General features: G+C 39.0%; 51 protein-coding genes (2 of these 51 only partly in view). 15 read left to right on the top strand and 36 right to left on the bottom strand.

The window, feature by feature from the left end:
- The 6 genes from AC57BQ_RS11095 to AC57BQ_RS11120 all read left to right on the top strand — a co-directional run.
- A protein-coding gene (locus AC57BQ_RS11095; RefSeq protein ID WP_496406340.1) for an NAD(P)-dependent alcohol dehydrogenase crosses the window boundary here: on the top strand, positions 1-154 show its end. 791 nt of this gene lie to the left of the window's left edge; only the last 154 of its 945 coding nucleotides appear in the window; its start codon lies off the left edge, out of view; the stop codon is at positions 152-154.
- 260 nt (positions 155-414) lie between these two features.
- A complete protein-coding gene (locus AC57BQ_RS11100) occupies positions 415-1,359 on the top strand; it encodes an aldo/keto reductase (RefSeq protein WP_496406341.1) in 945 nt (314 codons plus the stop codon).
- 107 nt (positions 1,360-1,466) lie between these two features.
- Positions 1,467-2,378, top strand: coding sequence for an alpha/beta hydrolase (locus AC57BQ_RS11105; protein WP_496406342.1), 912 nt, complete (start codon positions 1,467-1,469; stop codon positions 2,376-2,378).
- A 35-nt stretch (positions 2,379-2,413) separates the two neighbouring features.
- Positions 2,414-3,832 carry a carboxymuconolactone decarboxylase family protein gene (locus AC57BQ_RS11110; RefSeq protein ID WP_496406343.1) on the top strand — a complete coding sequence of 473 codons (1,419 nt, stop codon included), beginning with the start codon at positions 2,414-2,416 and terminating at the stop codon, positions 3,830-3,832.
- A 117-nt stretch (positions 3,833-3,949) separates the two neighbouring features.
- Complete coding sequence (locus AC57BQ_RS11115) at positions 3,950-4,969, top strand: amidohydrolase family protein (protein WP_496406344.1); 1,020 nt, start codon at positions 3,950-3,952, stop codon at positions 4,967-4,969.
- Positions 4,970-5,064: 95 nt separating this feature from the next.
- Positions 5,065-5,787: an SDR family oxidoreductase gene (locus tag AC57BQ_RS11120; RefSeq protein ID WP_496406345.1), complete on the top strand. Its 723-nt coding sequence runs from the start codon at positions 5,065-5,067 to the stop codon at positions 5,785-5,787.
- Positions 5,788-6,256: 469 nt separating this feature from the next.
- On the opposite strand, the gene AC57BQ_RS11125 is transcribed toward AC57BQ_RS11120, so the two are convergent.
- From AC57BQ_RS11125 to AC57BQ_RS11150, 6 genes are all read right to left on the bottom strand, one after another.
- Entirely contained in the window at positions 6,257-7,336 is a 1,080-nt protein-coding gene (locus tag AC57BQ_RS11125) for an alkene reductase (RefSeq protein WP_496406346.1), read from the bottom strand.
- Positions 7,337-7,427: 91 nt separating this feature from the next.
- The gene (locus AC57BQ_RS11130; protein WP_496406347.1) at positions 7,428-8,354 is read right to left on the bottom strand and encodes an NADP-dependent oxidoreductase; all 927 of its coding nucleotides are present in this window, start codon (positions 8,352-8,354) and stop codon (positions 7,428-7,430) included.
- A gap of 125 nt (positions 8,355-8,479) precedes the next feature.
- Positions 8,480-9,463 (bottom strand): helix-turn-helix domain-containing protein, encoded by a 984-nt coding sequence (locus AC57BQ_RS11135; RefSeq protein WP_496406348.1) that lies wholly within the window; start codon positions 9,461-9,463, stop codon positions 8,480-8,482.
- Positions 9,464-9,725: 262 nt separating this feature from the next.
- On the bottom strand, positions 9,726-10,364 hold the full coding sequence (locus AC57BQ_RS11140) for an NAD(P)H-binding protein (RefSeq protein WP_496406349.1): 639 nt from the start codon (positions 10,362-10,364) through the stop codon (positions 9,726-9,728).
- A gap of 27 nt (positions 10,365-10,391) precedes the next feature.
- Positions 10,392-10,697, bottom strand: coding sequence for a putative quinol monooxygenase (locus AC57BQ_RS11145; protein ID WP_496406350.1), 306 nt, complete (start codon positions 10,695-10,697; stop codon positions 10,392-10,394).
- Positions 10,698-10,820: 123 nt separating this feature from the next.
- A complete protein-coding gene (locus tag AC57BQ_RS11150) occupies positions 10,821-11,480 on the bottom strand; it encodes a carboxymuconolactone decarboxylase family protein (protein WP_496406351.1) in 660 nt (219 codons plus the stop codon).
- A gap of 486 nt (positions 11,481-11,966) precedes the next feature.
- Here AC57BQ_RS11150 and AC57BQ_RS11155 point away from each other — a divergent pair, with 486 nt between their 5' ends.
- Together AC57BQ_RS11155 and AC57BQ_RS11160 are read left to right on the top strand one after the other, a co-directional pair.
- A complete protein-coding gene (locus AC57BQ_RS11155; RefSeq protein WP_496406352.1) occupies positions 11,967-13,601 on the top strand; it encodes an ABC-F family ATP-binding cassette domain-containing protein in 1,635 nt (544 codons plus the stop codon).
- 391 nt (positions 13,602-13,992) lie between these two features.
- Positions 13,993-17,202: a CheR family methyltransferase gene (locus AC57BQ_RS11160; protein ID WP_496406353.1), complete on the top strand. Its 3,210-nt coding sequence runs from the start codon at positions 13,993-13,995 to the stop codon at positions 17,200-17,202.
- 48 nt (positions 17,203-17,250) lie between these two features.
- Here the strand turns inward: AC57BQ_RS11160 and AC57BQ_RS11165 are convergent, their stop codons facing one another.
- The 27 genes from AC57BQ_RS11165 to AC57BQ_RS11295 all read right to left on the bottom strand — a co-directional run bounded on the left by AC57BQ_RS11165 (position 17,251) and on the right by AC57BQ_RS11295 (position 47,646).
- A complete protein-coding gene (locus AC57BQ_RS11165) occupies positions 17,251-18,303 on the bottom strand; it encodes a response regulator (protein ID WP_496406354.1) in 1,053 nt (350 codons plus the stop codon).
- 334 nt (positions 18,304-18,637) lie between these two features.
- On the bottom strand, positions 18,638-20,137 hold the full coding sequence (locus tag AC57BQ_RS11170; RefSeq protein ID WP_496406355.1) for a PAS domain-containing protein: 1,500 nt from the start codon (positions 20,135-20,137) through the stop codon (positions 18,638-18,640).
- 421 nt (positions 20,138-20,558) lie between these two features.
- A complete protein-coding gene (locus AC57BQ_RS11175; RefSeq protein ID WP_496406356.1) occupies positions 20,559-20,963 on the bottom strand; it encodes a hypothetical protein in 405 nt (134 codons plus the stop codon).
- 312 nt (positions 20,964-21,275) lie between these two features.
- Entirely contained in the window at positions 21,276-23,081 is a 1,806-nt protein-coding gene (locus AC57BQ_RS11180) for a polysaccharide biosynthesis protein (protein WP_496406357.1), read from the bottom strand.
- 179 nt (positions 23,082-23,260) lie between these two features.
- Entirely contained in the window at positions 23,261-24,286 is a 1,026-nt protein-coding gene (locus tag AC57BQ_RS11185; protein WP_496406358.1) for a GNAT family N-acetyltransferase, read from the bottom strand.
- Positions 24,287-24,309: 23 nt separating this feature from the next.
- Positions 24,310-24,816, bottom strand: a complete 507-nt coding sequence (locus AC57BQ_RS11190; protein WP_496406359.1) for a GNAT family N-acetyltransferase — start codon at positions 24,814-24,816, stop codon at positions 24,310-24,312.
- Positions 24,813-25,784 (bottom strand): hypothetical protein, encoded by a 972-nt coding sequence (locus AC57BQ_RS11195; RefSeq protein ID WP_496406360.1) that lies wholly within the window; start codon positions 25,782-25,784, stop codon positions 24,813-24,815. The genes AC57BQ_RS11190 and AC57BQ_RS11195 overlap by 4 nt, the downstream gene beginning before the upstream one ends.
- Before the next feature lie 36 nt (positions 25,785-25,820).
- Positions 25,821-26,624, bottom strand: coding sequence for a phytanoyl-CoA dioxygenase family protein (locus tag AC57BQ_RS11200; RefSeq protein ID WP_496406361.1), 804 nt, complete (start codon positions 26,622-26,624; stop codon positions 25,821-25,823).
- 37 nt (positions 26,625-26,661) lie between these two features.
- Positions 26,662-27,798 (bottom strand): glycosyltransferase family 4 protein, encoded by a 1,137-nt coding sequence (locus tag AC57BQ_RS11205; protein WP_496406362.1) that lies wholly within the window; start codon positions 27,796-27,798, stop codon positions 26,662-26,664.
- A gap of 260 nt (positions 27,799-28,058) precedes the next feature.
- A complete protein-coding gene (locus tag AC57BQ_RS11210) occupies positions 28,059-29,474 on the bottom strand; it encodes a pectate lyase family protein (protein WP_496406363.1) in 1,416 nt (471 codons plus the stop codon).
- A 191-nt stretch (positions 29,475-29,665) separates the two neighbouring features.
- Positions 29,666-30,763, bottom strand: coding sequence for an NAD-dependent epimerase (locus AC57BQ_RS11215; protein ID WP_496406364.1), 1,098 nt, complete (start codon positions 30,761-30,763; stop codon positions 29,666-29,668).
- Between the two features lie 289 nt (positions 30,764-31,052).
- The gene (locus tag AC57BQ_RS11220; protein ID WP_496406365.1) at positions 31,053-31,505 is read right to left on the bottom strand and encodes a hypothetical protein; all 453 of its coding nucleotides are present in this window, start codon (positions 31,503-31,505) and stop codon (positions 31,053-31,055) included.
- A gap of 37 nt (positions 31,506-31,542) precedes the next feature.
- Entirely contained in the window at positions 31,543-32,649 is a 1,107-nt protein-coding gene (locus AC57BQ_RS11225) for a glycosyltransferase (RefSeq protein ID WP_496406366.1), read from the bottom strand.
- Positions 32,642-33,547 (bottom strand): glucosamine inositolphosphorylceramide transferase family protein, encoded by a 906-nt coding sequence (locus tag AC57BQ_RS11230; RefSeq protein WP_496406367.1) that lies wholly within the window; start codon positions 33,545-33,547, stop codon positions 32,642-32,644. Before AC57BQ_RS11230 ends, AC57BQ_RS11225 begins: the two co-directional genes overlap by 8 nt.
- On the bottom strand, positions 33,544-34,275 hold the full coding sequence (locus tag AC57BQ_RS11235) for a GNAT family N-acetyltransferase (protein ID WP_496406368.1): 732 nt from the start codon (positions 34,273-34,275) through the stop codon (positions 33,544-33,546). Before AC57BQ_RS11235 ends, AC57BQ_RS11230 begins: the two co-directional genes overlap by 4 nt.
- 23 nt (positions 34,276-34,298) lie before the next feature.
- Positions 34,299-36,140 (bottom strand): asparagine synthase (glutamine-hydrolyzing), encoded by a 1,842-nt coding sequence (asnB, locus tag AC57BQ_RS11240; RefSeq protein WP_496406369.1) that lies wholly within the window; start codon positions 36,138-36,140, stop codon positions 34,299-34,301.
- Positions 36,141-36,157: 17 nt separating this feature from the next.
- Positions 36,158-37,219: a glycosyltransferase gene (locus AC57BQ_RS11245; RefSeq protein WP_496406370.1), complete on the bottom strand. Its 1,062-nt coding sequence runs from the start codon at positions 37,217-37,219 to the stop codon at positions 36,158-36,160.
- Positions 37,219-38,493, bottom strand: a complete 1,275-nt coding sequence (locus tag AC57BQ_RS11250; RefSeq protein ID WP_496406371.1) for an O-antigen ligase family protein — start codon at positions 38,491-38,493, stop codon at positions 37,219-37,221. The genes AC57BQ_RS11245 and AC57BQ_RS11250 overlap by 1 nt, the downstream gene beginning before the upstream one ends.
- A gap of 8 nt (positions 38,494-38,501) precedes the next feature.
- A complete protein-coding gene (locus AC57BQ_RS11255) occupies positions 38,502-39,098 on the bottom strand; it encodes a sugar transferase (protein WP_496406372.1) in 597 nt (198 codons plus the stop codon).
- Positions 39,099-39,114: 16 nt separating this feature from the next.
- Positions 39,115-40,377: a DegT/DnrJ/EryC1/StrS family aminotransferase gene (locus tag AC57BQ_RS11260; protein WP_496406373.1), complete on the bottom strand. Its 1,263-nt coding sequence runs from the start codon at positions 40,375-40,377 to the stop codon at positions 39,115-39,117.
- A gap of 20 nt (positions 40,378-40,397) precedes the next feature.
- Positions 40,398-41,168, bottom strand: a complete 771-nt coding sequence (locus AC57BQ_RS11265) for a DUF2334 domain-containing protein (protein ID WP_496406374.1) — start codon at positions 41,166-41,168, stop codon at positions 40,398-40,400.
- 35 nt (positions 41,169-41,203) lie between these two features.
- Positions 41,204-42,325 carry a glycosyltransferase family 4 protein gene (locus AC57BQ_RS11270; RefSeq protein ID WP_496406375.1) on the bottom strand — a complete coding sequence of 374 codons (1,122 nt, stop codon included), beginning with the start codon at positions 42,323-42,325 and terminating at the stop codon, positions 41,204-41,206.
- Between the two features lie 20 nt (positions 42,326-42,345).
- Entirely contained in the window at positions 42,346-43,206 is an 861-nt protein-coding gene (locus tag AC57BQ_RS11275; protein ID WP_496406376.1) for a glycosyltransferase family 2 protein, read from the bottom strand.
- The gene (locus tag AC57BQ_RS11280) at positions 43,203-44,378 is read right to left on the bottom strand and encodes a DegT/DnrJ/EryC1/StrS family aminotransferase (RefSeq protein ID WP_496406377.1); all 1,176 of its coding nucleotides are present in this window, start codon (positions 44,376-44,378) and stop codon (positions 43,203-43,205) included. The genes AC57BQ_RS11275 and AC57BQ_RS11280 overlap by 4 nt, the downstream gene beginning before the upstream one ends.
- Positions 44,375-45,814 carry a lipopolysaccharide biosynthesis protein gene (locus AC57BQ_RS11285; RefSeq protein WP_496406378.1) on the bottom strand — a complete coding sequence of 480 codons (1,440 nt, stop codon included), beginning with the start codon at positions 45,812-45,814 and terminating at the stop codon, positions 44,375-44,377. Before AC57BQ_RS11285 ends, AC57BQ_RS11280 begins: the two co-directional genes overlap by 4 nt.
- A 10-nt stretch (positions 45,815-45,824) precedes the next feature.
- Entirely contained in the window at positions 45,825-47,114 is a 1,290-nt protein-coding gene (locus AC57BQ_RS11290) for a nucleotide sugar dehydrogenase (RefSeq protein WP_496406379.1), read from the bottom strand.
- Positions 47,101-47,646 carry a UpxY family transcription antiterminator gene (locus AC57BQ_RS11295; protein ID WP_496406380.1) on the bottom strand — a complete coding sequence of 182 codons (546 nt, stop codon included), beginning with the start codon at positions 47,644-47,646 and terminating at the stop codon, positions 47,101-47,103. Before AC57BQ_RS11295 ends, AC57BQ_RS11290 begins: the two co-directional genes overlap by 14 nt.
- A 9-nt stretch (positions 47,647-47,655) precedes the next feature.
- Here AC57BQ_RS11295 and AC57BQ_RS11300 point away from each other — a divergent pair, with 9 nt between their 5' ends.
- Positions 47,656-47,853: a hypothetical protein gene (locus AC57BQ_RS11300; protein ID WP_496406381.1), complete on the top strand. Its 198-nt coding sequence runs from the start codon at positions 47,656-47,658 to the stop codon at positions 47,851-47,853.
- 86 nt (positions 47,854-47,939) lie between these two features.
- Here the strand turns inward: AC57BQ_RS11300 and AC57BQ_RS11305 are convergent, their stop codons facing one another.
- From AC57BQ_RS11305 to glmS, 3 genes are all read right to left on the bottom strand, one after another.
- Positions 47,940-50,243: a GumC family protein gene (locus AC57BQ_RS11305; protein ID WP_496406382.1), complete on the bottom strand. Its 2,304-nt coding sequence runs from the start codon at positions 50,241-50,243 to the stop codon at positions 47,940-47,942.
- A gap of 39 nt (positions 50,244-50,282) precedes the next feature.
- Positions 50,283-50,945, bottom strand: coding sequence for a polysaccharide biosynthesis/export family protein (locus AC57BQ_RS11310; protein ID WP_496406383.1), 663 nt, complete (start codon positions 50,943-50,945; stop codon positions 50,283-50,285).
- A 635-nt stretch (positions 50,946-51,580) separates the two neighbouring features.
- Positions 51,581-53,419: a glutamine--fructose-6-phosphate transaminase (isomerizing) gene (glmS, locus tag AC57BQ_RS11315; protein WP_496406384.1), complete on the bottom strand. Its 1,839-nt coding sequence runs from the start codon at positions 53,417-53,419 to the stop codon at positions 51,581-51,583.
- 769 nt (positions 53,420-54,188) lie between these two features.
- On the opposite strand from glmS, the gene AC57BQ_RS11320 reads away from it, so the two are divergent.
- The 6 genes from AC57BQ_RS11320 to AC57BQ_RS11345 all read left to right on the top strand — a co-directional run.
- The gene (locus tag AC57BQ_RS11320; protein ID WP_496406385.1) at positions 54,189-54,392 is read left to right on the top strand and encodes a hypothetical protein; all 204 of its coding nucleotides are present in this window, start codon (positions 54,189-54,191) and stop codon (positions 54,390-54,392) included.
- Between the two features lie 117 nt (positions 54,393-54,509).
- Complete coding sequence (locus tag AC57BQ_RS11325; protein WP_496406386.1) at positions 54,510-54,941, top strand: hypothetical protein; 432 nt, start codon at positions 54,510-54,512, stop codon at positions 54,939-54,941.
- 204 nt (positions 54,942-55,145) lie between these two features.
- Positions 55,146-55,598, top strand: coding sequence for a hypothetical protein (locus AC57BQ_RS11330; RefSeq protein ID WP_496406387.1), 453 nt, complete (start codon positions 55,146-55,148; stop codon positions 55,596-55,598).
- Entirely contained in the window at positions 55,580-56,359 is a 780-nt protein-coding gene (locus tag AC57BQ_RS11335; RefSeq protein WP_496406388.1) for a sensor histidine kinase, read from the top strand. Before AC57BQ_RS11330 ends, AC57BQ_RS11335 begins: the two co-directional genes overlap by 19 nt.
- Positions 56,352-57,008, top strand: a complete 657-nt coding sequence (locus tag AC57BQ_RS11340; RefSeq protein ID WP_496406389.1) for a response regulator transcription factor — start codon at positions 56,352-56,354, stop codon at positions 57,006-57,008. The genes AC57BQ_RS11335 and AC57BQ_RS11340 overlap by 8 nt, the downstream gene beginning before the upstream one ends.
- A 52-nt stretch (positions 57,009-57,060) precedes the next feature.
- Positions 57,061-57,671, top strand: the 5' end (the start) of a protein-coding gene (locus AC57BQ_RS11345) for a M36 family metallopeptidase (RefSeq protein ID WP_496406390.1). Its footprint extends 961 nt past the window's final position; only the first 611 of its 1,572 coding nucleotides appear in the window; its start codon is at positions 57,061-57,063; the stop codon falls past the right edge of the window.

A 57,671-nucleotide genomic window follows, 5' to 3' on the forward strand; every position in this document is an offset into this window, starting at 1 on the left:
TACAGAAAGTTTAAATCGATTGGCAAACTATACGCTAAAAGGTTTTGATATCCACATTAGCAAGACCTATCCCATGTCAGATTATAAGGAAGCTTATAAAACTATAATCAAAGAAGGAGCTTTAGGCAAAGTCGTTTTTAATATCCCATCTTAAAATGCCCGTTCATTTGTTAAAAATTAGCAGCTAATTTTTGACACGCACAGGCCTTATGAAACAATGTCATAAGGCCTTTTTTATTGGGTCAAACGTGTTGCAAAAAATCGCAGAGAAATACTCCTGAACAGAAATAATGGTAAGAGAAACAGGAATCTGTATAACGATCTGATGCAAAAGTATAAAGAACTTCGCTCCGTCCAATGATCTATTGAATCACTCGACACCGTTCTGTAAAAACATAAAAAGTAAGAGAGAAAATGAAAAAATTACCATTAATAGCGTTAGGTACATGGTCCTGGGGAACAGGCTTTGCAGGAGGCGACCAGGTTTTCGGAAACAACCTTAGCGCCGACGATTTAAAGCAGGTGTTTGATACGGCTATGAAAGCAGGGTTTAACCTGTGGGATACTGCAGCAGCTTATGGTATGGGCTCATCTGAATCTATCTTAGGTGAATTTGTTAAACAATACCCCCGCGAAGACATTATATTATCTACCAAGTTCACACCGCAAATGGCGGGTTCTTCTGACAACCCAGTTGAGGAAATGCTGAATAGCAGTTTGGAGCGTTTGGGAACGGACTATATAGATATTTACTGGATTCATAACCCTACCGACGTTAATAAATGGACACCTGAACTGATACCGCTGCTTAAAAACGGAAAAGTAAAAAGTGTGGGGGTATCTAACCATAACCTGGAAGAAATTAAACTGGCAAACAGTATCCTCTCAAAAGCAGGCTTTAGTATTTCGGCTGTTCAAAACCATTACAGTCTTTTATACCGTTCATCCGAAGATGCAGGGATAATAGACTATTGCAAAACACACGACATCACTTTCTTTGCTTATATGGTGTTGGAACAAGGTACATTGTCTGGCAAGTACAACACCCGGAACCCGCTTCCTGAAGGTAGCGGCAGAGCAAATACCTACAATAAAGTACTTCCGAAAGTAGAGGAATTAACCGATGTAATGAAAGAAATTGGCGACAGCAAAAATGCTTCTGTTGCCCAGGTTGCCATTGCGTGGGCCATTGCTAAACACACCTTACCCATTATCGGAGTAACCAAAACTTCCCAAATTGAAGACGCTTTAAATGCAACTAAAATTATTTTAACCGATCAGGAAATAAAAAAAATAGAGGCATTGGCAACAAAAGCGGGCGTTGACACTCAGGGTGCCTGGGAAAAATCAATGATATAATTACGCGAGGTGCAGGAATAGGCTCACCGCTGAATTGCCTGGCAGACATGTAGCATCCTTCACAACCAATTTATTCTTAAAAAAACAAACTGTTAAAATTTACCCAAGTGAAAAAAGCAGCAACTTTTAAAAACAAAGATCTGAAGATGGCAGCGGAAATACATCTGCCGGAGGATTTTACTGAAACAAAAAAATATGCCGCCATTGTATGTATACATCCTGCCGGTGGTGTTAAAGAGCAGACTATCGGTATGTATGCTTCACGACTGGCAGAATATGGATTTGTCGTATTGACGTTTGATGCTTCATACCAGGGAGCAAGCGAAGGTGAGCCTCGTTACCTGGAAGACCCTACGGCCAGAGTGGAAGATGCCCGTGCCGGTGCTGACTATTTATCAACGCTGCCATACATTGATACTGACCGTATGGGTGTATTCGGAATTTGTGCCGGTGGTGGTTATGCCATCAGTGTGGCACAAACAGATCATCGCTTTAAAGCAGTAGCCACAGTGAGCGCTGCGCCTATGGGCGAAGGATTCCGGAATTTTCTTGGAAACGAAACACCCGCCTCGGTTTTGTTGAATATACTAAAAAATGTGGGGGAACAGCGAATCGTAGAAGCAAATGGCGGAGAATTGCTTTATGTACACTGGGTACCTGATACAAAAGAAGAGATTAATAAAAATACACCTGATCTATGGAGAGAAGGTTATGACTATTATAAAACATCGAGAGGGCAGCACCCCAATTCAGTGAATAAATACTTGTTTACCGGTACAGACAGAATGATGGCCTTCTCTGCCTTTGACCAGATAAGCACATTGCTTACGCAACCCATTCTTTTGATTGCAGGAAGTAAAGCAGATACCAGATTTTTCAGTGAGCAGGCCTACAACCTTGCAAAAGGCAAAAAAGACTTATTCATCGTAGAAGCAGCAACTCACATTGCGCTTTATGACATACCTGAATATGTAAATCAGATTGTACCAAAGCTGGTTGATTTTTTTCAGGCACTATAATAATTATATAAACAAATACCCTTAAGAAAAACGAAATGAACAAAGAAAAAGGTTCAAAAAAAGTCTTGTTCGTAGTAACAAGCTGTAATGTAAAAGGAGCTACAGGTATTCCAACAGGATTTAACCTGAGCGAAGTTACACATCCATTGGAAAAATTGGAAGCAAGCGGCGTTGTTGTTGATATTGCGTCTATAAAAGGCGGCGAAGCCCCATTAGATGGCTTAGAGGATTTCAATGATCCGGTTAATGCCCAATATTGGGCAGATGCTGATTTTCGTAAAGCTCTCGCGAATACCCTGAAATTAGATGATGTAAAAGCTTCAGACTATGACGCCATATTCTTTGCAGGCGGTCACGGAACTATGTGGGATTTCGCTGATAGCCCCGCAATCTTAAAGTTAGTACCGGAATTTTATGAGTCCGGAAAAATTATTTCGGCAGTGTGTCACGGCCCCGCGGCTTTGGTAAATGTAAAACTAAGTGATGGCTCCTATTTGATCTCAGGTAAAAATGTGGCTGGCTTTACTAATGGTGAGGAGGAAGAAGTGCAATCAACCAACGTAGTTCCATTCCTGTTACAGGATGCTTTAATTAACCACGGCGCTGTTTACAAGCATGCCCCTAACTGGAACAATAACATCGCTATTGATGGCAGGTTGATCACGGGTCAAAATCCGCAATCTGCCGCAAGTGTAGGTGAAGCCATTGTAAAAGCGCTTAAAATTAACGCTACCGGCGCATCAGCACCTAAACCTGCATTTTCAAATGCTGATGTAAGTAGTGTTTCTCCTGCGTTAGGCCAATATATTGCTGAAAAATTAGTCGGCGAAGTTTGGGAGCGTCCGGGGTTGTCAAAGCACGACCGTTGCATAGTTACTTTATCATGCCTGATAGCAAGAAACCAAAGCAATGCAATGCCTCATTACTTTATTAAAGCGCTGAACAATGGAATTGCACCAGGTGAGCTTTCAGAAATTATTACACATCTTGCTTTCTATTCAGGGGTGCCTAATGCCATGTCGGCTGTGGTTGTTGCAAAAGATGTGTTTGCAAACTATGGAATTTCACAAGCAGAATTACCTTCATTCGACCCATTGATGCTTGATAAAAATGAAGCTTTACCGGGTGATGAAAACAGGGTAGCTTTTATTCAGCAAAACATCGCTCCAATAGCAGAAGGCTTTGCTAAATATACTAATGAATTGTTATACGGTGAAGTTTGGCTGCGTGCGGGTTTAACATCAAGAAGCAGAAGCTTGGCAACAGTATGCGCAATGATCGCAGCCGGGGATATCCAATTTCTGGGAATGTACATGGGCAGGGCTGTTGAGCACGGCATTACCAGGCAGGAGATGGGTGAAGCATTGACTCAACTGGCATTTTATGCAGGTTGGCCTAAACTTATTTCTGCGTCAGAAATTGTAAAAGAGGTATATGACGGTGCAGGTAAATAATTTCTTTCATTAAAGTTAATCCCTACAAAAGAGTTTTGGGAGTAAAATCCCGGACTCCTTATTTTAAAACCGGATTCCATGACGATGAATCTGGTTTAAATCATCACTAAAATTAACATGAAGCCATTAAATAAAATAATTACCATTGAGGAGCATTTTATCCTGAAAGGCATCTCGCAAAAAGTAGCAGCATTCAACGTCAAAGAAAATGGAGGGATAGCGCCCAACGATGCAGTGCAAAAGGAATTAATGAAAATTGGGCCACCCAGCGAAGATATGGAAGATGTCGGGGAGCGGCGGATAAAATTTATGGATGAAAGCGGCATTGACATGCAAGTGCTCTCGTATGGTGCCGGAAGTCCGCAAAATATAACAGACAAAACCTTAGCTATTGAACTTTGCCAGGAAGCCAATGATGAATTAGCTAATTTGATAAAACGACACCCAACAAGGTTTGCCGGCTTTGCCAATTTGCCCGTTGCTGACCCAACTGCAGCCGGAGAAGAGTTGAACCGGACTATGAAAGAATTAGGTTTTAAAGGCGCCATGCTTTCAGGAACTTTCAATGGTCGTTTTTTTGATGAACCTGAATTTTTACCTATTTTTTCCAAAGCCCAGGAATTAAATGTACCTGTGTATATGCACCCTGGTTTCATCCCCCCAAATATTGCAGCGCACTATTATCAGAGTAATAGCTGGCCTGCCGTTGCGGGGGCTATGTTTGCATCCGCAGGATATGGCTGGCATTTAGATTCAGGAATCGCAATTGTCCGGTTAATTGCTTCGGGCATTTTTGACAAACTACTCGATCTGAAACTAATTTCGGGGCATTGGGGCGAACTGGTTCCTTTTTTCCTGAATCGCTTAGACGATCAATTAAGCAAGACTTTAAAATTAGATCGTAAAATCTCCGATTATTATAAAAGTAATATCTATATCACACCCAGCGGGCTCTTTTCTAACGCTCAGCTTAAATATGTGATTGAAGAACTGGGAGCCGACAAAATTATTTACTCAGGTGATTACCCTTATTTAATAGACAAAAACACCAGGCAATTTCTTGAAACGGCGCCTATTTCACAAGAGGCCAAAGAAAAAATCGGTTATCAGAATGCCGAAAAATTGTTGGGCTTATAGTTGTTCCTCATTAGGAGTAATCATTTATTGCAGCTGTTAAAGCTTATTGAAGTAAAGTAAAAGTGTTTATAAACATAGAATAACAACAAAAAACAATGAAATTATCAAATAACAAAATATTAATCACCGGCGGAGCTACCGGCATAGGTCTGGGATTGACTGAAAGATTTATTCAGGAAAATAACCAGGTTATTATTTGTGGCAGAAGGAAAGAAGCACTGCAAGAAGTGTCTGACAAATTCCCGGCAGTAATAACTAAGGTTTGCGACTTATCGGAGGAATCCGGGAGGACAGAACTTTATCACTGGATTACTGAACATCACAGTGATTTGAACGTATTGGTAAACAATGCAGGCATTCAAAACTGGATGGATATTTCAGATAAAAACTTTTATGGTAAAGCAAAAAATGAAATTCAAATAAATGTTTTAGCCCCGTTACATTTGACTTCGCTCTTTACCGAACTCAAATCACTGGATACTGTCATCAATGTAACTTCCGCGCTGGCATTTACGCCGCTTACAAAAGTGCCTGTTTATTGCGCCACAAAAGCTTTTTTTCATTCGTTTACCATTTCATTGAGGCATTTGCTAAAATCAAAAAATATAGAGACCATCGAATTGATTCCACCAGCCCTCAATACAGACCTGGGCGGCAAAGGGTTGCACAGCGAACACCCTTCTGTTGGTGATTTTATTAACGCAATATTTCAACAACTGGAAGAGGGCAAAGATGAATTGACTTTTGGCTATAGCGAAATGCTATCGAAAGCAACACCAGTTGAAATACAGGGAATGTTTAAAAGAATGAACCCATAAGAAAGAATCATCGATATTCTGAAGTGAGTGCGTTGGAAATGAATCCTATCAGATTTTTTCATAATCCCGAAGCCAATATTATAAAATATGGGCAGCATTTCAATAATTGAAACTGGGTATAAAAAGGCACTGCGAGACATCCCAAGTTGTTTCGCAGTGCCTGGTAAGCGTTTCATAAATCAGTAGGACCCTCGGGGCATTTTTCGAACCACATTATTCAAGATTTACAGAAAATAGCAAAGCTAACTTAATCGGTTCGAGGCCAGTTTAGGAAAAACGCGACAAGCATTTATGGCCCAATATACTTAAACTGATAAAAGCCGGAGCTCTCACTCCCGGCTTTATTAATCAGCTTAAATACTAAAAGGCCTCATCCCATGTAAGACCTGGGGCCGAGATTCTAACAGCATCTTGTTGTTTCTCTTTTACACTTTTTCAAAGTTGCATCCCGATTAAAGACGCTTTAGTTTCAATTTTCTAAAAATGGATAATCGATATAGCCTTTTTCTCCTCCACCATACATGGTAGCTTGTTCTATGGTATTGAACGCTGCATCCAGTTCGAACCGCTTTGGCAGATCAGGGTTAGCCAGAAATAAGCTGCCGTAAGCGATTATTTTAGCGATACCCTTTTCCAGTTCTGCCTCCCCGCTATCTTTATTGAACCCGCCATTGGCGATGACCAGGTGTTTACTTATACTACCGAATGTTTCTACAGCATTCTTAGGATAGTGAGGGTAATTATCCAAAGGGAACAAGCCATTCATCAGATGAATATAGGCCAGTGGCAATTCATTCAATGCTTCGATCAAAGGTTTGAATTGAGCAACAGGGTCACTGTTTTCTATATTGTTATAATAGACAGTTGGCGATAGCTTAATACCAACTTTGTCGCTTCCCGACGCATTAACCAGTTCCTGCATAACTTCAAGCACGAAGCGGTTCCTGTTCTCAATGCTACCGCCATACTCATCTGTCCGGAGGTTTGCACTTTCCGATAAAAATTGGTTAGGTAAATATCCGAATGCTGCATGTAATTCAACACCATCGAAACCGGCATTGATAGCATTTTTGGCAGCCTGACCGTAATCCTTTACAATCTGCTTGATCTCTGCGATAGTTAATTCCTGAGGCGTTTCGTAATCTTTCATTCCCTGGGAGGTGAAATGCTGCTGCCCTTTTATTCCAATTGCCGATGGCGCAACCGGAAGTTTTCCTTTTCTATCTACTGAATGCCCAACACGGCCGGTATGCCAAAGCTGTGCGTAGATCAGGCCTCCTTTGTCATGAACGGACTTAGTCACTTTCTTCCAGGCCTCAATTTGCTCCGGGCTGTACAGGCCGGGTGTCAGGGGGCTACCCAACGCCTGTTCCGAGATATTGATGGCCTCCGTAAGGAGTAGTCCGGCACTGGCACGCTGTGTGTAATATAATACGGTCGGATCTGATACGACACCTTCGCCGTTAGCCCGGCTACGCGTCATTGGTGCCATCGCGATGGAGTTCTGTAATATTTCTTTTCCTAATGTTATCTTTTCTAGTAATTTCATGGTCTCTTTTTTTATTATCTTATTGATATCTGTAAATTGTACTGTTTGATTTGGAAGATGTTTTCTTACATCAGCCAACTGATCGACGCTGTTATTGAAGAACTACAAGAACAACTTTACCGTTAACTCCCCCAGCCGACACAAAATCCTGAGCTTGAGCAGCTTCGTCTAATGGGAAAGTTTTTGCAACGATGGGACGGAGTTTTCCTTCATTGACCAAAGCCAAACCAGCGGCCAAACTACCCGCTGAGATATTTGAACTGATAAACCGTGCGTTAACCTGGTACTTTTCCGCTAATGCTGAGGAAGGCGGGGTTACTATACTGAATAATTTACCTCCGGGCTTTAACACTTCGAAAAGTTTATGCTGTGATTCGCCACCAGCGCAATCCACCACCAGGTCTATATTGTTAATTAACAAACTAACGTCTTGCGATTTATAATCTATCACCTCGTCTGCACCAAGGCTTTTTACTAATGCGATACCTTGTCCGGATGCTGTTGCGATAACATAGGCTCCAGCGTTTTTTGCCATCTGCACCATAGTTGCGCCTGTTGCCCCCGCAGCCCCCTGAATTAAAACTTTCTGATCTTTCGCTAATTTTCCCTCGTTAAATAATACCGATTGAGCGGTGCCGATATTAACCACCAGGCAGGTGGCTTCTTCAAAGGAGGTATTGGCGGGTTTTATGGCAACATGGCTCTCGTTTACTAGTGCGTACTCCGCATACCCGCCTTCTCTGGTCACAGCGATCACCTGGTCACCTGCTTTAAATTGGGTTACCTTTTCTCCGGTGGCAACAACGATCCCTGCTACATCTGCACCTGGTACAAAAGGCAAACTAACAGGACGGATCTGTTGCATAATGCCGCTGCGTAATTTGATATCTAAAGGGTTTACGCTGGCTGCCTTAATTTTAATTAAAACTTGATTTTCATTGCTGATTTCAGGCTGAGGGACCTCTGCTACCTCTATCACATTGGAATTGCCAAATGCTTTATATTGTATTGCTTTCATTATTTTTTACTTGATCATATTTAACTATATGACAAAAGTAGAAGTAAAAAAATGGGCAAAATAACCGAAAAGGACACAAGAATAGTCCTATCCGATAAATGATAGTTGATTAGATAAACGAAGTTCTATGAAGAGGTGGAAAATTTTTTCGGGGTAATGCCGTACTGCTTCTCGAATAACCTGCTAAAGTGGCTAAGGTTTGAAAACCCCAACTCGTAGCCAACCTCAGAAACGGAATGTTTAGCCTGTTTCAACAGAAAAGCGGCTTCTTCCATTCTGGCTTTTTGGTAATAATTATATATCGTATCACCAAATGTTTGCTTAAAAAGCGGCCTAAGTTTCGTTTCGCTCATCGAAGCGATCAGCGCTAATTCACTTAAAACCGGCGGGGTACTCAAATCACTCAATATCTCGTTGCGAATGACCAGAAGTTTTTCTGCATCGTTACTGTTTATATTTTTAAAAGTCGTGTTCTCCCTGAGCGACAACTTGCTAAAAAGCAGGTACATTAATTCCTGTACCTTAATTTGCACATAAAAATTGTTCATCGAGTTATTCATGTCGACTGATACGATATTTTTAAGCAGCAATTGCATTTCAGCATCCAAACTTTCGAAAAACAGAAAGGAAGCGTTTTCCGCTGTAATGGTTTGTATGGTCGTATTAGGCTTTTCAATGGATAGAACTGAGCGCAATCTGTTAGCAGTGATCCCAACTACTACATATTGAATATTGCTCCTGGCAGGAAAACGAATTTCCGTGCGCAAATCATTTGAGGATAGGAGTATGGAAGAGTCATTTTTTTGTGAGCATGGTATGTTTGCATCATTATGATATTTAACTTCAAGATCTTCCCTGTCATTATAAAAGAAAATGGTACGAACATCATTTGCTATTTCAGCCGGATTGCGTTTAACAATCAGATCTTCATTCAATACATAACGATGGATCGTTAATTTGAAATCATCCCCAAACCCAACTTTACGTACATAACCTTCTCCCAATGTCTTCGGGATTTCCAATACATTGTCCCTTACGGGCGCATTGATCTCTTTTGAAAACAGTGTTATAAAGTCAAAACCCGGGGCAGTTGTAAATTCCAAAATCATTGCAGGAAGTAACTAGTTAGCATGTCTAAGGTTATGTAAATTTCTCCAAAAAAAATCACTTTCTTTCAATACATTTCCATTGATGATGAGTATTTGATATATAAATGGAAGATAATCAGATTCTGCAGTGTTATTTACAACATTCATTTTTTACTCAAGGTTGCTATAAAACGCAATAGATTGACCTAACTATTTTGGAGCCAACCTGGCTTGCTGCCTATTTCCTTAACGTTATTTGTCGTTTGATGTCAAATTTATTTCTTTAATTCATAAAACCAGGCTTATCAGCTTCGGTTCCGGCTTTTTCCATACCGAGGCTTTCATTAACATGAAGCTTAGGATCTTCTATAAGTTTTACCACCAGGTCAGCAACACTTTTTCGGGATATTTCGGTTCCGGTAACCAGATGGCCTTTTTGGGTGATTGTATAATCAACTTCATCTTTGTTCGTATACCATGTCGGACGAAGAATCGTATATACCAGGCCAGATGTCTCTATGAGGCTTGCGGCTTTTTGATAGCGTTCCAGTATAGGCCCGATCATCTGTTTGTTCCACTGGCCAAAAGCACCGGGAACTTCATCGTAAATCCCAATGGCTGCAATGAACACAATACGCTTCACACCTGCTGTCTGCATGGCTTTTACCGTCTGTTCGGCGATCACATCTTCCTGACCGTTTATATTAACATAGACCATATCCTGTCCCCGCATAGCATTTTTAAGTTTTTCGCCATCCAGTATATCGCCTTCGATCAGCTTAATCTGCTCGCCTTCCAAATGTTGCAAGAGTGAGGTATTACGCAGATACAAAGTAAGATAGATGGAATTATTTTGTGATAACTTTTCGATCACATGCCGGGCAACTTGTCCGCCGGCTCCAAGTATTAATACCTTTGTCATATTCAGTTTCTATAGTTAATATAATGTTTATAGCCCAGGCTGCTTCGCACTCCCGATGAGGTTAACGTCTACCAGTTCTAATTTCTTTACCATATGCTCTACGGTAGCCTTGTACTTTTTAAAATGAGGCGTTGCAATATGTTTTAGATAGGCGGCACTGTCGGCGTAGATCTCCAGGATAGTTATCCGCGAAGGGTCTTTTTTGTCGGCAACTGCATAATAGGTCAATACACCAGGTTCCAGCCGGACAGCTGTTTGCATCTGCTCTTTCAGTGCTGCATTATATTGCTTGAGTTGCGTCGAATCAACTTCAATTTGAGCTATACGGATCATGCGCTTATCTGTTTGTGCTTTCGCATGTAAAATAGAAAGGATTAACATTCCGCAACAGCCGAGTATCCTAAGTAATGCCCGAACTGTCGTTCTGTAAAAATGATTGCTGATTTTCATAGATCTTTATTTAGTGGCCTTGAGCTTAGTTAGTACTGTACGGGCAGCATCTGCTTGCTGTTTCCCGATGCTGCTTTCCAATAAGGCAAAAACTTGTTCCAGCTGCCCTTCCGTTAGCCCGACATTCATCCCCATGCCCAAGTGCGCTTGTAATTGTGCTTCCAGTCCGGGCAAGCTCGCAAGTACGGTGATCGTTGCCAGTTCACGCTCGGGATAAGTCAGTACCCCCCGTCCGAAGATGTCGGCAAACAAGTGCTCTTTCAAAAAAGCATCAATGCCTGACGCAAAAGCATTGGCACCAGTGAGCGGGCCGTTCTGTGGCTTACCTGTTAAAGTCTCCAGCGTTTTCCTTCCCGCCTCGTATTTGCTTTTATTATCGCCGTTTACAGTCATTGGGGCCTGTCCCTCCACGTCCTGTATACCCTTGGATTTCCGTTGCTCCAGCAAGGACATGAAAGTGGTAATGCCGTTGAGGCTACGCGGAAAACCGCAGTAGGCATATAACTGCACCAGTTCTTCCCTGATCTGGTTGACGGTCAATCCGGCATCAAGGCCTTCATTCAGGGCCCTTTTCAATTGCGTCAGGTCACCCGTCGCAGTAAAGGCGGCAATTAGTATGATATGTTTTTCGGTTGGATTTAATTCGCGGCTTTGCTGTGCATTCATAGTAAGACTTGTAATTGTTATCAGAAGTATTAGAAATGTGCGGATCATCATTTGATTGTGACGCAAAATTCGTGCGAAAATATCAGTCCGTGGTTATACAGACTCCTGAAATACTTACCATTATTCCTGATTGTGAGACAAAGGCAGCTTGTGTAGTTTTGTATTAGAATGTGTTAATGGCCGTTATTGTGAGTTTTTAGCGCTACAATCTTCTTACAATCCTCAATAAAAGTGTTCGACATGGGTACTTTGGGCACTGAAGGAAACATTCTGTTATGGGTGCCTCTTTTTTTTATGCCAATAAAAATCTGTTAATCAAATAATTACAATAAGGACTTTTGTAGTTCTCTTTAGCAGAGAAATTCCTGAACTGTTAAAGGGTAACGGTTTAAAAAGTGTACCAGAAATGCAATTAACCTATTTTTTTGTAGTTCGATTTCTCGTTAAGGTTTACCATCTTTGCACATAATTCAATATTCCCATACTGTGATAAATGTAAATAACATTTCCGTTTCATTTGGCGGAACCACGCTCTTTAGTGATGTAACCTTCTCTATAAACGAGAACGACAAAATAGCCCTGATGGGCAAGAATGGTGCCGGTAAATCGACCATCCTCAAGATAATTGCCGATGTAGCCAAGCCAACTACCGGTAACGTAACCGGTCCTAAGGACGCGGTAATAGCCTATTTGCCACAGCATTTACTCACCCAGGATAAGGTTACCGTTTTTGAAGAAACGATGAAAGCATTTGAAGAAGCGAACCAAATGCAAAAGGAGCTTGATGAGCTAAATGAACAGCTCAACATTCGTACCGATTACGAAACTGATGATTACATGAAGCTGATCGAGCGGGTATCAGAACTGAGCGAGAAAGTTTATACGGTAGAAGTCACCAACTATGATGCTGAAGTAGAAAAAGTCCTAAAAGGGCTGGGTTTTGATCGTAAAGACTTTGGCCGGCAAACTTCTGAATTTTCGGGTGGTTGGCGTATGCGTATTGAGCTGGCCAAAATTTTGTTAAAAAAGCCAGATCTTATTTTACTTGATGAGCCCACCAATCACATGGATATCGAGAGTATACAGTGGTTAGAAGACTTTCTGATCAACTCAGCAAAGGCTGTGATGGTAATCTCGCACGATCGTGCTTTTGTAGATAACATCACCAATCGTACCATAGAAGTTACCATGGGCAGGATATACGATTATAAAGCCAAATACACTCATTATCTCCAGTTGCGTGCCGACCGCCGCGTGCATCAATTGAAAGCTTACGAGGAGCAACAACGATTTATTGCAGATAATCAGGAGTTTATAGACCGTTTCAGGGGAACTTACTCCAAAACATTGCAGGTACAATCGCGCGTAAAAATGTTGGAGAAGCTTGAAGTTATCGAGATAGATGAAGTGGATACTTCGGCATTACGGTTAAAATTCCCACCTTCACCACGTTCGGGTCAATATCCGGTAATGGTAGAAGACCTGACCAAAACATACGGCGATCACGTCGTATTCAAAAACGCATCTATGGTGATCGAACGGGGAGAAAAGGTAGCTTTTGTGGGTAAAAATGGTGAAGGTAAGTCTACCATGATCAAAGCCATTATGAACGAGATCGGTTTTGAAGGGAGTTTGAAAGTAGGTCACAATTCCAAGATCGGGTATTTTGCCCAGAACCAGGCCGCATTGCTGGATGGGAATTTAACCGTATTTGAAACCATTGACCAGATTCCGTTAAGTGATGGCACGGTTAAGATCAAGGATCTTTTAGGTGCGTTTATGTTCAGCGGTGATGATACCACAAAAAAGGTAAAGGTACTTTCTGGAGGAGAGAAAACCCGTTTAGCCATGATCAAGTTGTTGTTAGAACCCGTGAACTTGTTAATACTGGATGAGCCCACCAACCACTTGGACATGAAGACCAAAGACATTATCAAAGATGCGCTTAGGGATTTTGATGGCACTTTGATCCTGGTATCTCATGATAGGGATTTCCTGGACGGACTGGTGAAAAAAGTATTTGAGTTTGGTAATAAACGGGTACGCGAGCACTTTGAGGATATCAAAGGATTTTTAGCCTACAAAAAGATGGACAGTTTAAAAGAGATCGAACAAAGTTAATCATTGGTTCTAAATAAGATTTGATTCTTTTGGTACGTTATTACACATTAATCCGATCTTCAAATTATTGAGGCCAATTTCTTTAAATCTTCCATAAAAAAGTTCGAAAATTCCGACCGCAAGGTCACTTAAAATCAAACACTTAGCCTCATCAAATTAGATGAGACTTTTTTTCACATTTTGCAGGTAATAGCATAATTTTTCAACGGCAAACCAATTTCAGTACAATATGCCCAATGACGTTTGCTATTTGGCATTTATTTGTTACATTGTAGTGTCGGAACATAAAAAGTTGGCCTGTAAGCTATCTTTCTCATGAAGTTATGAGAAGTTTATCTCCCATTCTCGCTTAGAGTATTTTTGACGTTATTTTACGCTTTGATATATACTCATGCCAACTTCTCAACCCCACTATATTATTGCAATTGGCGCATCAGCGGGCAGTACTGAAGAAATTAACGCCTTTTTCGATCACACACCCTTAGATGATGTTTCGTATATAATTGTGCAACATTTATCAGTTGACTTTAAAAGCAGAATGGTTGAATTACTCGCCAGGCATAGTAAACTTAAAGTAGAAGAGGCTGCGCATAATATGGAAGTTAAAAGGAATCAGGTTTACCTGATCCCTAACGATAAATTCATGACCATCAGTAACAACAGGCTTCAATTAACAGAGAAAAAAACTGCAAAAGGTCCGCATTTAACTATCAATACCTTATTCACTTCACTTGCCGCAGATGCCGGCCCAAAGGCCATCGGGATCATTTTATCCGGCTTAGGCTCTGATGGAACCGAGGGTGTCAGTTCCATAAAAGCAGCTGGCGGGATGGTGTTAGTCCGTAACCCGGAAACAACCGAATACAGCAGCATGCCTTCTCATGCTATAGCCACGGGAATGGTAGATTTCATTTTAGAACCAGAATTCATGCCGGGAGTTATTGAAGATTATGTAAAACATCAAGGTGATATAAAACATAAAGGAGAATTAATAGCCGATGTTAACAGCGATGAAAAATATATCACAGCCATCATTGCACTGATAAAAGAAAAGTCGCCGCTTGATTTTTCCGATTATAAACAAACCACTATACTCAGAAGAACTAAAAGAAGGGCAGCTTACAAAAACTTCACCAAACTGTCAGATTATCTGGAATTCTTGAAATCGACACCCGAAGAAGTTGAGGTCCTGGCAAGAAATTTTCTGATAAGTGTTACAGCTTTTTTCAGGGATAAAGAGGCATTTGATGTTATTAAGAATACCGTATTTCCTGATCTGTTATCCAGGATCACTCCTGACGAAGAACTGAAAATATGGGTAGCTGGATGCGCAACAGGCGAAGAAGTATACTCTTTGGCTATATTAATTACTGAACAGCTCAATGCTAATTCACAAAATAACGCAGTTAAAATTTTTGCTACTGATATTGATAGCGCGGCACTCACATACGCAGGCAAAGGTATATATCCTAAAGCGGCCATTAAAAATATACCCCGGGAACAGGTTAATAATTTTTTTATCAAAGAAGGGAATAATTACAGGGTAAAACCAGAAATACGCAAAATGGTAATTTTTGCGCAGCATGATCTTGTTAAAAACCCACCTTATTGTAATATGCATTTTATCAGCTGCCGAAACCTGCTGATCTATATGACACCTATCCTGCAGAAAAAAATATTTACCCTCCTTCTGTTCGGGCTTAAAATGGATGGATACTTGTTTTTGGGTACCAGTGAAAGCCCTATGCCTATTATGAATAACCTGGAAGTAGTGGATAAAAAATGGAAGATCTATAAAAACATTAAAACGAAACAAGCGGTAACTTTTGATGCATTTTCGATGCCTGATCTGCAGGGCGTTAGACATGCCGCTCCGCTCTCATCCCTTGATGAATCGTCAAAAAACACCAATTATACTGTGGCAGATGCCATGCTTGCAAATCTGGCAAATGAATCGGACCATCTTGCCGTTTGTATAGATGAACACAACCAGGTTATAAAGTCATATGGCGATCCGGCAAAATATCTTCTTCAAAAATATTTCACATCAAATCTTCCGGATCTGTTACCCAAACCACTTGCTGTAGCCTTTAATATATTAAGTAACAATACATTGAAGACCAATAAAGAAGGGCACATCAACGGTATAAAAATAAAAGATGGCACACATGCCATTAAAGTAAAAATATCAGTAAGCCCTTTAGAACAAAAAAAAAGTGAGAAGAAATTGTTAATGGTAACTTTCAGGGAGGATAAATTAACTGCTGATAAGCGATTGCCGGAGGATACCTTATTTGATGAACAACTGTCTCTTAATCAATATTCCATAAACCTGGAAGAAGAGGTAAAGGAGTTAAAAGATAAGCTGCAATTATCTTACGAAAGCCTTAAGGCATCCAATGAAAATATGCAATCCTTTAACGAAGAGTTGATCTCTGCAAATGAAGAAATGCAAAGCACCAACGAGGAAATGCAATCAGTAAATGAAGAGCTTCATACGATTAATGCCGACTATCAACTTAAAAACAAAGAACTTGTTGAAATCAACGATGATCTTAATAATTATTTCCGCAGTAATATTAATGGGCAATTGTTTATCAACAACGATCTGGTTTTAATGAAGTTTTCGCCAGGTGCTGTGAAACAAATTAACTTGCTGGAAACCGATATTGGCAGGCCATTAAGTAATATTTCTACCAACATTAAATTTGATACCATCATTAATGATATTAAACAGGTACTTGCAACCGGTACAACACTTACAAAGGAGGTAGAAACTAACAATAATCACTGGTATCAAATGATGATTATGCCTTACATACGGGCAAATCACAAAAATAATGGCGCAGTTATCACGTTCAACGACATCACAGAGCTAAAAAACACGCAGAATGCGCTTGATAAAAAGAATAAAAGTTTATTGCGGATAAATGCTGATCTGGATCATTTTGTTCACGCTACATCACATGATCTTTTAGCCCCCTTAGGTAATATCGAAGCGAGCATCAATGAATTGAATAATTTGACCTTGTCAGAATCTGAAGTGATCGACTTTTTAAATATCATTAATTTATCTATTAAACAATTTAGGGAGCTAATTACAGAAATAGCCACAATTGCTAAAATAGAAAGTGATATGTTGGTGTTAGAACTTGTTGATTTAGATGAGATCATTAACAGTGTCACCTGGAGTCTGCAAAATCAAATCAAAACAACTGGAGCAATTATTAATCGGGATATTAAAGAAAAAAAGATCCTGTTCTCAAAGAAGAATTTGAGAAGCGTTATTTACAACCTGATTTCCAATGCTATCAAATACAAACGCGATTTATCGCCGGTGATCAATATTGATACTGTAAGAGATGGGGATAATGTGATTATTGCCGTACAGGATAACGGGACCGGTATAGCCAAAGAAAAACTTCAGAAAGTTTTTGAGATGTATACCCGGTTTAGCCAAGATACCGAGGGGAATGGTATCGGTTTATATCTCGCCAAAAAAATTGTGGATGGCGTAGGAGGTAATATCATTGTAGAAAGCGAACTGGGCGTTGGCAGCAAATTTATAATACACTTAATGGCCAAACCATCGGGTGTTTAGCATTGGCAAATAACCAGGCCTTTGAAGTTTTAAACCGATAGTTATTTCTCAGTTTTTAATTCTTTCCAGGCGATTGGGTTCCAGGATAGTAATATGCCCTGATTTTTTTTCAATCAACCCTTCTTCTATAAAATCCGTTAATGTCCGGCTTACCGTTTCCATAGCCATACCAGCCATACCGGCTAATTCCTCCCGGGATATTTTCAGCAGCAAGAAATCATCTGATTTTTTGTTGAGCCTTAATAAGGTTTGGGCTAATCGTTTTCTGACAGAGTTATAAGCAAGTTCCAGCATCTGGTCTTCTTTCTCAGATATATCTGTTGAAAGTAATCTTAAAAACTGCTGACTGATGGATGGGTAACGGGCTAACAATGATAAAACAGTATCTTTAGGCAGCAGGCACACGGTAGCATCTTCAACGGCTACCGCACTTTCTTTATATACTTCATTCAACAACAAAGCATTTACACCTAAATAGTTATCGGCCTTATATAAGCCTGTCATGAATTCCCTTCCGTCGTCTGATAGTTTTGTGGTTTTTATGCATCCTTCCAATACGAGGTATATGCCGGTTGGTTGATCACCATCGTAGTATAAAATCTGTTTCTTTTTAACCTGGCGTATCTTTCTGCTGGCAATTAAAGCCTTTAATTCTATTTCCTCGTCCTTAGGATTATTTGTCAGTATATCCATACTTCTCATCGTCCGGTTAAATGACATCTTTCGTGTTTCATTTTTATTTAACCGGCATACCACTGAACTAATTAATTCTGTACTGTTAACCGGCTTAATAATATAATCGTCGGCTCCTAGTTGCATCCCTTTTCTAAAATCCAGGGGATCATTTTTAGATGTTAAAAAAATAAATGGGATACTGGCCGTTTCCTGATTTTTACTAAGTATTTGTAAAACATCATAGCCATCCAATTCGGGCATCATAACATCGCACAATATTAGGTCGGGTTTCATTTGTGACACTAATCCAACACCGGTTTTGCCATTGCTGGCTTGCACTATGTTATACCCAGCTTGTGTTAATACCTTTGTCGTGACCGTCCTCATCAGGTCATCGTCGTCGATAATAAGTATACGTTCATTCATAATCAATAAGGTTAAAGTTATTAGGGATAACTTATATTTAACTCATTACAGGCAGATCAGAATTTTTTCAACTTAACAATTAAAAAACAGCATTCTAAAACATCCGGAGTTTATCTGTCTCGATTATGATTCGAAAAGATGCGCACTCGGTTTAGGTTGTAGATAAAAATTTTTTAGTTATAAAATTGGCAGATAATATAGGTTTGATAGACTCAGTTACTTTATAGGGATAAACAAATTTACAATTAATATTTGTAAATTAAACTCGTAAAAGGCCAATATATACCTATAGAGGGCCATTTTAGTGTTTAAACATTATTTTTAATTGTTTTTATCACACTATTAATTTCGAAATATCCTGAAATATCCCTGCTATTTTTTGACAGACTCCCTCTCTAAATTCCGAATAACTTATTACCCTTATCCGTTTCGGATTTCCCGTCCATGTAGTTATGTCGGCCTCTATATCAAATGTTAGGCCTTTTGTTAGCGACTGCTTATAAACTTGTTTGATCAAGTTTCGATCGTTTCCTTTCTTAAACAACTCCATAATAATACCAAAATCAACCTCAACGCCTATGGGTATCTCTAATATATCCATGGCAACTTTACTCCAGGAGGTTTTGTTATTTTTGAGATCACACTGCCACGTCCCAATCCGGGCTATTTCGTTGGCTTTACCCAAAATTTCAGACACATCATCGTTTTCGTTATCCCGCGTTTTTAAAACAGAAATATCTTCTGTACTTATTAATAACCCACCTATTGCATTTTTATCGTTGTACCAGGGTCTTACCTCCCATTTTATCCACGCTTTTGTTCCATCATTTTTTTCGATCAATTCCCCGTCACATTTATTAATCTTTCCTTGCATTGATGTTTTATAAATTTCCTTAAACCTTAACGTTTCGCCCAATAAACCCGGGTCATAAACCGTGCCGGTTAAGTTGCCATTGGCGTAGTTATGATCCTTTAGCCATTTATTTGAAAATGCCAGGTAGTGCATGTTTTTATCAAGCATGGCCAGAGCTATTGGAGCCTGAGAAACAAATATTTCATATCGATCAGGGGTAATCTTATATGTTCTTTCAAATGAAATATCTTCATTTTTATCATGAAGATATTTTTTATAGCAGGCAATGAAGTTTGAGGGATTAGAGAAGTTAAATATAACTGCCAATTGCTTTTTACTGTATCGATCCTCTTCCAGGTATTTTTCAGCTAACTCCATTTGCAGGTTTCTGTAATAGGTAAAAACGCTCATGTTGAATTTGGCTTTAAAATCCCGTTTCAATTTTGACTCCGATATAAAATGGAGTTTTGAAAGTTTCGAAATTCCCGGGAACCCTGTAAACAAACATGATTTCAATGTAACGTCAACATCGTTGAATACACTTTCGGCCAAATGATTAAAACTTTTTAAATCATCATATTTACCTGGTACGTTTGGTAAATTTTTATTTTCATCATTAGCTATATCTTTTATATGGACAAAAAAACCGTCTATTTTCCCATTTTCAGAATCAGGGCTATAAGTAACAGCGCTTTTCTTTATTTCGCCAGCGGGCGTCTTTATTTCGCATTCAAAGCGTTGCACCTTCCCTTCAAGTACATTGGTCATATAAGGTAAGCTTCCCTGAAAAGAATCGCCCAATAACTCCTTTATTTCTATTGTATTAATCATAGTATCGAGCTGCCTGCCAAACCACAGGGCAAAGGCTTCGGTCGCATATCGGCATATCAGGTTCCGATCCCAATAAGCAACCATCGCAATCGATTGGTCAATCATTTCAACTTCTGGTATACTATGTGTTTTGTTAACCATATTACTCATAAGGCTTAGTATATTTTTTGTGAATTACCACACTTAAAAAGTGAAATTATCAACTATAAAATAGCAACGATGTCTATTTGATTTGAGACGCATCATCAGCTTATTTATGATTTTCCCGCATTAAAGCTTCTGAACAAGCCAATGTAAAAGACCTTGTCCTGAGTTTAAACAGAGATGATAAATTAGGTAGTATGGGTACGGAATATATTGGTTATGGCGAATCTATCATTAAATTTAGTGTTTTTAATAATGATTTCACCATTATCTTTTCCTAACTTAATTAAAATGAGTAGTATGTAACCATCCTTTTCTTGTTTGATACAGATCAAATCTCCAGGCTAAAAACAAACAAAGCCATTGACCAAATAGTCAACAGCTTCGTTTATTATCAAATTTATAGGGTATATAAACAGGTTGCTGATTATCTGTTCCAATCATTATCTGAGTGCGGGTCATGGTCTTTTATTTCGTGACTTAATGTTTCGTTAAACTTCTCCAATAACTTTATATATCTGTCCATCCAATAGTAAATAGCAGTTGAAGGTTGTTCGACTCCGTTTGGTATTTCGGTAAAAGGCTCTTCTACTGCGTTATTGCTTTTTTTGGCAAAGTCATCAGGAAATTCGTTAGAAAAGTCGTGTCCGATCACGAAACCAATTTTACAGATAATATCAAAGCTCAGTTTCTCCATTTCAAACCAATTGTAAATAGTACGTCGGCTCACATTTAGCCGCCTGGCGAGTTCGCTAATACCCATAGGATCTCTTCGAACCACCCGCTCTACTACCTGGCCATAATTCACATCAGAATAATTAGAAGCCTTCATAAGATTGTTATCATAACTCATAACCGGATAATCGATTTTATTATACATACCTTGATTTTTTAATATATCTTCAATGTTATTAAAAGCTCTTACTGGTCGAAAATGAACCTAATGTAATAGTAACCAATCGTCTCTTCTTAAATTTTAAGATACGTCTGCTATTTCCAATCCGTTCAATTATTCACCTCGTTGCTATTATGTATGATAAAAATAAATCAATGAAAATACTAAAAAGTGACTTGCATCACATTTACCTGTGATTTTGAACAATATGATTTTCAAGGTAGTTTGGGAAGTATTTTATTATTTAGTCTATATTATTTCGGTATTAACCAGCATCATATCCAGCTTTTCATACTGTGAGTTATTACTGATATAATCTGGCAGGATACTTTTCATTTTCAGCACCATTTGATCTGTATTATTAAGCATGCTCAATTCCAACAGTTCCTTGATTACTTTATTAACTTCTATATAGCAATTAGGTATAGTTTTAGAAATCATTATATTTTTATTGTGAGTGGGAATAATATGTTCGTCTATATTTAGCATTTCTTCGTAAAGCTTTTCACCAGGCCTAAGTCCGGTATAAACAATTTTAATATCCTCATCAGGTCTGAGACCGGCCAGCTTAATCATATTAGCTGCAAGATCTGCTATCCTAACAGGTTCGCCCATATCAAACAGGAATATTTCGGAACCTTTACCCATCACTGCTGCTTCCAGAACCAGTTGCACCGCTTCTGGAATGGTCATAAAATAGCGGGTAATATCAGGATGAGTTACTGTTACCGGTCCCCCCTTTTCAATTTGTGCTTTAAATCTTGGAATAACGGAACCGTTTGAGCCTAAAACATTACCAAAACGGGTTGTAATAAACTTGGTATGATGTGTTACGTTAGTATCATTCACTAAATAAAGAGATTTATTATCCCCGAGTTCGGTCCCTAACGACTGTATGTACATTTCTGCAATTCGCTTGGATGCTCCCATAATATTTGTAGGTCGCACGGCTTTGTCGGTTGAAATCATTACGAATTTTTCCACCCCAAATTCCAACGAGATATCTGCCATGTTTTTGGTACCCCAAACGTTGGTTAATACAGCCTCAACAGGGTTATTTTCCATCATAGGTACATGTTTATAGGCAGCGGCGTGAAAAACGATCTGTGGCTTGTATAAGTTAAATAGCGATTTAATCCGATTTGTGTTTTGGATGTCAGCAACAAATATCTTTGTTTTACAGGTGCTTTTTCCATCTTCAATTTCAAGCTGTATATCATGTAGTGGAGTCTCGGCCTGATCACATAATATGATGTACTCTGGATTATAGCCCATTACCTGCCGTACAATTTCAGAGCCGATAGAACCGGCCGCTCCGGTAACCAGGATTCTTTTGCCACGGATTTCACTAAAAATATGATCCTTACACAATTCAATAGGTGCACGTTCCAGCAAATCTTCAATTTTCAAATCCTTAAATTGATTTAAATTGGGTTTTCCGTTGAGCCATTGATCGGAAGGTGGCACGGTAATGACTTTGATGCCCAATTCAATACATTTTTCTATGGCTCTTTTTTTACCGTCAACATTCAGATCTTCGGAAGTCACTAACATGGTTTTAATGGTAAACTTCTGTTGTAAGCCCTCAAGCGCTCTTATCGGATAAACCTGCTTTTGTTCAAGGCATTTATTGATTTTATCAGATCCAACGTCTATAAAGCCTTGAACCTGTATCATGAGTCCTTTTTGTGATTCAATAGCCTTCTTGATTAAAATAGAGGAGGTACCTGAACCATATATCAATATATTATCCTTCTTTACTGTAACCAAGGGGCCATCAAGGTATATAAACAGATCTTTTATGATAATACGCATACCCATCAGCAATGATGATGATATGAAAAAATTGATGAGCAGAATGTCACCTAATCCACTTAGACTAAACTGAAAGTAAGGTGCAAAAAGAATATTGCAAAGCAACATGAATGCTGCATTACTTACCAATACCGCCATAAAAACACGCAGCATATCCTTGGTGTTTGAATACCTGATAATACGGGTATGAATGCGCATGATCAGGAATATTAAAATGGCATTACTACAGTAAAAAATCATGTAGTAAATATTATCTTGTTTCAGATCAAGTTTATCTTTTAAGGAAATTGAAAGACAAAGAGAAATAAAAACGATCACCAGATCGATTAATAGAACTAACCACCTGGAATGAATTTTATCCTGAAATAGTAAATTTCTGATAAGTAACATAATAAATAAGATTAAGGTTATTTATAAATTCAGGCGTACCTGTAGAGCGGAAAGAAGTCGATATCTGAGGTTTTATCGATATTTTTTTTATCAAGAAGCTGCTGATAAGCGCAGGGGTTGGCTATATAACGCCAGCTTTTATACGGCAGACACAGATCGGTAAAACCTAATTTCCATTTAAAAAGTGCATCCTCTTTAAAACCCAGCCCACCACCAAGGTTATAGTAATGCATCCCCATTGACCTACCTATTACAGAAATCTCATCCGCCAGAAATTTTGACGGGCTATGATGCAGGTATTCTGCGCGCGTACCTAATAAATGTGCCTGGATAATGCCTTTTGTTAATGTAACTATGGTGCTGCAAATGGCTTTATCGTCATCATATACTGTTAAAAGCCGGGCGTCATATTCATTAGTATTCAGTATTCTGTCAAAATAGTCTTCATTAAACAAATAATAATCAGAAGCTCCTACCCTTTTCATGGTTTCATGATAAATATCTACAAACAGCGCAATGGCCTCCGGATCTTTCCCATCTTTAACCACAAAACCTTTTTTCCTGGCGTGTTTCACAGCATCCATGGTTGATTGCCTGTACTTTTCACGTTGTGCTTCTATACTTACAGACAGATCGATAACTACGGTAAGACCATTGTCGTGTATCCCTCCAAATTCTTCGAGTAATAATTGTTGTTCGAAAAAAGGATGCATCCTGATAAACACAGACACATATTTTTCATTTGATAAAAATTGGAGAAAAGCATTTTTGAAATTCTCCTTCATGGAGTCACCCAACTTTTCCATTTTTTTATTGGAGAATGGCCCTGTGTAACCATATACGCAACTGAGGTCAAAAAATTCAGATCCAGGAATTGCTCTTCGCAATAATGGGATTGCTATAAAATCATCATGTTCCTGGTAAACCGCTAAAATCGGCGTGCCGCCGGTTTCCAACGTATGGTAATGCCAGGTATGATAAAAGTCAGATTCTGCAGCCTTTTGAACATAGGAAATCCATTCCAGCTTATTGTGGATGGTAAATATTTTAATCATAAGGTTATTGGTTTAGATAATGGTCATTTTTCAAGGCGTTCAAGTGCAAGGAATTTCTTTTTAGAAATACTCATTGCAACAAGGCCATCTTTTTCACCAGTAATTTCAAATCCTGCTTTTTCGTAAATTGCAAGAGCGGGAATATTAGCCGGGTGGACTCTTAGGTATAAACTTTCCAATTCACGATAAAAAAAGGCATATCTGAGTATGAGTATAGTAGCTTGATAGCCTATGCCTTTACCCCAAAAAAGTTTATTACCAATAAACAGATGCAATTCTGCACGCTGAAGGTGAATATCAAGCAGTTGAATATTGCCGATATAGGTATCGAGCTCCTTCAAACATATAGCAAAACGAATTTGATCTGGCTTACGCAGGTTATCCTGTAGCCAAGCGGCTTCCATTTTGGATGTGATACGCTTTGTGGCTTTGAATTTTGTAAACGTCCATATTTGCGGGTCATTTCTCCATAAATAGGAAGTTTGGGCATCTTCCAATACCAGGGGCCGTATATATATGGAAATTGTCATAAAAACTGTTGTAAAGTATTTAACATAAAAAATATATCCTGAAGGTTATACCGGTGATCTATCGGTAATGGCACCAGATACCGGGCAAGATGATTTTCGAACATTTTTTTATTCGTCCACTTAAAAACATTGGGCCAATAGGTTGCAACGTATATTTTTTTCTGTATCAGATGTAGCTTCAGATCCCTGTCAGCACTTAAAAATGGATAAACCATTGGAGAGGAACTCTCTGAAATATCGAACTTTAACAGGTTATGGGCCTGCAGATGCTTATGCAAAAAGTTAAAATTCCGCTTTCTTATCTTGGCACATTCTTCATAATCAATTCCCGAGAGGATTTTCTGTGTTAAGTGCGACATACTCTTAATTTCGTTGTTTTCCAAAACCTCATTATTGGCCTTATAATCACTATAACCCGCTTCAATACCTAATTCGATCCTTTTCAGAAGATGTGAAAACCGGCTAATAGATAAGTCGACTGGTAATTTCTTACTGAGTTTCTTTTTAATTTGCAGATACGCTCCGTCAGAAACGCCAAAAAACTTCCGGCAAGAGTAAAATGTATCAATACCAGGCAATGGCTCCGAAAAAAAAGCTTGTGAATTATCAACAATCAGGTGTTTGATGTGCTTGCTTAACTCTTTAACAGCGTCCTGCTTGATGCCAAAATAATTAGTGTATAAAAGGCAAGAATGCGGCTCAATCTCAAAATCGATAATTGGCTCAAGCTGCTCATTTATCGAATAAAACTGATAAGTTATATTCAGTTTATTTATAGGTTCAAGTATAACTTCACAAGTAAAATAAGGGATGTAAATTTTGGTATAGGCTTTTTGCCTTAAAATGTACTCCAGGGCGTTCCGGCCTGTATTTAAGCGTACTAAATTGGGGTAGTAATCAACGCCGGGAGTAAGTTGCAGCTCAAAATATCCTCCCATAGGTTTTGGGTAAGGTTTGCTTTTTTGCATTGTTAAAGGATTGAAAGTGTAAGATTCTAATTATACTCAGCCTTGATCGCGCTGGTACATCCTTAAATGCGGAGGCTGATAATATTCATCCAGGTTTTCTGGAACACGTGCATTATAGCCAATAACCTGGCGCAATTCAGGGCTTAGCTCTGCAACAAAATCGTATCCTAAAAACCGCGGGTAATCCATTTGCTGCTTAAAAAATGGCCTGGTAAAACCCAGTGTCAGGGCCCTTCTCAAATTGGCTGTGCTATTTTCGCCGGCAGCATGCCAAATATTTGAATTAAAGAGGATAATACTACCCTTAGGTACAATTGCCCGGGCAGCGTGCTTATAGAAATAAGTTTCATCCGGGCGAAGGTCTGTTTTATGCGAACCTGAAAGAAAATAAGTTGCGCCATTCTGTAAAGTAAAATCATCCAGCGTAACAATCATTTGTACCAGTAATTTGGTATCTTTCATAAAGGTTCTCACGTCACGATGCATGTTACTGAGATAAGGGTGCTCCTGCCTGGCATGCATAACCGCGTTGATACCATTAAGAATATAATTGCCTTTTAAAAAATAGCTGATCTCATCATTACAAAACATTTTTTCGAGAAATCGGAGTCCGAAATTATCGCGCTCCAACAAATGATGCAGGGTGCCATCCATATTTGCACTAATACCATTTTTTTCCTGAATTTTTCTTCTATACTCATATGCTGTTACCAAATCATCATTGATTGTTTTAATAAAATCAGGGTTTAACGCATCAGTGTATACAATCCATCCATAGTTATCCATTGCCTCCTCAAAATCCCCCATCGTTCTTTGTGCGTAATTAAATTTATTTTCCATTATATAAAGTTTAGTTGGTTGTTTATTAAGATCTACACTATTCCCTATCCAGCTGCATAATCTTCAGCATCTCGGCATTAATCTGATGCACATCAAATTTTTCCCGGGCAAAAGCAAGTCCGTTTACACCATAGCTGTATATTGCTTCTGTATTGTTGATGAAAAACTCCATTCGTGTTACGAGTTCAGGAACATTTTTGACTGGGACCAACAGACCGTTTATGGCCCCTTCGCAATTAATGGTTTCTCGGCAACCAATAGAATCACAAGTAATGATAGCCCGCCCCATGGCCATACCTTCCAGCAAACTCCGGGGCATGCCTTCTCTGTAAGAAGGTAAAACTATTACAGATGCTTTTTGGATATGCGGACGCACATCATCAACCTCGCCGCAATAATTAACCACATCACCATTACATATTTTAACGTACAGTTCGTCGTCTATGACGTCAACATTCTCGCCGTAAGCACCTATCAGATTAAAAGTGACCTCCGGAAAACGTAGGCGGATATTTTTTGCAGCTTCGTAATATTCACGTATGCCTTTTGCGTTTATTAAGCGGGCTATCATCAAAAAGCTGATATTTTTTGCGTTTGGCTCGCAATAGGTGTAGTAATCAAGATCAACTCCTGAGCCGTTTACTATAACAGCCTGATGCTTTTCTGTTAATATATTGTATTGCAAAAGCGTTTGATAATCATCATTGTTATGGAAGATGATTTTAAGCCCTTTGCTTTTCGTCAGGCTAAACTTTAACAGCCATCGTGTAATATGGCTTACCAGTTTATTTTTTGAGGTTGATGTAAAATTATAACCCAAGCCGGTAAGCATTGGTGTTATACTTTTAATACGGCATATTTTTGCCAGCAATGTTCCATAAATAACAGGTTTTAATGTATAAGGAAAAAAAACGTCTGGCATGATATTTTTCATGAGCTTATAAAGCTGTATCATGTAGGTGAGGTCTGAAAAAACAGATACAACACCACCGCTAAGTTCAATTTCATGAACCTCAACCTGCATAAGTTTTAGTTTCTCCCGAAAACCCGGCTGCATTATACCGGGAGTGTATACATGCACTTTATGTTGCTGAGCTATTAACTCAACCAGGTTGCCCCTAAAATCCATCAATGATTTTGACGAATCGCAGGCGATCAGAACCGTTTGTGCCATTTGATTCACGTTGTTATTAAAACACCAACCTTGTATAGGGCGGTTGTACTGGGTACAAGAAGATATTGGAAATTATTTGCTAAAGAATGCAGGTAAATACTGTTGTTCAGCTTGACTTACTAAAAAACAGCCAGGTTTATAAGTGAAATGGAGTTGTACTGGGCGTACAGTTAAAGGCTTGGTTGATAATATTAAATTTTAACAGCCCAATTGTATGAAACAATTGGGCTGTTAAAGGGGTATTAAGTTTTATAAAAAAATTAATGAATTGCTCTTGGCCCTGTGCCTTGTACCACAAGCGCAGGTACATCGGCAGCTGCATTCAGATATTGTTTATAGGTATACTCTGGCACCCATGTTGATACCGGGGTAGTTATATCATTAGCACCGCAGTTAACAAAGATATCCGTATTTGCACCACTGATATAACCTGGAGGGTCGCCATCCAAATTAGTAGTAATAGGTTTGTGACCGTTTGCAAAATAATCATTGTCGGTTCTGACAATACCACCAGCCCTTGCGGATATAGAATAACTTGCGTTATTCAAATGATAGTTATTGAAAAGATGTACCCGACCATAGTTCATTGTTGGCTCTCTTTCACTAACGTTATACCAGTAATTGTGATGCATAGTGATGTGGAGTTTTCCTTGATCAGATTCATGCCCCACTATGCCCCCGCTAATAAGTACTGATAAGTTATTGTCATGAAATTTACACCATGATACTGTTATAAAGTCAGACTCCCTTGTAATGGCAATATCCTTGCCCCAGTAACCCCATTTTGAACGGTCGCACGAAAATTCGCAATGATCTACCCAAATATGATGAGATGAGTATTTGATTTGAACACCAGCATCGTAAACGTAATTCTTAAGGCGTAAATCCTGAACAATAATATTGCTAACTGTTTCCATAAAAAGTGTAAGTCCCTCTACAGAAGCGCTTGGTTTACCAATTATCGATGTATTGGAACCTACATAAACCAAGTCATCACCGGTACTCTTAATTGCTCCGCTGATGTAAACAATTTTGGGAGCATTACCTTTTACAGCACTTCTTAAAGCCGCAAGTGTACTTACTGTGACCGATGTGCCACCTGCACCACCGGTTGTTGTTCCGTTATACATGGCGTACCCCATAAGCCCGGTTGTAGTTATAGATGAGGTTGACGAAGAAGCAGTAGACGTTCCCGTTGTTACAGTACCTGTAGATCCATCCAGCGTGTACGTATACTTTCGGCCATTAGTCGCGGGATTGGTATTGTCAGAAGCCGAAAACATCAGTTCTGTACCCCAGTGACTAAAACGCCCTTTACCATAATCGCGAATGTCCTGATGGACAGAATGCGGAGGCTTCAATTCGACTCCGTTCTCGAAAAGACGCATGGTTGATGCTGTAGGTTGCGTATTAGAGTCTCCGGATTTACTAAGCGGGTAGCCTATCTTGTAGGAATAACCTCCATCTGATTTTAATCCCGTTAAATCTACAGCCAAACTGGTGCTTGTACCTACCGCACTTGTAGTAGCCGTTGTCTCTGAAGTCGTTGTTAGTGCGGCATTGTTAGATGCAAGTCCGGTATCCCCGTTTTTTTGGCAACTACCCAACAGGATAATTGTACTAAGCATCAAACTGGCCGCTACCACTTTTTTAAAAGGTGTTGTTTTTCTTTCCATATGTGTTTTTTTTATTAGGCCATCAAACGGGGGTGTGTTTGAAAAATTGCCAATAAAAATCACATGGAATATAGACTTAAATCAAAATGGGTTCAAAAAAGGCCCCATTACAGCTATAACATTAATAATGTGTATAATATAATTGTAAACCTGCTGTATAAAATTGCACGTTTCATGACATTAAAATGACATTACAGCGTATCTATTGTTGCAGAAACGGGTTCTAAATTCTGTTTATCCGGTTTATAAAAGGCCTTGTACCAGGCAATAAATCTGGAAATCCCAACATGCACAGTGGTTAAGGGTTTGTAGTTTAAAACCCCTTTTAAACTTGATACATCAGCGCATGTTTCGGCCACATCCCCCTCCTGCATTGGTAAAAATATCTTTTTCGCAATACGGTGAATTTGTTTTTCTATTTCGTTTACAAAATCAAGCAAGCTAACGGGGGCACCGCCACCAATATTAAAGATTCGGTAAGGAGCTTTTGAAGTGGCCGGATCTGGTTTTTGGGCATCCCAATTGGGATTGCTTTCAGCGGGTGCATCAATCACATGTACAATGCCATCAACAATATCATCAATATAGGTAAAATCACGTTTCATATCACCATTATTGAAAACCTCGATAGGTTTGCCTTCTAACATGGCTTTTGTAAAAATAAACAGTGCCATATCTGGCCGACCCCATGGCCCATAAACAGTAAAAAAACGGAGCCCTGTAGTACGTAAATTAAACAGATGGCTATAAGTATGAGCCATCATTTCATTGGCTTTTTTTGAAGCAGCGTACAACGAAACAGGATGATCAGCTATATCATGTTCATTAAAGGGCATTTTCTTGTTCAGCCCGTAAACGCTGGAAGAACTGGCATAAGCCAAATGCCCTACCTTAAAATGCCGGCAGCACTCTAAAATATTCAAAAATCCTTTGATATTAGAATCTATATAAACTTCGGGATTTGTTAAGCTATAGCGTACACCCGCCTGTGCTGCCAGGTTACATACCGCATCAAATTGATAGGTTTGAAAACAGGCTTCCAGTTGCTCTTTATCTAACAGATCAAGTTTTATAAACGTATAGTTAGGATAATTCACACTACAAACAGGTTTTGCATATTCCAATCCGGATATACTAATACCGGTTTCTTTAAGCCGCGCATATTTTAAGTTGACATCATAATAATCATTTAAATTATCGATACCAACCACCGTATCGCCCCTATCTAACAGACGTTTAGCCAAATGATAGCCAATGAAACCGGCAGTACCGGTAACTAAAATTTTCATAAGATTTTAAGTTTTAAAGATGAACTAATAGCCCTTTTAGAATAAAGGGGGAACAGGGAAGTTTATATTAAACAAGTATGAGCACTTGTAAAGCATATTAGTAGGTGGTAATCGTAGTAGTATAGTCGTCGAAGCTTTTGTTCCTTAGAAAACTTGACAAAATAATGGGTTTACATTATTTTGCAGCAAATCAATATAATTAACTGATTATCAATTAAATAATCCAATATTAACCATAAATTGTGTAAACCATGTAAACCCACTTAGAGAATAATGAGCAGGTATAGTATTAATTTTTTGCTGCAGGGTATCCTGAACCATCTAAAGTATAAGCATATTCGCGGCCATTAGCAACCGGGTCTGTATTATCAGTGGTAGAAAAATAGAGTGTTGAACCCCAGTGGCTAAAACGCCCTTTTCCTAAATCACGGATATCCTGATGTGGGGAATGAGGTGGATGTAACTCTACACCATTTTCAAAAATCCGGAGAAGTGAGGTTGATGGCTTCTCGTTTGAATCTCCCCCATCAATTACATACCCTATTTTAAAGGCATACCCTCCATCAGACCTTAAACCGTCAAAATCGATGGCAAATAAACCCGCTCTTATCTCGACAGGTGTTTTTACTTTAGCAGGTACCGGATTTTCCAATCCTTTTTTACAACCATTAAAAAAGACAAATACGCCTATTAATATAATTAAAGGCACTATTTTTTCAAGAAACTTTTGTTTGCGTCTCATGTGATTTAAATTTAAAGTGTAACAATATCCTTTTAATTTAAAGGCCGTTTACAGTGGACAGGCTTTTTAATAAGGAGTTAATAAATATTTCAGGTGTCCTGTTATGCAGATATTGCTTAATTATTGGGCTTGAGCTTCCAATATTTTTATCAAGTGCTTTTCCAATACCGATCACCAGTTCATTAATGCTATCTGGTTTTACTTTCAAAACTCCGGGGATCGCTTCTATTCCTCCGGCGCAGAGGGTGGCAACTACTGATGGATTTACAGACATCATTTCCAGTAGTACGTTCGGAAAACCTTCCCTAATGGATGATAATACACATACTCTCGCCCGCTTAAAATAAGGGATAGGATTGTCAACCCTGCCTTTTAGCATAACGCGGTCTGTAAGTTCCAGGGTTTCGATTAACCTCAATAGCTCGGCTCTTTTACCCCCCTCACCCAATATCAGCAACTTTAAAGTTGGATATTGCTTTTCGATACAGCTAAAGGCGTGTATTAAAACCGAAAATCCTTTTTCGTGGATCAGCCGCCCGGCAGCGCAGATAAAGTCTCCGGTTGTATCCGGATCATTTAGAAGCAATTTTGCCTTAGTATTAATTAGCTTTAGGTTTATAGGGTTCCCTTGTACTATTACCCTTTGGGTTGGTATAAAATTTATATGCTGTAGGAATTGAGAGCGCATCAAACTGGTCTGACAAACAACAAGATCTACAGCCGGATACCCTAAATAATAAGCCAGCTTATAACTCAACTTTTTTAATCCGGTAAACCTGGTAAAGACAGAGGTACACTCGCGTACAACAAGCTGAGATTTTACATAACCAACCCTTTTTAAAAACCCCAAATAAGCGTTTAAGTAAGGGTGAGTGCTGATCAAAATGAAATCTTTTCGGTAGGGTTTGAGTAACTTTATAAGTTTAAAAAAACCCACAAACATGCTATTGCTGCTTGCGTAACACGACGATTGCCCGCTCGGGATATCTAAGCCACCAGAGTTTACTTTTTTTGCAAACATCATCGGTGCCCCTATAGCGCTTGCGGCCATAAACAACACATTTTCGGCCCCGTTGGCCGCGTTGGTCATGGAAACAAAAAGTACATTTTTATCGGTTGTAGGCATTTTGCCAAGATTAGGCATGACTTCTGATCTTTTTAACGATTTTTTTTATTGGGGTAAACACGCTAAACTTATTGCGTTTACCATCAACAACAAGCAAACCTTTGGCAAAATTTATAGTATGCAAGCCGATGTTGTAAGGGGGTTGTGGCAATAGTTCAAAAACTGTCTGATATTGAAATTCAGCTTCATTAATATGAGTAATTTCGTTGATCATAATTGAACCGCCATAACACTTTCCGGGATTCTGACTTGGCATATATAATTTTTGATCAACAACAAATAACCCTCCAGCTGACCGGCTAACGTGATTTTCAACTACAATTGGGTTTAAGCTATGTGCCTTAAATGTACCGAGAAGAGTATCTGAATAATATATATACAATACACCTGGTTTTCCGGATACACTGGTAAACAACCAATACTTATTATTATACTGTATAATAGAACTATCTACGAAATCATCTCCTTCTAAAAGGGTCCGTACTTTTTTAAATTTCTGTAAATTATCAGTATCAATCTGATATAATACTACCTGTTTAATTGCAGATGTTTCAGGAATACAGTAAAGTTTATCTTTTTCACTAAACAGATAAGGATAAGAGAGATGTATAGATTGGTTGGTTATCATTTTAACCTTCTTTTTGTCTTTAAAGCTTAATCCATTGGTAACCATTATTTCGCCTTTACCCCTCAAGAAATTTAACTCTTCATAAAAAATATGATAATTCCCATTTATATGGACAACAAAGGGATCGGCTGCATAATCAACGCTGTCTTCGTGAAGCCAGTTTATTTTGCCATTTAATTTTTGGGAACTAATCAGACTTTCAGGGCTTTGATTAATATATCCGATATTCCACTTATCACTCATAAATAGCTTATCAAAAACCATTTGAAGTTTTATGGCCAAACTCATGATCTAAACATTTTATTGAAAAAAGATAAAATCAATGTGGGTAAGGGCAAATAATCACTTTCCTGTATCAACTCTCCTCCAAAACTGTCTTTAAACTGATTTATTCTTTGAAGTGCTGCGTTATTCGTATTCGCCGCGTAACCTCCTAAATCATAAACTTCAAATCCGCGTTCCTTAAAAAAGCACATATCTTTAAAGTGTAATAAGCGATTTGCTCTGCCTATAGTCGCTTTAAGCTGGGGCGCTTCCTCATTCCTAAAAAGCGAGGCCGAATACAACAACCTCACCCTTTTCTGCTCACCATCAACAACATAAGCATGCATAACAATATCTTGTTGATTGTAAACAGCTTTGGTAATAACGGTATGAGATTTGTAATTACTAAAATTCGTCTTGAGTTTTGGCAAACCTTTGGTTTGGGAAAATAAATTATAAAAATTAATAAATCGGGTAAAATCCGTTTCAGTTGTTGTTGTTACACCATCTTTAATAGCCCGCCTGATCTCATAAATGGTTTTTTGATCAAAGGCTGATTCAAAAGCGGTTACCGGAGTGCTTATATCGATGGTTTTGGTATAAAATGGTTCCTGGCAATATCCTGAAACCGTTTTGTTATAGGAACTTTGTTTGTAATAGCTAAAAAGGCATCTCCATATTTGGGGTCTGCCTGCAAACCAAATTACACGAACAGGCATCAGGCGAAAAGCCTGGGTTTTGATCTCGATCATAAAATTTTTAGCATTAACAGTGCTTAAACTGTTTGATATACTGGCAAAGTGTTTATTTTTTGATTTTCTAACCACTGTTTGAGTACCAGCAGCTTCCAAATTTGAGGTGCACGGTTCCATTTACCGGTCATATGATCATTAATCATGTCTGATGCCGTTTTAGCCTCAATACCTGGTATATTTTTAAGGTCGCGCAATGATAGCTGGTCAAGTACATAATCCTTAAGCTGATGCCTGAACCAATAACTAAAAGGCATGGTAAAACCCGACTTAGGCCTGTCAAATAAATGAGCGGGTACATATTGATATAAAATATCTTTTAATATTCGTTTCTGTATTCCACCGCCATATTTATAATTATCGGGGAGTTGTTGCGCAAATGTTACTACCCGGTGATCCATTAATGGCGCCCGCGCTTCTACTGCAAAGGCCATCGAAGCGCGGTCTACCTTCGTATTGATATCACCATTTAAATAAGTTTTAATATCAAAAGCCGACATTTTCTGTAAAAAACTTCCTGATTCTGTAGATAATATATCCATAAAAGGTACATTTAAGCCAGCCTGGGGTTGTTGAAGCCATGAATACTCTAACCCACCAAGCATGAGCGCATATAGCAAATCAATTGTTGCTGTACTAATCCCCATTGCAATAAGTTTATGCCGATAGTCAGGTGATAACTTTACCAGCCCCCCCATGATCTTGCGCAATACCAGCGGACAATTAAAAAACTGATTAGCCATATTTAACCATTTATACCGGGAGTAACCCATAAAACTTTCGTCACCTCCATCGCCACTCAGTGCTACCGTTACATGCTTTTTGGTGTATTTACTGAGCAACAAAGTTGGAATTGCACTTGAATCAGCAAATGGTTCATCATAATAAGTTCCAAATTCTCCAATTAGCGCGATACCTTCTTCTTCGTCACATTCGATCTCATAATGATCCGTTTTGAGATATTTGGCAATATTCCCGGCAAAAACACTTTCATCAAATCCTTTTTCATTAAACCTGACGCAAAATGTCTTGATCTGTTTTGTATTTTCAGCAGCAAGCGCAGCCACCAACGATGAGTCGACTCCTCCGGAAAGAAAAACACCAAGGTTTACGTCAGCATGCATCCGTATGCTAACCGCATCTTTCAATAGCTTTTTTAGTTCGGATTTAGCTTGAGCATAGCTTCCTTTATAGATGCTTAAACCCACGGGATCAAGATCCCAGTATTTTTTTGTTTTAAATTGACCCGAGGTAAGTTCAAAAATGAAAATGTTTCCCGCCTCAAGTTTCTTAATTCCCTGCCAGGCTGTGCGGGGCTCTGGTATATATCCCCATATAAAATATTCGTTAATGGCCTGCAAATCCAGATCTGCCTGCCTTGCAATAGTAATTTGTGCCGCTTGGCTGGCAAATTCAAAGTCCAAGCCCTTATGCGCATAATAAAAAGGTTTTTTCCCAAGCCGGTCTCTCGCTCCAAAAAGCAGCTGTTGTTTAGTATCGTAAATTACAAAAGCAAACATCCCATTAAAATGATCCACACAATGTATGCCGTACTCAAGGTATGCAGCTGCAAGTACCTCTGTATCTGAATCTGTTTTAAACCGATGTCCTTGTGATTTTAATTCAGATCGTAATTGTTTATAGTTATATAACTCACCATTAAAAACAACCTTCAAATGCTCATAAGTAAATGGTTGGTTTGAGCGCGGGTCCAGGTCTACAATTGCCAGCCTGTTATGTCCTAATATTACGGATTCTACACGCTCAAAACCAGAATAATCGGGCCCACGAAACTGCACTCGTGCCAACTTTGCCCGAATGATCTCATCATTATAGTAAACAGTAGAGCCGTATATTCCACACATATCAATTGATTTTAATATTAATTTTGCAAGAGGCTTTCATAAGCCTGTCCTATTTTATCAAGGGAGAATTTGCAATAAGTATCCGCTTTGATTTTTTCATGCGACCATGACTGAGAACATGCTTTTATGATCAGCTCTTTTAATTGCATTAAATTGGCTTGCTCGGCAACAAAACCGTTAAAGCCTTCGCAAATCATCTCATCAATTCCGCCTACTCTGAAAGTCACCACCGGAACTCCGGAGGCCAGAGCCTCCAGAATAACATTAGGAAACCCTTCCGTAAATGAGCACAACACAAAAAGATCATGAACTGAAATTAAAGTTGAAACTTCTTTAACTTCTCCTAAAAAAGTAACCCGGTTATCCAGTTTTCGTAAACGAACGCGGTCTTTCAGGTCTCCCATTAAAGGTCCGTCTCCCGCAATGGTTAAAACATAGTTTTCAGGTAACTCTTCCATCACCTCGAGCAGCCGAAATAAACCTTTCTCCCTGTTTAAACGAGCCACTATTATTAATTTTTTTTCTACAGCGTTGTGTGATTGCTTTTTTATTGCAGATGTATACAAAACCGGGTTGGAAATAACCTTTAACTTATTCAAGCTAATACCATATAATTTGGAGATCGACTGCTGCATTTCAACCGACTGGCAAACAATAAAATTAAACCGGAAGGATAAAAACCGGGTAAATAAATTATAAAATCGAGCTTTAAAACCATAAAATTGTTTCATCTGCTGCGGGTTGTTTGACGCCCGGGCTATCAGGTTTGGCACTTTCAAAAAACAGGCTACCATGGCAGTTAAAATGTTAATATGATCATTAGTAGAAAAAACAGCAAAAGGCTTGGCATCTTTTAAAAGCTTGTACAGTTTAAAGAATGATCTGGAAGCTTTTACCGTTTTAAGATCGATAAATTCAATACCCTCAATATTGGTCGGAAAACATTGCTCCCTGGCATTTAAAAACACAACAGATACGGAATATACTTCCTTATTAAAATATTGAGAAAGCAACCAGTAAACCCTTTCGGACCCGCCGGCACCAAGCGATCCAACGATCAGGAATATCTTTTTCTTCATTATAAAACAAGTGTTTGCAACTGGTCTTGTGCTGCCGAATTTTCCGAGGATTCCAGCATCTCTGATGATTCCGTACTACTTTGTTGCTGCGCGTAAATTTTTGCTCCCTGCATTACACCGAAATACAAAAACAGGGTTGGGCCGTCAGCACTCATCAACCACCCATTATGAGAAAGTGCATTCAGCGATACCGCGATAAAAGAAAAACATAAGGCTGGCATTAAAACATTGGACCTTAATTTTACATGTTGCATAATTTCTCGGGACAGTCGTGTAATCCTATAATAAATAGCCCCTAACAATCCCAAACCTAAAAAAGGACCTAAATAAGTTATAAACATGAGATAAGCGTTATGTGAGGTCAGGCCAAAAGTGAATAAGGGGTTACGGTATGTTACATCTTCCCAGGTTTTACCATAGAATATGAGGCCAAAGGGATAATCAGCACAGATCTTCAAATTTTCTTCAGCCATGTTTGCCCGGTTAAAATCATTGGCTCCTTTAGCTTCATTTTTTGAAAGAATATTGTTTTTACTATCCAGAGTATCTTTTAACAAATAAGTATAACTCAGGAAACAAATGATGGCGGCTGCTGCCAGCAATAACACAGCCTTAAACTTGTAATAAATGAATATAAATATCACAACAGCGACGGCAAAGCTGATAAATGCCGACCGGTTCATCCCCAGATAAAGGCATACTATACACGCAAAAAAAACAATAACCTTAATTATCGCGTGCAGCCTGAACGTGAACGTAGCTACAAAAGCAAAAGCTGTAAAGGCTGCTATTTGATAGCCAAAGGTAAATTGGGTTGCGGCAATGCCCGAAGGGCTTTGTTTAACCGGTTCACCAAGCATGGTTGACCTTAAGGGATCAATGATGCCTTGCTGTGTATGGTCAAGGATCATCAAGAGCATAGATAGCGATAGTAAAAGGAATACGATGACCACCGATATATTAAAACGTCGTTTATTTAAACCCACAAAATGATTAAAGTAAAACGCACAGGTTAAGATGGTTATAACATTGGCAAAAAATGCCTTATAATCTGCCATGCCAACTATATAGTATAAAAACAACGCTATAATAATAAATAGGCATTCTTTATAATAGGCAAAATGCTGAACTGGCGCTTTTATAAAAGGTAACAGCAGTATCCCCAACACAATCGGGGCGGGTATCCTGAAAATACCTGTCATAAAAATGCCAAAGACAAGTGTATACAGATAGGTTAGCACCACGCTAAAAATAATGAACCTTTTAACTAACATATACGGTGTTATTTATTGGCAACCTTTTTTAAGGTTTGCCAAATAATTTTGATATCGAGCCACAAATTGTGTTTATCAATATAATCCAGATTGTATTGGATCTTTGATGGTATGATCTCGTTAATGTAGAATTGTTCGGGCTCATAGGCTGCTGCCAAAAGCTCATTTTCATTAAAGTACATAATGGAGGCCTTATCTGTTATGCCTGGTTTTACGCTCAATACTCTCTGCTGTTTTAGAGAGTATATTTCTACGTATTTCCTTACCTCTGGACGCGGCCCCACAAAGCTCATATCTCCAATGAGAACGTTGAATAACTGCGGCAATTCGTCAAGCTTGTACCTGCGTAACCAATAACCGGCTGTCGTAATGCGATAATCATGATGTCCAATAGTTAAAAGTCCAGCTTTATCCGCATTGACATACATAGTTCTGAATTTTAACAGCTTAAAATCAACTCCATTCCTTCCAACCCGATGTTGAATATAAAATACGCCGCCATTTGAGTTAATACTGATGGAGATTGCTATGATGACGAATAAGGGCAATAAAATAACAACCCCTATTAGGGCAAAAAATACATCAAACACCCTTTTCAAAACCATGGTTTTAAACTTACAATTACACGTTTACAACAGTATTACTTGTGCTTGATTCTGCAACAACATGAAGTTGTTTTTCTACGGCGTTAATAACTGAAGATATAACATAGATTATTTCTTCGGCTGTTAACTGAGGGTATATAGGCAGTGAAATTTCACAGGCATATTGATGGTAAGCAATCGGATAATCGGTCATCTGATAACCCAGGCTCTTAAAATAAGTAAGCATAGGCATAGGTATAAAATGCACGTTTACAGAAACTCCTGTAATTGCAATATCATCTATGATCAGGTCGCGTTGTGCTTCCGTTATATTTTTGATCCGCAAAGGGTACAAATGATAACTTGATTCACGTTTTTCATCCATTAAAGGAGGTAGAATAGCCCAATCATGTTGCTTAAACCTTTCACTGTATTGTAAAGCGATTTGTTTACGTAATGGCAATAATTCGGTTTCGTACTTCCTGATCTGAGCTAATCCTACTGCAGCACAAATATCAGGCATATTAATTTTAAGCCCCTGAAAAAGAATATCATATCGCCATCCGCCACCCTGTGCTTTGGAAAAAGCATCCTTTGTCTGTCCATTTAACGTGTACATTTTAAGATACCTGGATTCTGCAGTGATATCAAACTGTTCAGGCAGGTTCAAACATATGCATCCCCCTTCAGCTGTGGTAATGTTTTTAACCGCATGAAATGAGAATATGGTTACATCGCTCTTTTTTGCAGCAGCCTCACCATCATATCTGGATCCGAGTGAGTGTGCAGCGTCGCTGATCATTAAAATCCGGTTCAATAAGCTTTGTTTAACAGATGTCGCGCTGAACAAGGCGGCAATTTCGGGCTCATTGATCAGGGTATTAAGCACATCGTAATCGCATGGCCAGCCGGCAATATCCACAGCTATAATAGCTTTTGTTTTTGAAGTAATGGCTTTACGAACCGCATTAACAGATATACAAAAATCTTCATCGACATCAACCATCACTGGAGTTGCACCGCAATGTAAGACACAAAGTGCTGTTGCACTGTAAGTATATGCCGGTACAATAACTTCATCTCCTTCTTTAATGCTGAACCATTTTAACATCAGTATAGCGCCTGATGTCCAGGAGTTAACACAAATGGCCGATGCACATGAGGTTAGTTTGATAATCTCCTGCTCTAAAGCTGCCACTTTGGGGCCAGTAGTGATCCATTTTGAATAGAGTGTATGTAAAACCTCTTCAACTACTTCATCGTCAATAAAAGGCGGGGAAAACGGTATGATCATGTTCATATGTATAATGATTATGCTTATTAGGATCTTGCTGGCTTTGCATATCGAAAACGGTAAACCTGCTTTTTTAAAAAGTCAAGTATCACCCTTTGATAAATAAGGTAATATTCTTTAATACAATCTTTCCAGGAGTAATCCCTGAAGGTCAATTGCGATAAGGATACGAAGTGCTGATAATTTTCGGCAATAAACCTTTCGAGTCTTTCAAAAGCCTCATCAGTACATGTTTCCGGATGATAGTTAAATGTCCAGGTGTTCTTTGTTTTTAGGCAGACTTCTGAGAGCTGCACCGGTACCCAACCAAAGCCTAACCTAATATAGGGCGACTGTAATAAGCCATCGCTGATGATCAGTACTTCGGAGTATTTGCTAAGTGCTTTGAGTGTATTACGGTCAAACGTATGCGCTGGAGCTATAAAAAGCGGAGTATGAACCCCTTCGCGGTTAAATATTGCAACTGCAGCTTTTACCTTTTGTTCCTGAATATATAGAGGTAAACCTGCAAATTCTGAACGGCCATTGATCCGGAACAAACCCGAATTATTGTTTTGATAAAGATGTTCAAAACCATGCATTCCGATAACATAGCCTTTTTTTTGAAGGTGACGAACAAGTGGCCAGTAATATGGGTTAAACTCGCCGCATACACTTAGCTTGGGGTCATGATTATTAGGTATAACCGCAATGATGGGTTTTATATCGTAAAGGTCAAAAAGATTAAAGAACCTTTCCCACTTTTTCAGGTTATTAGTTGGACACAAGTCATCCAACCGTATTAAGTATTGTACCATAAAGTCTTGGTTATCTACTCGAACTACTTATTTTATTAAACACGGGTTAACAGCAAGCTCTCCCATTGTTTAAAAATTTTATCAGCGTTATTGGTATTATTAATATTCAAGGCTTGTACACCCAGATCATCCTTTAGCTGCGGATTATTTATTAACTGATTGATGGCATTTGCGAGATCAGCAGTATTGGCTGCCGGAACCAAAAGGCCATTTTGCCCATTATCGATAATTTCTGAGGGACCGAATTCGCAATCCATGGCAATACAGGGACATCCAAAACTCATAGCCTCGATCAATGCGTTTGGGTAGCCTTCGTTTCTGGAGGGTAGCACAAACAATTTCGCCTGACTATAATAGTCCTGAAGATTAGTTTTAGAACCAACAAGGAAAACTCTGTCTTTTAATCCTAAATCATTAATCTGATTCATTAAATTGCCCTTCTCCTGACCGTCACCCACTATAACAAGATCAATATCACTTATCTGGGCATTGCTAAAAGCGGTTATAAGCATGTCGAAACCTTTTACGTACTCCAGGCGCCCCACTCCCAATATAAACTGGCGATGATGTACTGTTTGGCCAGATATCGCATTAAAGATTGGTACAGCATTGGTTATTTTGTAAACATTGCGGAGGCTTTTGAACGCTTTGTTTTCTCGAAGGCTATCTTCAACACCCTGGGCCCCCACCACAATCCCCTTTGATTTTTTGTATAATAAAGCAACGAATAGTTTAACCCCGTTCCTAAATTGATTGATACTGCGTTTAGGCGCTGTACGTTCTGAAACAATGAAAGGGATACGTAAAACACTACAAGTAACGCCTGTCCAGATATTCGCCGAGGTGATAAAAGACAAAACACAATTTGGTTTTTCTTCCCTCAAAAGCTTTAAGAGTTTATAAAGCATAAGCCACATATAACTCAATCTGAACCAGAGTTTATTACTTTTCCGATCAAGCAGGTAAATAACCTTAACCCCTTCGTTGATGCTATAAGCAGGTTCACCCTGATTCAACGCGACTATTACTGAGGTGCAGTTTTTTTGATCAAAATAATTGGCTAAAGCAATGAGTACCCGTTCGGCTCCACCGCTCATTAAAGAAGGTATCACAAAAAATAACCGTTGTTTTTGTGGCAATACAGATGGTGTTTCCATGAAAATAAAAGCGGGTTGATTTAAAGCAAAAACTTCACGGTGTTATAGGCTTTTCGAACTTTAAACTGCCCTAACTCAAATAACAAATACCGCTGAATATATAACCATAAAAGTTTCTTTTTTTGTAGGGCCGGGTAGCTAAAGTGGGTAATGATCAGGTTAAAATCACTGATCATCCTTTCCATTCGATCGCTCGCCTTGATCATGCTCCATACACCACCGATATGATTACGATAGCAGCTCATTACCTCGGGCATTACATAAATTTTGCGCCCGGTATAATGAGTAGCAAAAAGTTTAAACATTTTATCGCCGGCATAACATTTAAAAAACCAGGGCCTGTTGAATAATTGATGCACCTCAGCCACATTACGGTACAACACTGTAGCAGTTTTGGTTTCCTCCTGCTTCCCTGCAAGTAAGTCATGATAACTGTGTATCAGAGGCACTGGTTTAGGATTAACATATAAAGTGTTGTTGCTTTCGTCAATTACACGAGTATAATGGCAGCAGATAATATACTCTGCATTCTTCTCCAGAAAATCGACCTGTTTTTGTAATTTATAAGAGTCGGTCCAATAATCATCACCCTCACAAAGAGCAATATATTTTCCCTGACATGCTTTAAGGGTATTGATGAGGTTGTGGTGAGCGCCTACATTTTTTTTTGTAGAAACCAGCTTGATCTTAACCGGATATTTATTCAGAAATGATTCTACAACCTTTGCAGTTCCATCGGTAGAACAATCATTACCTACTACTATCTCAAATTCAAAATTAGCTTGCTGCATTATAAAACTTTCTATAGCATGGGCGATAAATTTTTCATGATTATAGGTAATGCAGCAAATGCTTACCATTGGATTCTGCTTGTTCATCATGCCCCATTTTCTTTAACCGTTTGGATATTGATTTCAGATTCGATCTGATCAGCAATCAGGGCTCCGAAGTTTTTCGATACCGCTTCACTGCTTTCATTGTTCTGGATTCTTAACAACAAGCGGCAAATAAGATCTAAATCAGATAAGGTTAAAGTATGATACATAGGCAGGCACATGATCCTGCTGGCAATAGAGTCGCAAACCGGCATTTCCACATTTTCAACATAAGGTAATGCGGATAAGGAGGGGTAAAAATAGCGCCGGCAATATACTTGTGCCAGCTCCAACTTAGCCTTACATTCCTTCATTAAATCCTCGCTCTTGAAAAGTAGAGGGAAATAAGCATAGTTATAATCCTCTGCATTATCCAATTGTTGAAACTGTGCGTCAAGTCTGTTTAAACGAAGTTTATAATGCGTGGACAAGTACTTCCTTTTTTTAAGTATCTCATCAATATGCGGCAAATTACATAAGCCCATTGCTGCATGAAACTCACAGTTTTTAGCATTGATACCCAGTTCAGCAAATTCGTCTACTCCAGAATATCCAAAATTGCGCATGAGTGCCATCTTTTTTAACAGATCGGGCTGTCGGGTAAATACGGCCCCTCCTTCAATGGTATGGAATAACTTGGTAGAATGAAAGCTTGTTGTGCTTATGTCACCATATTCAAATATTGACCTGTTTTTGTATCGGGTACCAAAACAATGTGCCGCATCATAAATTACTTTCAATCCGTGTCTATCCGCAATTTGTTGTATAGCGTCTATATCGCAAGGGTTGCCGTAAACATGTGTAGCCAATATAGCTGAGGTGTTTGGCGTTATAGCGGCCTCAATCTTAGCTGGATCAATATTAAACGTATGTGCATCAATGTCTACAAATACAGGTTTACATCCCTGCCATACTATCGTGCTGGTTGTGGCTACAAAAGAAAAAGGTGTTGTAATGATCTCACCTGTTAAGTTAAGTGCTTTTATGGCAAGTTGCAATGCCATAGTGCCGTTTGATACATAAAGCATGTGATCTAACCCCAGATACTCTTTCAGCTTTAGTTCCAGCGTATTTACAAGCGGGCCGTTATTGGTAAGCCATTGCCGCTCCCAAATACTTTTCACGTAAACTTTAAATTCTTTCTCGGGGGGCAAAAAAGGTTTGGTTACAGGTATCATTTTTTCAGGATTAATTGTTTAAAATCTTTCATGGCCGATATTTTGATGAGCAGGCTAAAGCCATAGTAAAAAAGGGTATAGCCTATACCAATTATTGCAATGCGCACCAGGTCTGCGGCAAATAGGCGAACGAGTAACATATCTAAAAAGTAGCAAGCGACTCCAATACTACCGGCCAGTATCAGAATGGGCAGAATATCTTCAATTTGCTCCTTAACCGGGTAGTGGATCAATTTGCCACTATATATAGAGTTAATGTAATAGGCTACAAAGTTGAAAAACAGCTGAAAGTAGAGCAATCCATAGATACCGAAAGAGATGAACGATAAAATGCCGATGACACTGAGTACTTTTTTAACTATCTCCAGCTTCAGAAACAGGGCGCTTTTACCCATCACTTTTAAAACATTCAGATTGTAAGCATGCAAAGGGTACATGATACCACTGATACAAAGAATCTGAAAATAGGGCACAGAAGGCAGCCATTTATCAGTTAACAAAAACCGGAATAGAGGCTCGGCAACAACACATAAAAAGATAAGTACCGGCGCATTCCAGAAAAGCACCTGCTGCATAAGCCTTTTATATACATTTTTTAGCTGTACAACATCATTAGATATTTCCGCAAACATTGGATAAGCCACCTTATTAACTGCTGCCGATATATTGCCGATTGGTAACTGACTGATGGATTCGGCGCGGGAGTAAAATCCTAACTGGCCTGCCGAGAAATACCTTCCGATAATGATCAGGTATATATTTTGATAAATCGTATCTAATATTCCTGAGAGGGTCATTTTGTAACCAAAATTGAAATGCTTTTTGAAACACTCTTTATCAAATAAAAGTGCCGGTCGCCATTTCGAATAGATCCAATGCATAGCCGTTGATAAAAACGAAGTACACAAACCCATCCAAACCAAACTCCAAACTCCATAACCCATTTTAGCTAACACTATACCCAGTACGCCACCACCAATAGCTGCGGGCACCTGAATGTTGGTTTGTTTCCTAAATTTCAACTCTTTAATCAGCAGCGTACTTTGTACCCCAAAAAAAGCATTGAGGATTAGGATCAACCCGTATACACGAACAATGGATATTAAAAGCTGCTGTTTATAAAATAATGCAATAAGTGGCGCTCCTAAGAAAAGTATGCCATATAGAATAATACTTCCAGCCAGGTTAAAATAAAATATGGTCGACAGGTCCCGTTGATCCGCGTCAGTTGTTCTGATGAGGGAAGCGGTCAAACCGCCGTCTAACAAAGTATTTCCGACGGCTATAAAAAGGGATAACATGGCAATCAACCCAAACTGTGCGGGATCAAGTATCCGTGCAAGGAAAATAGAAATGCAAAAACCTACCAATTTACCGCTTACCTGCTGCCATAAAGACCATAGCACACCGGAAACGGCCTTTTCTTTAAAACTCATGCGTGGTAGGCTAAAGACGGGCGTTAACTACGCTATCGGGTAAAAACGCTTTCAGATCATACATAACGGCATCCGGCTTGCAAAGTGCCTTGATGTCCATCGCCTTAAACTCTTCGTGGGCAACCGCCAGCAAAACACCGTCGTATTTACGTTTTTTTGACTCGCCATTTTCACATAGAATACCGTAGGCGCGTTTTGCCTGATCGGCATTAGCCCAGGGATCATGAATATGCACCTTAACCTTATACTCTTCCAGCCGCCGTACAATATCAATTACACGGGTGTTACGAACATCGGGGCAATTTTCTTTAAAGGTAAAGCCCAGCACAAGCACCCGTGCGGTGGTAAGCGATGTGCCTTTACAGATCATTTTTTTTATGAACTGATCAGCAACATAAGCCCCCATCGAATCGTTTATGCGGCGGCCAGCCAGTATTATTTCGGGATGATAACCCACTTCCTGGGCTTTTTGCGCCAGGTAATAAGGATCAACCCCTATGCAGTGTCCTCCAACTAACCCGGGACGAAAATTCAGAAAATTCCATTTGGTACCGGCTGCTTCAAGTACTTTGTGTGTGTCAATTCCCAGTTTGTTAAAGATCATAGCCAGCTCGTTTACAAAGGCAATATTGATGTCCCGTTGTGCATTTTCAATAACCTTTGCAGCTTCCGCTACTTTGATAGAATCGGCTTTAAACGTACCTGCAGAAATAACAGAACTATAAAGTGCATCTACAATTTCTGCGGTTTTAGCATTGGAGCCTGAAGTAATTTTACGAATATTAGCCACCGTATGAAGTTTATCTCCTGGGTTAATCCGCTCGGGCGAGTAGCCGGCAAAAAAGTCAATATTATAACGGAGTTTTGAAGTTTTTTCAAGTACCGGTACACATTCGTCTTCTGTAACACCCGGATAAACTGTTGACTCATAAATAACAATATCACCTTTCTTAAGTATTTTACCAATTAACAAACTAGCATTGATCAGCGGACTCAGGTCAGGTCTGTTATTTTTATCAACCGGAGTAGGCACGGTTACAATATAAATAGAGCAAGCTCTCAGCTTTTCAATTTCACTGGTGCAATACAAACCTTTGGGGGTTGTACATTCCAGCGTAATTACAGCATTTAATTTTTTTTCGCTAATCTCCAGGGTATGATCCAACCCTTCTTTAAGCTGATCGATTCGCCGGGAATTAATATCATAACCAAACACCTTGTATTGTTTAGCAAACTCCACTGCTAAAGGAAGGCCAACGTATCCAAGGCCTATAATTCCTATTTTACTATTTCGTAGCATTGTTTTTATTCTGGTTTAAGTTTTGTATAGCGATATGCTGGAAGGATATGCGGGTTACCAATGCGCAATGGATGTTGTCAAAAACCATAAGCACATTTTTGCCTTGTATCTGAACAACCTGGCCAGGTTGGTTAGCGAACGCGCCTTGTTTTACCAACACACGATCGCCTATGGATATGCTTTGAAGGTTAATAACCTCAACATCTTTATAAATAGCTAAGTTTCTTTTGATCTCCTCAATTACCGTATCACTCACAACCGCGGGATGCTGCATATAATAAACATATCCCATAACACCTAAGCAGTAAAGTACCAACCCTTCTTCACGAAGATTAACCCTTACAAAAACATAGGAGCTAAACAATGGCAAACTCACCTCCTTTTTGCGGTCAGCCCATTGATTTTGAACTTGTTTCAAGGGGCAATAGGATTCTATGCCTTGTCGCTGTAGTAACATGTCGACCTTTTTTTCCCATCGTGGCCGGGTATAAATAACCAGCCATTTTTTTTCATTTAACTGTTTCGGATTCATATATCTGATTTGAAAATAACCGGGGTTTCGGGAGGTGCAATAGCTTCGCCATATCACTTACATGATACCATTAGTAAAACTGATTGTAATGCATTCAGGTTATCGGCCAAAGCCAATCACGGCAAAGCGTTTTCTGACATCAGGCGGGTTAAGGAATGTAATCTCTATTTCACCCAATCATATGGCAGCAATACCTGCTTGGTATAGCTTCGCCATACCACTTACATAGCGCTTCTTTTATAATATTAAATTTGAATTATATACTACCGCCCGAAGGCTACTGTAATAATTGTTTACTTACTACCTTTTTCAGCGGCATAACCGTAAGCATAAGCCTGGCGGTTCTCCTTTTTAGCATCATTAAAAACCACCATCAGGTTTTTAAATTTTTCATTATCATAAACATCCCTCAGAATATCTAACTGATGCGTGTTTGTATAGTTATAACGAACCAGGTAAACACTCAGATCGGCATATTGCGCTAAACTAAAAGCATCTGCAACAGCACCAACCGGCGATGTATCTATAATTAAATAATCAAATCTTTCTTTTGCCCAATCAAAAAGCATATCCATACGGTCGCTCATGAGCAATTCTGCAGGGTCCTGCGGTAAAGAACCACAGCCCATTACATATAAATTTTCTGCATTAGGGTACTGCTGGATACAATCATGCAGATTGTTGGTATCTCCCTGCAGATAATCTGTAATCCCTTTTTGCTGAAGCATGTTCATTTTTTGCAACAGATCAGGCTTGCGTAAATCAAATTCAAGCATCAATACCCGTTTACTGAGTAGCGCGAGCGTTAACCCCAGGTTAATACTAAAAAATGTTTTACCCTCCCCTTTCATGGAGGAAGTCACCAGCATAACCTGATTAGGCACATCTGGATTTAATACACCCAGATTTGTACGTATATACCTGAACAATTCAGAAATAGTAGAATGTTCCCCTTTTTGTATGACTATTTGATTTTCAACTTCATGATGATTTAATTCTCCCAAAACCCGAACACCCGATATATAACTTAAACTTGAGGGGTCTTTAACCTTTATATTCAACAGTTGCTGTGCGTAAATAAGCAGAGCGGGTAACAGTAATCCAACAATCCCTCCGCATAGGTACAGTAAAGAGGATTTAGGATACTCAGGAACAGAGTCATACGCCGGTTTATCAATAACCTGTGAGGTTGGAATAGTTGCCGATAAGGACAAAGCTGTTTCTTCGCGTTTCTGCAATAGATACTGATACAAGGTTGTTTTAACACTTTGCTCACGGCTGCGCTGTAGAAGGCCGCGCTCCAACGCCGGTACTGAACGAACCCTGGAATCGTAGTGAGCTGAATTCACTTTCAAATGATCATGTTCAATAATAAATCCTTGTTTAATATTTATAAGGTTTTCTTTGATCTTTAACCGAAGGTCGGTTATCTGGTCACTCAAGTTTTCAACAAGGGGGTTACTTAAATTAGCACTACTCAGCATCCTGTTTCGTTCTAGTTGCAAGTCGTTAAATCGGCTGATTAAAGTATTAAGCACAGGATCCTTTAATCCCATAGTGCTTGGAACGACATTAAATTGATTAGCTGATTTATCTAAATATCTTTCAATAGACCGAACTATACCAAGCTGCACATCTGATACCTCGAGTAATTGGTTATATTCTGCGGATTTTGTTAAGTTGAGCTGAGCGCCGGTACTTGCATCAGCCGCCTCATTTTGTTGTTTATAGACCTCTATTCCTCCTTCTGCATTAGAAAGATCCTGTTCCATATCCTTAAGCCGTTTATCAATAAATAAAATGGTATTTACGGCTATTACATTTTTTTTCTCAACGTTTTCGGTGTTATAGGTATTAATAAGCTTGGTGAGTATATCTACCCCCCTGGAAGGTACCGGATCAGTAAGGCTTAAAATAACCGTATTTGATTCCTTGACTACCGGATTTACGTTTAATTTTCCCGCGCTATAAGTGGCGGCCAGTTTATATAAATCCTTAAACTGTATTTGTACTGGCCCATATGTGCTTAAAAACGCCGGACCTTTATCTACTTTAAATACAAAATCGGAATGTTGTATCTGTTGACCATAACGATATACCCACCCTACAATACCTTCCTGTAACAGGAAAGTATGATCTGATAAACCTTTTATTTGGAGTTTTTTTAGGTAAGCGCCCTTGTTTAGCTTTTTAACAGAAATTTTAAACGGTAATTCATCTGCATAAAGTTCACGGGTTTTGAAACCCTCTGAATAAAAATAAGATATATCCAGATTAAGGTCTTTTAATGCTTTATAGATCAAATCCTTGGATCTTAAAATCTCCATCTCATTATCTACTGTTTTGGGTTCCTGAAACATATTAAGATCGCTAAAGGCTGTAGCTTTTAGGATACCGTCTCCTTTCTTATCATCAGGTATTAATAAGGTACTGCTTATTTTATACAAAGGCGTTGCATAGTCAAGATAAAACCACACCACTGCCATACTTATACTCAAGGTGATCAAAAATAAATACCATCGTTTTGAATATGGCATAAGCTTTTCCCTGAAATTATCGGGACGTACAGCTGATTTTGAATTAAGATTTGAAGCCATAATCTAAGATTTTTAATATGGGCAATAGTTATAATGATTTTACCTCTTTAGCAATACAGCAACCAAAACAGCAGCAGCTGATATAGAAGCTATGATCATCGGCATTATCCGGGTATTGGTACTAAATTCAACCGCTTTTGACCGATCGGGCTCAACATATACAATATCGTTCTGCCTGAGATTGAAGTATGGTGAATTCATGGTTTCCTGCTGATTCAGGTTAAGCCTTTTCATGACCTTATGGCCATCTTCATTACGAATGATCAATACATTTTCCCGTTTACCATACACAGTCATATCTCCCGCCATTCCGAGTGCCTCCAGGAGGTTAACTTTTTCATCAGTTATGGTAAATGTGGAGGGTTTATTTACTTCACCTATTACAGTAATTTTGAAATTAGTGATCTGAACCTCTATCTCCGGATTTTTCACATACTTAACTAATGCAGAGGCGATTCCTTTTTCTGCTTCTTCAACAGTTAGTCCTTCTATTTTATAGTCACCTATTAATGGTAAATGTATCGTGCCACTTTTACTTACCCTGTAGCCTTTTAATGACGCATTTGAAGGGTCGTTTTTATTGCCGGCAAAAAGTGTGTTAGATTCGGGATTTGAGCTGTTCATCGTAACACTAACAATGTCATTAAGACGGATAATAATATCATTGTTTTGTTCATCTTTCGTAATTGTGGCATTGGCCATGTTACTAAAATAAACCAGGTCTCTTCGGGGTGCACAGGCGCTTATTATAAAAACTGACAAGACGCATATCCGTGATAGTATTTTTATAGTCATGAGTGATAAGTATGAGCGTTTGTTTATCTTGGTTTGATTTACATATCAAATGTATCTATTTGAAAAACAATATAGTGCATGATTTTTATGATTGAATTTCAATTGTAAACAAAGGGTATATTTTCACACAAAATGTAAAAATATACTTGATAAAGTTTACAGAACATGTAAAACTGTTGTAAAAGAACTACAGCAGGATCTGAATAATTTATGGCGATTATTTTTATAAATCCAGGTTTTTGACAAAGGTTTTTTACTTGTTAAAAAATAGTTAAATAATCCATCCGACTAGAGTCGAGTCATTTTAAAATAACGGCAAACTAAATTGGTGAATTGGCAACTGCACAATGAGTTATATATTCAAATGAATGGCACAGAAAACCTTATTTTAAAGATTGTGCCATGCGCATTTTTGGAAAGGGAATAGTTGTTAAAAAAAATGCTAAGAATAAATATATTCATAGCATTTAACGTGGTATTTGTGAGATTAGTTGATAAACTATAGGCGCGGTGCTTTTAACTAATTTATTAGACGATGTAACTCATTCCACCGTAACTGATTTAGCCAGATTACGAGGCTGATCTACATTGCAGCCCCTCAGTACCGCAACATGATAAGCAAGTAACTGTAATGGAATAATAGCCAGAAGAGGTAAAAAAGCTTCATCTGCGTCAGGTATTTCAATACAGTAATCAACCATTTTTTCAATTTCTTTATCCCCGGTTGTTACGATAGCAATAACGATCCCTTTACGCGCTTTAACTTCTTGTATATTGCTAATCACTTTCTCATAGGATGAGTTTTTAGTCGCAATAACAACAACAGGCATCTCTTTATCAATTAATGCAATCGGTCCGTGTTTCATTTCAGCGGCCGGATAGCCTTCCGCATGAATGTAGGAGATCTCTTTTAATTTTAAAGCACCCTCCAAAGCAACAGGAAAACCACTACCTCTTCCCAGGAACAGGCAATTTCTTGAGTCTTTAATTTTAGCAGCTATATTTTTAATCAAATTATTAGTAGCCAAAACCGTTTGTATTTTGTCTGGAATGCTATCCAGTTCTGTTAAAAGACTGGTTAGTTTTGATACCGTTAGCGTACCCTTCTGTTGTGCAATATAAAAGGCCAGTAAAGTTAAAACCGTTACCTGTGCAGTAAAGGCCTTTGTTGAGGCTACTCCTATTTCAGGGCCGGCATGCGTATAAACACCAGCATGCGTGATGCGTGGTATAGACGAGCCTACTACATTACAAATTCCAAAAATTGTCGCTCCTTTTTCTTTTGCTATTTCGATAGCAGCCATGGTATCGGCAGTCTCACCTGATTGTGATATCGCTATTACAATATCTTTTTCAGTAATAATAGGATTACGGTATCTAAATTCAGAAGCATACTCTACCTCAACTGGTATACGGGCATATTCCTCTATCAAATATTCGCCGGTTAAACCTGCATGCCAGGATGTACCGCACGCTATGATGATGATGCGTTCAATATTTTTTAACTTATCTGCATATTCTTTAATACCACCCAATTCTATTTTACCTTCCTCGGCATTGATACGACCACGCATACAATCTCTTATAGATCGTGGCTGTTCGTATATTTCCTTTAACATAAAATGATCGAAGCCGCCCTTTTCAAGCTCCTCGAGCTTTAACTCCAACTCCTGGATTAATGGAGTCTGAATTACATTGTCCAGGCGCTTAACTAATAAAGCATCCCGTTTTATCAATGCTATTTCATTATCCTTTAAATAAATAACATTCTTAATGTATTCTACAATAGGAGTTGCATCTGATGCAATAAAGTATTCTCCCTCACCTATACCGATAACCAGGGGACTACCTTTTCTGGCTGCAATTAACTGATCCGGATTTTCCCGATCCATAATAACAATAGCATATGCACCTATTACAGTATTCAAAGCCAGGCGAACAGCTTCCAGCAGATCTATTTGTTCGATTCCTTGTATTTCCTCTATCAAGTGGATTAACACTTCGGTATCTGTATCACTTTCGAACTGATGACCACGATTAAGCAGTTCCTCTTTAAGCGTAGCATAATTTTCAATTATGCCGTTGTGAATAATATATAAACGTTTGTCATTAGAACTATGTGGATGTGAATTAATGTCCGAAGGTTCTCCATGTGTTGCCCATCGGGTATGTCCCATGGCTACCCTTCCGCTTCTATCCTGGTTTCTTGTAAAATCCTCCAAAAAAGCCACTTTCCCTGCTTTCTTGTAAATACTAAATCCATTATCATTTATAATGGCAACACCTGCGCTATCATAACCGCGGTATTCTAATCTTTTTAAACCTTTAATTACAATGGGCCATGCTTCACGGAACCCGATATAACCTACAATTCCACACATAAGGGTTGGTTGTTTTTATTGTTAAAAAAAACTAAATATCCCTACCTTTTATGAGCTTTGTCGTGATCTTTATCACTATTAATAATGAGATTGATCACACTACTTTTAATCTTGTATTAGACACTTCTTAAATCTTTTGGAAAAATGCAAGATGTACAAAAGTCCAAAATCGAGTTTAGGCTCCAGGATTCTCCTGAAGCGGTACACAATTACGTCTTTGCGTTTATGCACGCGATTGACGATGAGTTAGTCAAACGTTAGGCTGTCCCGGTTTAAAGAATACAACTCTAGATGACCTCAATTAAAGCAAATACTTGTTATGAGTTACATCATTTATGATTTCTTAGCTAACAGTTTGTTATTTGATGCGCATGCACTAGCGAACAGCTTTAAAACAATGCGTGGTTATATCGTTGTTGGATAGAAGATTACCAAACCCTTCTCTTTCAAACTTCCGCAAAACGAAGCCTTCATCCATCTTTTTGATGATACTATTAGCCTTAGCGACTATCCCTTTTAACTCGATCTTAGTTTCTTTTAATCCTTTCTTAGCTTTAATGATAAAGAAAGTCCAATAAGGTGATAAGCGTTCCAGCATTCCGACTTGCGAAAATACACTCAGGCCTAATTATAATCACCTACCTGCATCACAACACTTCACACATTGTGCAATCTGCACTAAACACCTGTAAATAAGATACAAACACCTTAATTATTTTTCATTTTCCTAAAACGTATAGGTATATTACAGGCACTTAAATCTTTCATCATGAAATATCAACTAACAATTGCGCAGCATGGCCTTTGGCCTATCGTTAAACGCAGCAAAATCCCCATTGCAGCGCTTAAAAGAACCTTGTCCTTATTGATACACTATGTTTTTCTCACTGCGGCCAAAAATTTACTCAAAAGGCTTTGGGGTTACCAACAGCCTTCATTGCCGACAGTCATGACCTGGATATTCATACCGTAAAAATACGGTGTGAATTTGGGTCAAAAAACGGTTCTCCAAAGCCAGATTTAACCGGAACTTGCACCTATAAAGGCAAGAAAACTAATCAATATTCAATAATTTAAAAATTTTAAGACCATGCCAATACCATTAGATTATCAGCCCGAAGGCAGAAAAGGCGATGCGCCAATCATCAAAACAGAGATCCTGACTATGATGAAAAGATACGAGGACAGAACTATTACATGCGATACCGTTTCCGCCTGGGTCAGTGTCTCAGAAATCCTGAAACTTATCGCTGACAACAATGCTAATGGTATCCGCATTTATTACGGGCGCCATAGCGAAACGGACAAGCCCGAATTCGCTAACCGTCATAACGTCATCCTGGTGGCCACAAGGGATGCGACCAATCCTGCGAACCCTACGACAACACACAGCGACGACCTGTTGAACGATGAGCCGCTAAAAGGGGCTATAAATAGCGTTTCGGGTACTTTTGCAAACGTTGGGGATGACACAATTCCGCTGTGCAGGCCAAATTGCGGTGGTAAAATACTTGCACCATAACAGGAATTTATGTCTGAAATGATCATTGGTTCGATCCCACTGTTAATGGCATTTACTGCCGCGGTGATCGGCAGGAAAAAGCAGGGCACATACTGGCTTCTGCTTTTTCCGTGGTTTTTGTTATACACTTTTGTAAACCAGTGGATCGGATTTTTCATGTGGCCGCTTTTTCATGTAGAAAACCAGCTTTTATTCAACGTGTTCATGTTGATTGAAAAAGGGTTTTATTTCTATGTATTCTATTCGATACTAAGAAAACACGTATTCAAAAAAATAGCCGTTGGCGCAGGAGCCGCTTTTTTGCTTTGTTATATATATGATGTCGTCATCATCAACAAACTTTTTACTTATGGGTATTATGCCGCAAATGCGGGAAACCTTGCACTGGTAATTTGCGGATTGCTTTTTTTTATGGAAATTTTAATGTCAGAAGATTACGTCGACATTTTTTCGCTTCCGATGTTTTGGATTGCAACCGGTATTATCGTTTTCGCCGTTGGTGTTTTGTTTTATCTCTGTTTTTTTAGTTACATCATAAACGATGTTGATAAAGACGGAAAGATTTGGCGGATACTTGCAACAATACTGAGTGTAATTGAATATAGTTTTTTTACAGTAGGCTTTACATTGAAACACAAATGGGTCCACAGCAAATGATCTACGCTATTTGCCTGGTAACATTTGTGTTGCTGGTATTAACGACATTCATGGTCTTTATGCTGCTTTGGCAACGCAGACGAAGCAATAGCTTTATCCTTGAAAGGGAAATAATGAAAGCCTTATACAAAGAACAGCTTTTAAAAACCCAGCTGGAGATCCAGGAGCAGAGCTTTAATGCCATAAGCATGGAAATCCACGATAATGTAGGCCAGACACTGAGCTTATTAAAGGTACAGCTTAATATTATTGACCAGCAAGAAACGCTCGACAAGTTATTATTAGCGGCTGCAAAAGAAAATGTCGGGAAAGCGATGACCGATCTTCGGGATATCGCCAAGAGTCTAAACAGTGAACGTGTTCAACAAGCCAGTTTAAAGGATATGGTAGAGCATGAATTGGGCAGAATCAGTAAAACCGGAATTATTCAGGGCCTGATCCAACAGGAAGGTAATGAGCAAAATCTTACCAGTGAAAAGAAACTGATTTTGTTCAGGAGTATCCAGGAAAGCTTTCAGAACATAATCAAACACTCCGACGCCAGCGAAGTTAACGTTCACTTTTTTTACCAGTCCGACCAGTTGACCATAGTTATCAGCGATGACGGCAAAGGGTTTGAACCAGAACATGTTACAGAAAAAAAGCAGGGACTTGGCCTTACCAATATGATTACCCGGGCTTCAATGGTTGGTGGTCAGGCGATAGTTTCCAGTATAAAAGACAAAGGAACAACGGTAACGATAACTATACCTTATGAATGAGAAATTAAAAATTGCAATAGTCGACGATCATGCCCTTTTCCGGAAAAGCTTAGCGGTCCTGATCAATATGTTTCCACAATACGAAGTGATCATCGATGCCGCAAACGGGCAAGATATGATTTCGCTGTTAAAACTACAGTTGCCAGATATAGTTCTGATGGATATCAATATGCCGGTAATGGACGGCTATGCTGCGACTGCATGGCTCCGGCTCAATCACCCTACAGTAAAGGTTTTAGCATTAAGTACGATGGATGCAGAAACAGCCATCATTAAAATGATTAAAAGCGGCGCTAAGGGATACGTTTTAAAGGATGCGGAACCTCAGGAGCTGCGGCAGGCGTTCGACGACCTGATGTCCAGGGGATATTATTATAATGAACTTGTCACGAGAAAAGTCATGAATTCCATCGGCCAGCTCACAGAAAGTCAGAGTACGCTGGGAGTTTTCGCAAAGTTATCAGAGCGTGAAACGGAATTCCTGAAGCTGACCTGCACCGAACTGACCTATAAAGAAATCGCGGATAAGCTATGTATCAGCGTCCGTACCGTCGAAGGCTACCGTGATACCTTATGTGAAAAACTTAACCTGAAGACGAGGGTCGGACTGGCGATGTATGCCCTGAAAAATCAAATCGCAGACTTATAAAGCATCCGCCCTGCGGCGGATGTCCTGTCTTTTTTTGCCTAAAACCAACATCATGAAAAATATTACAGCCAAAACCGAGCTCAATCCTACCCGGGATACCCCGCGGAGGATTTTTGACATACAGTTTAAACCGGACACTGAAACTGCCGAAACAACCGCTGATCAATTTCTCTCGGCGATTAAAAGCGATCTAAAAATCGATAACAACTATTCAACGCTTAAAGCAGCGCCCACCAAAACAAGCAACATGGGCAGCCACCTGCTATATCAGCAACAATTTCGTAAACTACCTGTAACAGGTGCATGGCTACGGATGGACCAGGATCAACAGGGGCAAATTTACCAGGTGTTGAACGAACTTGTACCTGAGGGACAGTTGGCAACTGCCGAACAGATCGCGGCAGCACATGATCAAGCTGTAAATGACGGAACCGCACATAGGTATACAGAGGATGAGATCACGGTTCAGCTTGCACTCAGTAAGCTTGACATGCCTATGGACCGGTCTGTTAAATATTTTCTTAAAGAACAGGTATACTTCCAATTGAACGGCATACCCGTGCTTGCCTGGAAAATTGTCATCGGTTTATCCCAACCCTTTGTCGAATGGAAATTATACATTGACGCATATACGGGAAATGTCCTTGACAAATATATCATCAC

The organism is Mucilaginibacter sp. BGA-UO-ETr-C110 (assembly GCF_059567985.1).

Coding starts and splice junctions, on each gene's coding strand:
- AC57BQ_RS11290 (WP_496406379.1), bottom strand. CDS start 47,114: ATGCTACGAAATAGTAAAATAGGAATTATAGGCCTTGGATACGTTGGC.
- AC57BQ_RS11115 (WP_496406344.1), top strand. CDS start 3,950: ATGAAGCCATTAAATAAAATAATTACCATTGAGGAGCATTTTATCCTG.
- AC57BQ_RS11145 (WP_496406350.1), bottom strand. CDS start 10,697: ATGATCCGTATAGCTCAAATTGAAGTTGATTCGACGCAACTCAAGCAA.
- AC57BQ_RS11120 (WP_496406345.1), top strand. CDS start 5,065: ATGAAATTATCAAATAACAAAATATTAATCACCGGCGGAGCTACCGGC.
- AC57BQ_RS11260 (WP_496406373.1), bottom strand. CDS start 40,377: ATGAACATGATCATACCGTTTTCCCCGCCTTTTATTGACGATGAAGTA.
- glmS (WP_496406384.1), bottom strand. CDS start 53,419: ATGTGTGGAATTGTAGGTTATATCGGGTTCCGTGAAGCATGGCCCATT.
- AC57BQ_RS11190 (WP_496406359.1), bottom strand. CDS start 24,816: ATGACAATTTCCATATATATACGGCCCCTGGTATTGGAAGATGCCCAA.
- AC57BQ_RS11245 (WP_496406370.1), bottom strand. CDS start 37,219: ATGAAGAAAAAGATATTCCTGATCGTTGGATCGCTTGGTGCCGGCGGG.
- AC57BQ_RS11265 (WP_496406374.1), bottom strand. CDS start 41,168: ATGGTACAATACTTAATACGGTTGGATGACTTGTGTCCAACTAATAAC.
- AC57BQ_RS11175 (WP_496406356.1), bottom strand. CDS start 20,963: ATGAAGGCTTCTAATTATTCTGATGTGAATTATGGCCAGGTAGTAGAG.
- AC57BQ_RS11170 (WP_496406355.1), bottom strand. CDS start 20,137: ATGAGTAATATGGTTAACAAAACACATAGTATACCAGAAGTTGAAATG.
- AC57BQ_RS11250 (WP_496406371.1), bottom strand. CDS start 38,493: ATGTTAGTTAAAAGGTTCATTATTTTTAGCGTGGTGCTAACCTATCTG.
- AC57BQ_RS11225 (WP_496406366.1), bottom strand. CDS start 32,649: ATGCCTAATCTTGGCAAAATGCCTACAACCGATAAAAATGTACTTTTT.
- AC57BQ_RS11325 (WP_496406386.1), top strand. CDS start 54,510: ATGCCAATACCATTAGATTATCAGCCCGAAGGCAGAAAAGGCGATGCG.
- AC57BQ_RS11255 (WP_496406372.1), bottom strand. CDS start 39,098: ATGGTTTTGAAAAGGGTGTTTGATGTATTTTTTGCCCTAATAGGGGTT.
- AC57BQ_RS11210 (WP_496406363.1), bottom strand. CDS start 29,474: ATGGAAAGAAAAACAACACCTTTTAAAAAAGTGGTAGCGGCCAGTTTG.
- AC57BQ_RS11270 (WP_496406375.1), bottom strand. CDS start 42,325: ATGGAAACACCATCTGTATTGCCACAAAAACAACGGTTATTTTTTGTG.
- AC57BQ_RS11335 (WP_496406388.1), top strand. CDS start 55,580: ATGGGTCCACAGCAAATGATCTACGCTATTTGCCTGGTAACATTTGTG.
- AC57BQ_RS11220 (WP_496406365.1), bottom strand. CDS start 31,505: ATGAGACGCAAACAAAAGTTTCTTGAAAAAATAGTGCCTTTAATTATA.
- AC57BQ_RS11295 (WP_496406380.1), bottom strand. CDS start 47,646: ATGAATCCGAAACAGTTAAATGAAAAAAAATGGCTGGTTATTTATACC.
- AC57BQ_RS11310 (WP_496406383.1), bottom strand. CDS start 50,945: ATGGCCAATGCCACAATTACGAAAGATGAACAAAACAATGATATTATT.
- AC57BQ_RS11280 (WP_496406377.1), bottom strand. CDS start 44,378: ATGATACCTGTAACCAAACCTTTTTTGCCCCCCGAGAAAGAATTTAAA.
- AC57BQ_RS11205 (WP_496406362.1), bottom strand. CDS start 27,798: ATGGCACAAACGGTTCTGATCGCCTGCGATTCGTCAAAATCATTGATG.
- AC57BQ_RS11100 (WP_496406341.1), top strand. CDS start 415: ATGAAAAAATTACCATTAATAGCGTTAGGTACATGGTCCTGGGGAACA.
- AC57BQ_RS11135 (WP_496406348.1), bottom strand. CDS start 9,463: ATGATTTTGGAATTTACAACTGCCCCGGGTTTTGACTTTATAACACTG.
- AC57BQ_RS11160 (WP_496406353.1), top strand. CDS start 13,993: ATGCCAACTTCTCAACCCCACTATATTATTGCAATTGGCGCATCAGCG.
- AC57BQ_RS11320 (WP_496406385.1), top strand. CDS start 54,189: ATGAAATATCAACTAACAATTGCGCAGCATGGCCTTTGGCCTATCGTT.
- AC57BQ_RS11215 (WP_496406364.1), bottom strand. CDS start 30,763: ATGAAAATTTTAGTTACCGGTACTGCCGGTTTCATTGGCTATCATTTG.
- AC57BQ_RS11125 (WP_496406346.1), bottom strand. CDS start 7,336: ATGAAATTACTAGAAAAGATAACATTAGGAAAAGAAATATTACAGAAC.
- asnB (WP_496406369.1), bottom strand. CDS start 36,140: ATGTGTGGAATATACGGCTCTACTGTTTACTATAATGATGAGATCATT.
- AC57BQ_RS11185 (WP_496406358.1), bottom strand. CDS start 24,286: ATGATTAAAATATTTACCATCCACAATAAGCTGGAATGGATTTCCTAT.
- AC57BQ_RS11140 (WP_496406349.1), bottom strand. CDS start 10,364: ATGACAAAGGTATTAATACTTGGAGCCGGCGGACAAGTTGCCCGGCAT.
- AC57BQ_RS11130 (WP_496406347.1), bottom strand. CDS start 8,354: ATGAAAGCAATACAATATAAAGCATTTGGCAATTCCAATGTGATAGAG.
- AC57BQ_RS11330 (WP_496406387.1), top strand. CDS start 55,146: ATGTTGATTGAAAAAGGGTTTTATTTCTATGTATTCTATTCGATACTA.
- AC57BQ_RS11200 (WP_496406361.1), bottom strand. CDS start 26,624: ATGGAAAATAAATTTAATTACGCACAAAGAACGATGGGGGATTTTGAG.
- AC57BQ_RS11340 (WP_496406389.1), top strand. CDS start 56,352: ATGAATGAGAAATTAAAAATTGCAATAGTCGACGATCATGCCCTTTTC.
- AC57BQ_RS11305 (WP_496406382.1), bottom strand. CDS start 50,243: ATGGCTTCAAATCTTAATTCAAAATCAGCTGTACGTCCCGATAATTTC.
- AC57BQ_RS11230 (WP_496406367.1), bottom strand. CDS start 33,547: ATGAGTTTGGCCATAAAACTTCAAATGGTTTTTGATAAGCTATTTATG.
- AC57BQ_RS11180 (WP_496406357.1), bottom strand. CDS start 23,081: ATGATTTTTTACTGTAGTAATGCCATTTTAATATTCCTGATCATGCGC.
- AC57BQ_RS11275 (WP_496406376.1), bottom strand. CDS start 43,206: ATGATGAACAAGCAGAATCCAATGGTAAGCATTTGCTGCATTACCTAT.
- AC57BQ_RS11285 (WP_496406378.1), bottom strand. CDS start 45,814: ATGAGTTTTAAAGAAAAGGCCGTTTCCGGTGTGCTATGGTCTTTATGG.
- AC57BQ_RS11110 (WP_496406343.1), top strand. CDS start 2,414: ATGAACAAAGAAAAAGGTTCAAAAAAAGTCTTGTTCGTAGTAACAAGC.
- AC57BQ_RS11150 (WP_496406351.1), bottom strand. CDS start 11,480: ATGAATGCACAGCAAAGCCGCGAATTAAATCCAACCGAAAAACATATC.
- AC57BQ_RS11235 (WP_496406368.1), bottom strand. CDS start 34,275: ATGATCGAGATCAAAACCCAGGCTTTTCGCCTGATGCCTGTTCGTGTA.
- AC57BQ_RS11165 (WP_496406354.1), bottom strand. CDS start 18,303: ATGAATGAACGTATACTTATTATCGACGACGATGACCTGATGAGGACG.
- AC57BQ_RS11195 (WP_496406360.1), bottom strand. CDS start 25,784: ATGCAAAAAAGCAAACCTTACCCAAAACCTATGGGAGGATATTTTGAG.